The sequence below is a fragment of the Nocardia nova genome (assembly GCF_002933465.1).
GTDB classification, from domain to species: Bacteria; Actinomycetota; Actinomycetes; order Mycobacteriales; family Mycobacteriaceae; genus Nocardia; species Nocardia nova_B.
Genome location: NZ_PSZE01000015.1, coordinates 1 through 57671, shown reverse-complemented (window position 1 = coordinate 57671; position 57671 = coordinate 1). Strand labels below are relative to the sequence as shown.

50 protein-coding genes and 4 pseudogenes (1 of these 54 running past the window's edge) are annotated in these 57671 nt (G+C 64.1%); 35 read left to right on the top strand and 19 right to left on the bottom strand.

Going from position 1 to position 57671, the window contains the following annotated elements:
- The 5 genes in view from C5E41_RS18865 to C5E41_RS35180 are tightly spaced (at most 38 nt apart) and all read left to right on the top strand, a layout consistent with a single transcriptional unit that may run on beyond the window.
- Nucleotides 1–916, top strand: partial view of an FAD-binding protein gene (locus C5E41_RS18865; RefSeq protein ID WP_104377125.1) — the 3' portion only. 719 nt of this gene lie to the left of the window's left edge; only the last 916 of its 1635 coding nucleotides appear in the window; the start codon falls outside the window, past its left edge; its stop codon occupies nt 914–916.
- Complete coding sequence (locus C5E41_RS18860) at nt 913–1902, top strand: thiamine pyrophosphate-dependent dehydrogenase E1 component subunit alpha (protein WP_104377124.1); 990 nt, start codon at nt 913–915, stop codon at nt 1900–1902. The genes C5E41_RS18865 and C5E41_RS18860 overlap by 4 nt, the downstream gene beginning before the upstream one ends.
- Nucleotides 1899–2912, top strand: coding sequence for an alpha-ketoacid dehydrogenase subunit beta (locus C5E41_RS18855; protein WP_104377123.1), 1014 nt, complete (start codon nt 1899–1901; stop codon nt 2910–2912). Before C5E41_RS18860 ends, C5E41_RS18855 begins: the two co-directional genes overlap by 4 nt.
- Before the next feature lie 38 nt (nt 2913–2950).
- Nucleotides 2951–3175 (top strand): biotin/lipoyl-containing protein, encoded by a 225-nt coding sequence (locus C5E41_RS18850; protein ID WP_104377122.1) that lies wholly within the window; start codon nt 2951–2953, stop codon nt 3173–3175.
- A 6-nt stretch (nt 3176–3181) separates the two neighbouring features.
- A complete protein-coding gene (locus C5E41_RS35180; RefSeq protein WP_258081077.1) occupies nt 3182–3331 on the top strand; it encodes a hypothetical protein in 150 nt (49 codons plus the stop codon).
- Nucleotides 3332–3456: 125 nt separating this feature from the next.
- On the opposite strand, the pseudogene C5E41_RS35175 reads toward C5E41_RS35180, so the two are convergent.
- From C5E41_RS35175 to C5E41_RS18835, 3 genes and pseudogenes are all read right to left on the bottom strand, one after another.
- Nucleotides 3457–3702: pseudogene (locus tag C5E41_RS35175) on the bottom strand (cytochrome P450); the annotation flags it as partial.
- A gap of 27 nt (nt 3703–3729) precedes the next feature.
- On the bottom strand, nt 3730–4761 hold the full coding sequence (locus C5E41_RS18840) for a TIGR03617 family F420-dependent LLM class oxidoreductase (protein ID WP_104377209.1): 1032 nt from the start codon (nt 4759–4761) through the stop codon (nt 3730–3732).
- A 229-nt stretch (nt 4762–4990) separates the two neighbouring features.
- Nucleotides 4991–6061: an acyl-CoA dehydrogenase family protein gene (locus C5E41_RS18835; RefSeq protein WP_104377120.1), complete on the bottom strand. Its 1071-nt coding sequence runs from the start codon at nt 6059–6061 to the stop codon at nt 4991–4993.
- Nucleotides 6062–6242: 181 nt separating this feature from the next.
- On the opposite strand from C5E41_RS18835, the gene C5E41_RS18830 reads away from it, so the two are divergent.
- The 5 genes from C5E41_RS18830 (at nt 6243) to C5E41_RS18805 (ending at nt 11868) form a co-directional block, all read left to right on the top strand.
- Nucleotides 6243–7787 carry a class I adenylate-forming enzyme family protein gene (locus C5E41_RS18830; protein WP_104377119.1) on the top strand — a complete coding sequence of 515 codons (1545 nt, stop codon included), beginning with the start codon at nt 6243–6245 and terminating at the stop codon, nt 7785–7787.
- A gap of 7 nt (nt 7788–7794) precedes the next feature.
- Nucleotides 7795–8943, top strand: coding sequence for an acyl-CoA dehydrogenase family protein (locus C5E41_RS18825; RefSeq protein ID WP_104377118.1), 1149 nt, complete (start codon nt 7795–7797; stop codon nt 8941–8943).
- Nucleotides 8944–8956: 13 nt separating this feature from the next.
- Nucleotides 8957–10102: a thiolase family protein gene (locus C5E41_RS18820; protein WP_104377117.1), complete on the top strand. Its 1146-nt coding sequence runs from the start codon at nt 8957–8959 to the stop codon at nt 10100–10102.
- Nucleotides 10102–10899 (top strand): crotonase/enoyl-CoA hydratase family protein, encoded by a 798-nt coding sequence (locus C5E41_RS18815; RefSeq protein ID WP_104377116.1) that lies wholly within the window; start codon nt 10102–10104, stop codon nt 10897–10899. The genes C5E41_RS18820 and C5E41_RS18815 overlap by 1 nt, the downstream gene beginning before the upstream one ends.
- A gap of 318 nt (nt 10900–11217) precedes the next feature.
- Nucleotides 11218–11868: a hotdog domain-containing protein gene (locus C5E41_RS18805; RefSeq protein ID WP_258081066.1), complete on the top strand. Its 651-nt coding sequence runs from the start codon at nt 11218–11220 to the stop codon at nt 11866–11868.
- Between the two features lie 25 nt (nt 11869–11893).
- Here C5E41_RS18805 and C5E41_RS18800 read toward each other — a convergent pair whose 3' ends face one another.
- From C5E41_RS18800 to C5E41_RS18785, 4 genes are read right to left on the bottom strand one after another with little or no spacing between them, the layout of a single operon-like run.
- Entirely contained in the window at nt 11894–12307 is a 414-nt protein-coding gene (locus C5E41_RS18800; protein WP_258081065.1) for a nuclear transport factor 2 family protein, read from the bottom strand.
- A gap of 27 nt (nt 12308–12334) precedes the next feature.
- Nucleotides 12335–13060: an ABC transporter ATP-binding protein gene (locus C5E41_RS18795; protein WP_104377114.1), complete on the bottom strand. Its 726-nt coding sequence runs from the start codon at nt 13058–13060 to the stop codon at nt 12335–12337.
- Nucleotides 13057–15810 (bottom strand): branched-chain amino acid ABC transporter permease/ATP-binding protein, encoded by a 2754-nt coding sequence (locus tag C5E41_RS18790; protein WP_104377113.1) that lies wholly within the window; start codon nt 15808–15810, stop codon nt 13057–13059. Before C5E41_RS18790 ends, C5E41_RS18795 begins: the two co-directional genes overlap by 4 nt.
- Nucleotides 15811–15852: 42 nt before the next feature.
- Nucleotides 15853–17097, bottom strand: a complete 1245-nt coding sequence (locus tag C5E41_RS18785; RefSeq protein WP_104377112.1) for an ABC transporter substrate-binding protein — start codon at nt 17095–17097, stop codon at nt 15853–15855.
- 332 nt (nt 17098–17429) lie between these two features.
- Here C5E41_RS18785 and C5E41_RS18780 point away from each other — a divergent pair, with 332 nt between their 5' ends.
- From C5E41_RS18780 to C5E41_RS18720, 13 genes are all read left to right on the top strand, one after another.
- Nucleotides 17430–18260: an enoyl-CoA hydratase/isomerase family protein gene (locus tag C5E41_RS18780; RefSeq protein ID WP_104377111.1), complete on the top strand. Its 831-nt coding sequence runs from the start codon at nt 17430–17432 to the stop codon at nt 18258–18260.
- A gap of 9 nt (nt 18261–18269) precedes the next feature.
- On the top strand, nt 18270–19256 hold the full coding sequence (locus C5E41_RS18775; protein ID WP_104377110.1) for an NAD(P)H-dependent flavin oxidoreductase: 987 nt from the start codon (nt 18270–18272) through the stop codon (nt 19254–19256).
- Nucleotides 19257–19277: 21 nt separating this feature from the next.
- On the top strand, nt 19278–20129 hold the full coding sequence (locus C5E41_RS18770) for an alpha/beta fold hydrolase (protein ID WP_104377109.1): 852 nt from the start codon (nt 19278–19280) through the stop codon (nt 20127–20129).
- Nucleotides 20130–20145: 16 nt separating this feature from the next.
- Nucleotides 20146–20925 (top strand): enoyl-CoA hydratase-related protein, encoded by a 780-nt coding sequence (locus C5E41_RS18765; RefSeq protein ID WP_104377108.1) that lies wholly within the window; start codon nt 20146–20148, stop codon nt 20923–20925.
- Nucleotides 20918–21754 (top strand): acyl-CoA thioesterase, encoded by an 837-nt coding sequence (locus C5E41_RS18760; protein WP_104377107.1) that lies wholly within the window; start codon nt 20918–20920, stop codon nt 21752–21754. Before C5E41_RS18765 ends, C5E41_RS18760 begins: the two co-directional genes overlap by 8 nt.
- Nucleotides 21755–21765: 11 nt before the next feature.
- The gene (locus tag C5E41_RS18755) at nt 21766–22425 is read left to right on the top strand and encodes a PaaI family thioesterase (protein ID WP_258081064.1); all 660 of its coding nucleotides are present in this window, start codon (nt 21766–21768) and stop codon (nt 22423–22425) included.
- A complete protein-coding gene (locus tag C5E41_RS18750; RefSeq protein WP_104377105.1) occupies nt 22422–22853 on the top strand; it encodes an acyl-CoA thioesterase in 432 nt (143 codons plus the stop codon). The genes C5E41_RS18755 and C5E41_RS18750 overlap by 4 nt, the downstream gene beginning before the upstream one ends.
- Before the next feature lie 124 nt (nt 22854–22977).
- On the top strand, nt 22978–25245 hold the full coding sequence (locus C5E41_RS18745; RefSeq protein WP_104377206.1) for an acyl-CoA dehydrogenase family protein: 2268 nt from the start codon (nt 22978–22980) through the stop codon (nt 25243–25245).
- Nucleotides 25246–25263: 18 nt separating this feature from the next.
- Nucleotides 25264–25779: a DoxX family protein gene (locus C5E41_RS18740; RefSeq protein WP_104377104.1), complete on the top strand. Its 516-nt coding sequence runs from the start codon at nt 25264–25266 to the stop codon at nt 25777–25779.
- A gap of 46 nt (nt 25780–25825) precedes the next feature.
- Nucleotides 25826–26875 carry an aldo/keto reductase gene (locus tag C5E41_RS18735; protein ID WP_104377103.1) on the top strand — a complete coding sequence of 350 codons (1050 nt, stop codon included), beginning with the start codon at nt 25826–25828 and terminating at the stop codon, nt 26873–26875.
- Nucleotides 26872–28485, top strand: a complete 1614-nt coding sequence (locus C5E41_RS18730) for an AMP-binding protein (RefSeq protein ID WP_104377102.1) — start codon at nt 26872–26874, stop codon at nt 28483–28485. The genes C5E41_RS18735 and C5E41_RS18730 overlap by 4 nt, the downstream gene beginning before the upstream one ends.
- Nucleotides 28482–29447: an NAD(P)H-dependent flavin oxidoreductase gene (locus C5E41_RS18725; RefSeq protein ID WP_104377101.1), complete on the top strand. Its 966-nt coding sequence runs from the start codon at nt 28482–28484 to the stop codon at nt 29445–29447. The genes C5E41_RS18730 and C5E41_RS18725 overlap by 4 nt, the downstream gene beginning before the upstream one ends.
- 115 nt (nt 29448–29562) lie before the next feature.
- On the top strand, nt 29563–31065 hold the full coding sequence (locus tag C5E41_RS18720; RefSeq protein WP_439956429.1) for an acyl-CoA synthetase: 1503 nt from the start codon (nt 29563–29565) through the stop codon (nt 31063–31065).
- A 467-nt stretch (nt 31066–31532) separates the two neighbouring features.
- Here C5E41_RS18720 and C5E41_RS18715 read toward each other — a convergent pair whose 3' ends face one another.
- From C5E41_RS18715 to C5E41_RS18670, 10 genes and pseudogenes are all read right to left on the bottom strand, one after another.
- The gene (locus C5E41_RS18715; protein WP_104377099.1) at nt 31533–32294 is read right to left on the bottom strand and encodes a 3-hydroxyacyl-CoA dehydrogenase; all 762 of its coding nucleotides are present in this window, start codon (nt 32292–32294) and stop codon (nt 31533–31535) included.
- A 259-nt stretch (nt 32295–32553) separates the two neighbouring features.
- Nucleotides 32554–32982, bottom strand: coding sequence for a GNAT family N-acetyltransferase (locus tag C5E41_RS18710; RefSeq protein ID WP_104377098.1), 429 nt, complete (start codon nt 32980–32982; stop codon nt 32554–32556).
- Between the two features lie 24 nt (nt 32983–33006).
- A pseudogene (locus C5E41_RS18705) lies at nt 33007–33168 on the bottom strand (IS110 family transposase); the annotation flags it as partial.
- Nucleotides 33169–33259: 91 nt separating this feature from the next.
- Entirely contained in the window at nt 33260–34822 is a 1563-nt protein-coding gene (locus C5E41_RS18700; protein WP_104377097.1) for an acyl-CoA synthetase, read from the bottom strand.
- 171 nt (nt 34823–34993) lie between these two features.
- Nucleotides 34994–36157 (bottom strand): thiolase C-terminal domain-containing protein, encoded by a 1164-nt coding sequence (locus tag C5E41_RS18695; protein WP_104377096.1) that lies wholly within the window; start codon nt 36155–36157, stop codon nt 34994–34996.
- Nucleotides 36158–36159: 2 nt separating this feature from the next.
- The gene (locus C5E41_RS18690; RefSeq protein WP_104377095.1) at nt 36160–36570 is read right to left on the bottom strand and encodes a Zn-ribbon domain-containing OB-fold protein; all 411 of its coding nucleotides are present in this window, start codon (nt 36568–36570) and stop codon (nt 36160–36162) included.
- Nucleotides 36567–37418, bottom strand: a complete 852-nt coding sequence (locus tag C5E41_RS18685) for a MaoC/PaaZ C-terminal domain-containing protein (RefSeq protein WP_104377094.1) — start codon at nt 37416–37418, stop codon at nt 36567–36569. Before C5E41_RS18685 ends, C5E41_RS18690 begins: the two co-directional genes overlap by 4 nt.
- A 43-nt stretch (nt 37419–37461) precedes the next feature.
- The gene (locus C5E41_RS18680; RefSeq protein ID WP_104377093.1) at nt 37462–38895 is read right to left on the bottom strand and encodes an MFS transporter; all 1434 of its coding nucleotides are present in this window, start codon (nt 38893–38895) and stop codon (nt 37462–37464) included.
- 167 nt (nt 38896–39062) lie between these two features.
- Nucleotides 39063–40223 carry an acyl-CoA dehydrogenase family protein gene (locus tag C5E41_RS18675; RefSeq protein WP_104377092.1) on the bottom strand — a complete coding sequence of 387 codons (1161 nt, stop codon included), beginning with the start codon at nt 40221–40223 and terminating at the stop codon, nt 39063–39065.
- A gap of 52 nt (nt 40224–40275) precedes the next feature.
- A complete protein-coding gene (locus C5E41_RS18670; protein ID WP_258081063.1) occupies nt 40276–41199 on the bottom strand; it encodes an SDR family oxidoreductase in 924 nt (307 codons plus the stop codon).
- A gap of 388 nt (nt 41200–41587) precedes the next feature.
- Between C5E41_RS18670 and C5E41_RS18665 the strand changes: the two are divergent.
- Nucleotides 41588–42064 (top strand): annotated as a pseudogene (locus tag C5E41_RS18665) (IS1380 family transposase); the annotation flags it as partial.
- A gap of 239 nt (nt 42065–42303) precedes the next feature.
- Here C5E41_RS18665 and C5E41_RS18660 read toward each other — a convergent pair.
- The gene (locus C5E41_RS18660; protein ID WP_104377091.1) at nt 42304–43047 is read right to left on the bottom strand and encodes an IclR family transcriptional regulator; all 744 of its coding nucleotides are present in this window, start codon (nt 43045–43047) and stop codon (nt 42304–42306) included.
- 195 nt (nt 43048–43242) lie between these two features.
- Here C5E41_RS18660 and C5E41_RS18655 point away from each other — a divergent pair, with 195 nt between their 5' ends.
- The 11 genes from C5E41_RS18655 (at nt 43243) to C5E41_RS18605 (ending at nt 56518) form a co-directional block, all read left to right on the top strand.
- Nucleotides 43243–44595: an MFS transporter gene (locus C5E41_RS18655; RefSeq protein WP_104377090.1), complete on the top strand. Its 1353-nt coding sequence runs from the start codon at nt 43243–43245 to the stop codon at nt 44593–44595.
- Nucleotides 44592–45422: an SDR family NAD(P)-dependent oxidoreductase gene (locus C5E41_RS18650; RefSeq protein ID WP_258081062.1), complete on the top strand. Its 831-nt coding sequence runs from the start codon at nt 44592–44594 to the stop codon at nt 45420–45422. The genes C5E41_RS18655 and C5E41_RS18650 overlap by 4 nt, the downstream gene beginning before the upstream one ends.
- 9 nt (nt 45423–45431) lie before the next feature.
- On the top strand, nt 45432–46220 hold the full coding sequence (locus tag C5E41_RS18645; RefSeq protein ID WP_104377089.1) for an SDR family NAD(P)-dependent oxidoreductase: 789 nt from the start codon (nt 45432–45434) through the stop codon (nt 46218–46220).
- Nucleotides 46213–47712 carry an FAD-dependent oxidoreductase gene (locus C5E41_RS18640; protein ID WP_104377088.1) on the top strand — a complete coding sequence of 500 codons (1500 nt, stop codon included), beginning with the start codon at nt 46213–46215 and terminating at the stop codon, nt 47710–47712. Before C5E41_RS18645 ends, C5E41_RS18640 begins: the two co-directional genes overlap by 8 nt.
- Before the next feature lie 97 nt (nt 47713–47809).
- Nucleotides 47810–49069 (top strand): homogentisate 1,2-dioxygenase, encoded by a 1260-nt coding sequence (locus tag C5E41_RS18635; RefSeq protein ID WP_104377087.1) that lies wholly within the window; start codon nt 47810–47812, stop codon nt 49067–49069.
- Nucleotides 48963–49424, top strand: coding sequence for an NIPSNAP family protein (locus tag C5E41_RS35980; protein ID WP_104377086.1), 462 nt, complete (start codon nt 48963–48965; stop codon nt 49422–49424). The genes C5E41_RS18635 and C5E41_RS35980 overlap by 107 nt, the downstream gene beginning before the upstream one ends.
- Nucleotides 49425–49555: 131 nt before the next feature.
- Nucleotides 49556–51520, top strand: a complete 1965-nt coding sequence (locus C5E41_RS18625; protein WP_258081061.1) for an aconitate hydratase — start codon at nt 49556–49558, stop codon at nt 51518–51520.
- A gap of 63 nt (nt 51521–51583) precedes the next feature.
- Complete coding sequence (locus C5E41_RS18620) at nt 51584–52777, top strand: CaiB/BaiF CoA transferase family protein (protein ID WP_104377085.1); 1194 nt, start codon at nt 51584–51586, stop codon at nt 52775–52777.
- Nucleotides 52774–53724: a hydroxymethylglutaryl-CoA lyase gene (locus tag C5E41_RS18615; RefSeq protein WP_104377084.1), complete on the top strand. Its 951-nt coding sequence runs from the start codon at nt 52774–52776 to the stop codon at nt 53722–53724. The genes C5E41_RS18620 and C5E41_RS18615 overlap by 4 nt, the downstream gene beginning before the upstream one ends.
- Before the next feature lie 506 nt (nt 53725–54230).
- Nucleotides 54231–55427, top strand: a complete 1197-nt coding sequence (locus C5E41_RS18610; RefSeq protein WP_104377083.1) for an alpha/beta hydrolase family protein — start codon at nt 54231–54233, stop codon at nt 55425–55427.
- Nucleotides 55428–55822: 395 nt separating this feature from the next.
- A complete protein-coding gene (locus tag C5E41_RS18605) occupies nt 55823–56518 on the top strand; it encodes a hypothetical protein (RefSeq protein ID WP_104377202.1) in 696 nt (231 codons plus the stop codon).
- Between the two features lie 923 nt (nt 56519–57441).
- On the opposite strand, the pseudogene C5E41_RS18600 reads toward C5E41_RS18605, so the two are convergent.
- Nucleotides 57442–57671 (bottom strand): annotated as a pseudogene (locus C5E41_RS18600) (acetyl-CoA C-acyltransferase); the annotation flags it as partial.

Sequence of the window (57671 nt, the reverse complement as noted above, 5' to 3'; positions counted from 1 at the left end):
CGAACGCGATCGCCTCCGGCGCAGTAAGCCATGGAGAGCTCGCGCCCGGGGAGGGGTCATCCTCGCTACAGGAGGCCACGGATTCGACAAGGCCTTGATGGCACAGCACGCACCGGCCTGGGTAGAGGTGCCGCCGCTGGGAACGATCGGTGACGACGGAGCCGCACTGGCACTGGCTTCACCGGTGAATGCGAGCACCGGCCGGATGGAGTCGATCTCCGGATGGCGATTCATAGCACCGCCGTCGGCCTTCATGGAAGGCATAGTCGTGAACAAGCAGGGTGCCCGTATCGCCAACGAGCAGCTGTACGGTGCGACCCAGACCAAGCCGCTGATCGAAGAGCACGGCGGCACAGGGTTTCTCATCGTCGGTGCGGATACGTGGCGTAAGGCGCGGTCGCAATTGAGAACGCAGACCGCCTTCTTCCACGCGCCACAGATGGCCTACCTGTTCAGCCCGTTCGGCCACCGGAAGGCAGGCTCGCTGCGCGCGCTCGCGGGCAAGATCGGCGTGGACCCCGACGGTCTGGAGCGAACCGCGTCGTCGTACAACGCGGCGATCGGAAACGGCGACGCCGACCAGTTCGGGAAGACGGGCGATTTTCGGCATCCACTGGCAACCGGTCCCTTCTACGCGATCAACCTGTCCCCGAATGTGTCCTCGGCCTACCCTCTCAAATTCATTACCCTCGGCGGGCTCGTGGTGGATGAAGGATCGGGGCAGGTCGTATCGACCGGCGGCAAGCCGATACCAGGGCTCTATGCCGCGGGACGATCGGCCGTCGGAATTTGCAGCAACAGCTATGTGTCGGGATTGTCGCTGGCCGACGGCGTGTTCTCCGGCCGCCGGGCGGGCGAACACGCGGCCGCCCAACTCTCGACGACGACGCACCGCGAGATTCAGGAAACGACATGACCACAGCCACAGTTGTCCCCGACGCCGCAACACAGGTCGGGTTGTATCGAACCGCAGTCCGGATCAAGAAATCCGACGAGAAATACCTCTCCCTCATGCGGAGCGGCGCGATCAGCGGCATGTACTACTCACCTCGCGGCCAGGAGTTCGCCGCGGTCGGCGTCGCCGCCCATCTGCGTGTGGACGACTATGTCGTCACGACCTACCGAGGACTTCACGACCAGATCGCGAAAGGCGTTCCGCTGCGCGAACTCTGGGCCGAGTTCGTGGGTAAGGCGGCGGGATCGTGCGGCGGTAAGGGAGGGCCGATGCACGTCACGTCGCCCGCACACGGATTGATGGTCACCACCGGCGTGGTCGGGTCCGGTATGCCCATCGCCAACGGCATCGGTCTGTCGGCCCGGATGCGTGGGACAGATCAAGTCACGGTGGTCAACTTCGGCGACGGCGCGACGAATATCGGTGCGTTTCACGAATCGATGAATCTCGCGTCGATCTGGAAGCTCCCTGTCGTCTTCGTCTGCCAGAACAACAAATACGCGGAATACACCCCGCTCGCCAACGGAACCGCGATCACCTGCATCGCCGACCGCGCCGCTGCCTACTCGATGCCGGGCGTCACCGTCGACGCCAACGACCCACTGGCGATCCATGCGGTTGCCGGCGAGGCGGTAGACCGCGCACGATCCGGCCAGGGGCCCACCCTCATCGAAGCGATGACCTACCGCTTCAACGGGCACGTCATCGGAGACGACCAGATATATATCCCCGAGGACGAACTGCGGGCCGCCATCGATGCCGATCCGGTGTTCCGATTCCGCGAGCATCTGCTGGACGAATCGATCGCCACCGTGGGGGAATTGGATGCCATCGATGCCGAGGCGGCCGCGGAGGTCGAGGACGCCGCCGACTTCGCGCTCAAGGCACCATGGCCCGACCCGTCCACCCTCACCACCGACGTCTACGCCCAGGAGGTAACGGCATGACGGTACAAGTCGAACCACCAGCGGTCTCCACCCGAGAACTGATGTTCGTTCAGGCGGTCAACGACGCACTCGACGTCGCGATGGGCATGGACGACACCGTCTTCGCGTTGGGCGAGGACATCCAGGATCCCAAGGGTGGTGGATTCGGCGTTCACAAAGGGCTCGGCACGAAATACGGCCCCATGCGCGTACTGCCGACGCCGATCTCCGAGCAGGCGATCATGGGCGCGGCAATCGGGTCCGCCATCACCGGCATGCGGCCCGTCGCGGAGATCATGCTGATGAACTTCATCCATGTGTGTGCGGACCAATTGATCAATCACGCCGCAAAACTGCGGTACATGTCCGGTGGTCGCACGCCGGTGCCGGTGACGGTACGGACGACCACGGGAACCGGTGGCGGGTTCGGCGCGCAGCATTCGGACATGCTCGAAGCCAATCTCGTGCACGCCGCGGGCTTGAAGGTGGTGGTGGCCAGCAATCCGGCCGATGCCAAGGGACTTCTGTTGTCCTCCATATTCGACGACGATCCGTGCGTATTCGTCGAAATGTCGGGGCTCTATTTCTCGTCGAAAGGCGCGGTGCCCGTCGGTGACCACCGCGTTCCGCTGGGCGTCGCCGCCATCGCTCGCCCCGGCAGTGACGCCACGATTCTGACCTATGGCAGGCAGGTCGTCGAAAGTCTCGCGGCCGCAGAGACATTGACGAAGGAGGGCATCGACGTGGAGGTGGTGGATCTTCGCACACTGCAACCGCTCGATGTGCCGACCATCCTCGCCTCCGCGAGCAAGACGAAACGGGTGGTCGTTGTGCACGAGGCAGTGCGCCGTAACGGTTTCGGCGCCGAGCTGGCCGCGATCGTCCAAGAAGAATTGTTCGGCGAGCTGGCGGGCCCTGTCCTGCGTGTGACGGCCCCCAACACTCCGGTGCCATATGCCGGAGTTCTCGAGCAGGCATTCCTGCCCGGCCAGGACAAGATCGCCGCCGCCGTCCGATCCCTCGCGGGCTGAGTACCGACGCAGCCACCATCTACCGAAGAAAGGGCACCGTGGAAATCAAGATACCGCAGCTGGGAGTCACGATGACCGAAGGCGAGATCACCGAATGGCTTGTCGAGGACGGTGATTCGGTCAAGGCGGGAGATTCGATCTACACCTTGGCGACAGACAAGACGGAAACCGATATCGAGTCCCCGGCCGCCGGCACGATCCGGATACTGGGAGAGACCGAGCAGGTCTACCCCGTGGGAACCGTTGTCGGCCGGATCGAATAACGTGGAATGAGTCAGAGTAGGACTGAAGTCACGACGCACACCGGACACGACAGCCGCAACGATTTCCGAACCTTCGACGGCGAGGGTGTCGTCGACGTGATGGAGACCATGGACTTTCCGAGATTTCCCGAAGGAGTGGTGAAGTCGAGGCCGTAGGTCAGTGCGTTGTTGTGGAAGTGCAGGTCGGTTTCGTCGGCGGCCAGGCGCGACTCGGGCAGGCGCTCGAACAGGATCGGCCAAGCGACCTGCATTTCCACGCGCGAGGGGTTCTGCCCGAGGCATTGGTGCACACCGAAGCCGAATCCGATGTGGCGGCGCTGTTCTCGGCTGATGTCCAGGGTTTCGGGGTGGTCGAAGACCGCGGGGTCGCGGTTTGCGGCGGGCAGGTTGCAGATGACGCCTTCTCCGGCGCGGATGAATGTGCCACCGATTTCGGTGTCCCGCAGGCAGACTCGGCCTGGCCGAGGGGTATGCGGATGACGCAAACCCCGCGGGAGGCCGCGTTGTCGCTGTGGTCGACCGTGCACGGCGAGGATGCCGCGACGAGTGGTCGATCAGATCTGGCCGGAACGTAATGCGCCGGCGAACTCCAGTTGCAGCTCCGGTGTCGGGATGCCGATGTTGTTGATCTCGTACCGCGTGACCACGTCGCCGAGGCGGTCGAGTAGCGCCGAGGCGGCTGCGGCGGGTGTTCCGACGACCGCGAACAAGTCGAGGATCTCGTCGTCGATCAGCGTCCCCATCTCCGACCATTTGTCGGCGCGGTCACTCTTGGACAGGCGGGTCAGCTCGTCGCCGAGCTCGCCGAGGCCGTGGAGTTCCAGCACCGGCCGATAGGCAGGCGTCGAACCGTAGAAGGCGATCTGACGGCGTACTGCGGTCACCGACGTCGCCAGCGTTTCCTCGGTGTGCCCGACTGCCGCGAACGTGGACGCCACGACCTCGGGCGCGGACGCGGGAGCGGCGGTGGCGGCTCGGCCCTTGGCCAAGGCGGGCAGGGTGATCTCGCGTAGATACCTGTCGGTCGAAAAAGGGTGCAGCAGTAGACCGTCGGCGACGGCACCCGCTGTTTCGGTCATCTTCGTGCCGACGCCGGCCAGCAGGATCTTGGGGTCGGGTCCTTCGGTCACCGGCGTGAACATCGGTGTCATCAGCGTGTGCGAATAGAACTCACCTTGAAAGTTCAACTTCTCGCCGGTGGCCCAAGCGGACCAGATGGCGCGCATCGCGGAGACGAACTCGGCCATCCGTGCGGCCGGTGAACTCCACGGCATCGAGAAGCGCCGCTCGATATGCGGCTTGATCTGGCTGCCCAAACCCAGGGTGAGCCGCCCGCCGCTGTAGTCCTGCAGGGCGCGGCCCTGCACGGCCAGTGTCATCGGGGATCGTGCGAAGGCGACGACGATATTGGTCAGCAGATCGACCCGCTCGGTGGCGCCGGCCGCAATCGTCAGGTGCAGCAACGGATCCGAGACGACCTCGCTGTAGGAGACGCCGTCGAATCCGCTCGATTCGGCGTCGCGGGCCATGGCGGCGACATCGGCGAGGGCGCCGGTGGGGGAGGACAGGGGCAGATCGACCTTCATGATTCTCCGGTTCTGGAAACGAAACATCCGCACTGGCCGGGGCGCGATGCGAATGCTTCGAATTCGGTTGTGCTACTCGGTTTCCGCGGTGTGCGCCCGGGCCAGTGCCAGGCCCTCGTCGCGGGTGGGAGGCGATCGATACCACCCTCGAGTGCATCGGATGCCTCGAGCCGGCGAAGTTCGGGTTGGGCGTGCGGCGCGTCTGACCGGATGCGAAATATGTTGTCGCTCAACGGCTGACGAGCCGACGGCGGTGCCAGCTCACGGAGCCGTTCAGCAACTCGTCCACCTTGATCCGGCGGGTCAGCAGATGTAGGTCGTGCTCCCAGGTGAATCCGATGCCGCCGTGCACCTGCAGCGCGATCGAGGCGACTGTGCTGGTCGCCTCGCCGGCGTAGGCCGCGGCCGCCGATACCGCGGCGGTGCGGCGGGTGGCGTCGGTACCGTCGAGCGCGACGGCGGCGGCCCACAGCGTAGCTCGCGATGCCTCGGTTTGCAGGGCCATATTCGCGCAGTGGTGCTTGACCGCCTGGAACCCGCCGATCGGCTGTCCGAACTGGCTGCGCTGACCGGTGTACTCGACCGTCTGCTCCACCAATCGTTCGGCAGCGCCCAGCGCGTCCATCTTCCGGTAGCAGGCGAGTGCGTCCGCGAGGTAGGAGACGGTGCCCTCCGGCACGGCCGTCCAGCGCTCGGCGGGCACCGTCACATCGAGGTCCAGGATCGACCACGATCGGGTGAGGTCGAGCGTCTCGAGGGTGCGAACATCGGCGCCCGCGCTGCCGCCCGGCACATGGGCGAGCACGTCGGTCCCGTTCGACGATGTTGCGGCAATGAGGAATCCGGTGGCGTCGGGCAGGGCCGTGGCAGGCGCGGTGGGACCGCTGATCCGCAGTTGCGCCTCGTCGAACTCCACGGTGAGCGGGGTGTCGTCGGCCGAGGCGAGCACCAGTGGGACCGAGGCGCTGCCGCCCGCGTTCGCTTCGGCGAGTGCGGCCAGGGGGTGGTCGAGTGTGTCGAGTGCGGCGGTGGCCAGGGCCAGCTCGGCCAGCGGCACGGCGCTCGCTGCCCTACCGTGTTCTTCGACGAGCACCGCGAGATCGACGTGGGTGCCACCCATCTCGGCGGTCAGCAGGCCGATCAGCCCCGAGTCGACGATGTGCTTCAGGGCGATGTCGGGGACCCGGGCGGGACCGTCGTCGATGGTCGGCCGAAGGTGGGCGATCGGGTCGTGTTTGACCAGCCACGCGCGTTCACTGGCGGCCAGGTCTTCCTGTTCGGCACTCAATGCGAAATCCACGGCGTTCCTTCCTCGAAAGCCTACTGAATGTTGACCTAGTTAACCATGTCAGCTATCTTATGAATAGAGCATACGACAGCCGGGGTTCCGGCACGCGTGATCATGGCGATCGATATTGCCGAGAGCCGACATACGGCGTCCCGGCTCGGTGGCCCGCTACCGCAAGAGTGGGAGGAAACGAATGACGAGCATCAGAGGTGCGCTGGCGCGGCTATGGGAGGCCGACGACGACGCCCCCATGATCCAACAGGGTGACACCTGGTTCGCCTGGGGGCAGGTCCGCGCGCTTGCGGAGACCTTGGACGCCGCACTGGCAGCGGCCGGATGTCACGAGGGCAGCAGGGTCGGTGTGGTGCTCGACAACCGGATGGAATCCATTGCCGCACTTATCGCCATCCTCGGCAAGGGACGCACGGTCATCACCCTCAACCCCATGCAGCCCGTGGCGCGACTGAGCGCCGATATGGGCAGCGCGCACCCGCGCGCGGTGCTGGCGCCGGCCGCCATGTGGAGCGAGCAGGTCTTCCGGAGCGCGGCCGAAGCCGGCGGCATAATCGGATTCGCCGTCGATGGTTCTACGGTCGTCGCCACGACCGAGGCGAACGCGGCCACCGCGCCGGAGCCCGACGGCGAGATCGCCGATCCGGTCGGCGTGGAGATGTTCACCTCGGGTACCACCGGCCCGCCCAAGCGAATTCCACTCACCTGGCGTCAGCTCGAGGCCGCGCTCACCGCCGTGCACGGGCACACCGGCGCTGCCGGACCGGCCGACCGCAAATTACTCACGGGACGTGTCGCACTGGTCACCCTTCCGATCGTGCATATCGGCGGTCTGTGGGGTGTGTTGCAGAACCTGGCCGAGGCGAGGCCGTTCGTGATGCTCCCACGCTTCACGGTCGAAGGCTGGTGCGCGGCGGTGAAGGAACACCGGCCGAAGGTCGCGGGTCTGCCGCCCGCCGGTATGCGTGCGGTGATCAGCTCCGATGTTCCGGCCGAGGATCTGTCCAGCCTGCGTGCGATCACCGCGGGTACGACTTTCGTCAATCCGGACCTCGCCGACGAGTTCACCGCGAAGTACGGTATCCCGGTGCTGATCATGTACGGCGCCACCGAGTTCTCCGGAGCCATCGCCGGGTGGACCAAGCCCATGTACGCGGAATGGTGGACCAAGAAGCGTGGCAGCGTCGGGCGGGAGATGCCGGGTGTGCGACTGCGCGCGGTCGCCGAGGACGGCACGGTCTTGCCGGTCGGGGAGTCCGGGCGCCTCGAGGTCAGCTCCAGTCAGACCGGCACCGGCAAACACGAGTGGGTCCGCACATCGGACCTCGGCCATCTCGACGAGGACGGATTCGTCTACATCGACGGTCGCGCCGACGACGCGATCATCCGGGGCGGGTTCAAGATTCAGCCCGAGACGGTGGCCGAGGCGCTGCGCGCCCATGACTCGATTCTGGACGCCACGGTATACGGCCGCGACGACGAACGACTCGGGAAGGTGCCGATCGCGGTCGTGGAACTGCGCGAGGGTGCCACGGAGGTCCCCGAGGACGAACTGAAAGACTTCTGCCGCCGCCAGCTCACCGCCTACGAGATCCCGGTGCGGATCTACACGGTGCCGGAGTTGCCGAGAAGTGTGTCGCTGAAGGTGGATCGGCGTCGCCTACTCGAAATGGTCGGGGAGATAGACGAATCCGCGGCGGTATCAGCAGCGGCATCGGGAAGGTAGCCGAAGGATGCAACGAGAGATCTTCGAAGCCGAACACGACCAGTACCGCGAAACGGTTCGCGAATTCCTGGCCCGCTACGCGACTCCGTATCAGGAGCAGTGGGAGAAAGACGGCATCATCGACAAGCAGTTGTATGTCGAGGCCGCCAAATTCGGTCTGATCGGCTTCTCGGTTCCGGAGGAGTTCGGCGGGGGCGGGATGTCCGGCGATTTCCGCTACAACGCGATCGTCGCCGAGGAAGTGACCCGGGCATCTTCGGGCGGCCCCGCATTCACCCTGCAGAACGACGTACTCGCTCCCTACATGCTCGATCTCACCAACGACGAGCAGAAGGCTCGGTGGCTGCCAGGGTTCGCGCGCGGCGAGCTGGTGGCGGCCGTGGCGATGACCGAACCGGGCGCGGGCAGCGACCTGCAGGGCATCCGGACCTCGGCGCGCAAGGACGGCGACGACTGGGTGCTGACCGGTTCGAAGACCTTCATTTCCTCCGGCATCCATGCCGATCTCGTCATCGTGGTCGCGCGCACCGATCCCGATGCCAAGGCCAGCGCCGCGTTCACGCTGCTGGCCGTCGAACGCGGGATGGCGGGATTCACCCGGGGCCGCAACCTCGAGAAGCTGGGCATGCACTCCCAGGACACCGCGGAACTGAACTTCGATCAGGTGCGGGTGCCCGCGGCCAATGTGATCGGTGAGGTCGGCAAGGGATTTCTGCATCTGATGCGCAACCTGCCGATGGAACGGCTGTCCATCGCTGTCTCGGCCGTCGCGTCGTGCCGGACACTGCTGGATACTACTCTCGAATATGTCAAGTCCCGCAAGGCATTCGGCGCGCCGATCGGGTCGTTCCAGTCCAACAAGTTCGAATTGGCGACCCTCGAGACGGAGGTCGATCTCGCGCAGGTCTACGTCGACCGCGCCATCACCGCGCTGAACGCGGGCACCCTCGACGGCGTCGACGCCGCGAAGGCCAAATGGTGGACCACCGAACTGCAGCAGCGCCTGATCTACACCTGCCAGCAGATGCACGGCGGCTACGGGTTCATGATGGAGTACCCGATCGCCAAGGCCTACGCCGATGCTCGGATCCAGACGATCTACGGCGGTTCGACACAGATCATGAAGGAAATCATCGGGCGCTCGCTCGGACTGTAGAAAGGAAAACCCTATGGGTGCAGTAATTGTCGAGGCCGTCCGGACCCCGGTCGGCAAGCGCAACGGTGGTCTTTCCGGAATTCATCCCGTCGACCTGTCGGCCCTGGTGCTGCAGGAACTGGTGAAGCGCGCGGGTATCGAACCCGAGCTGATCGAGGACGTCATCTGGGGCTGCGTCGGGCAGGTCGGCGAGCAGACCCACGACATCGCGCGCAATGCGGTGCTCGCCGCGGGCTGGCCGGAGTCGGTGCCGGGCGTGACCGTCGACCGTCAGTGCGGTTCGTCGCAGCAGTCGCTGAACTTCGCTGTGGCCAGCGTGCTCGCCGGTCATTACGAAGCCGTGGTCGCCGGTGGTGTCGAGTCGATGTCGCGGGTGCCGATGGGTGCGGCGGTGGCCGGCGGTGGAAATCCGCTCAGCCCCAAGTTCATCGAGCGCTACAACACCGCGCCCAACCAGGGCATCGGCGCCGAGATCATGGCCGAGAAGTGGGCGCTGACGCGTACCGAAGTCGACGCGTTCTCGGCTCGCTCGCACGAACGCGCCGCGGCCGCGCAGGACGCCGGACTGTTCGACGCGCAGATCGTGCCGGTCACCCTGCCCGACGGGACGGTCGTCTCGAAGGACGAGGGCATCCGCCGCGGCACCACCGTCGAGAAGCTGGCCGGCCTGAAGCCGGTCTTCAAGGAGGACGGTGTCATCCACGCGGGCAACGCCTCGCAGATCTCCGACGGTGCGGCCGCGCTGCTGATCGTCAGCGACGAGTTCGCGGCCAAGCATGGGTTGACGCCGATCGCCCGTGTGCACACGGCGGTCGTCGCCGGCGCCGATCCCGTGATGATGCTCGGCGCCCCGATCCCCGCCACCGAGAAGGCGCTGGAGCGTTCCGGCCTGACGGTGGACGACATCGGTGTGTTCGAGGTCAACGAGGCCTTCGCTCCGGTGCCGATGGCGTGGCAGAAGGAGATCGGCGCGCCGGAGGAGAAGCTGAACCCCAACGGCGGGGCCATCGCCCTGGGTCATCCGCTCGGCGGCTCCGGCGCTCGCATTCTGACCGACCTGATCTTCCACATGCGCCGCAACGACATTCGCTACGGTCTGCAGACGATGTGCGAGGGCGGCGGCCAGGCCAACGCCACGATCCTCGAGCTGGTGAAGTGATGACAGCGGCAACCGAGACCGCGGCCCTGGTCGAACGTAAGGGCAATGTCCTGCTGATCACCATCAATCGTCCCGAGGCCCGCAACGCGGTCAACGCCGCGGTGAGCGCCGCCGTCGGCGAGGCGCTGGTCGAGGCGGACAACGATCCGGAGGTCCGTGTCATCGTGGTCACCGGTGCGGGGGACAAATCCTTCTCCGCCGGCGCGGACCTCAAGGCGATCTCGCGCGGGGAAAACGTGCTCGCACCCGGCAAGGAGCATTGGGGTTTCGCCGGATTCGTGCGCCACGTGATCAGCAAGCCGACGATCGCGGCGGTCAACGGCACCGCGCTGGGCGGGGGCACGGAATTGGCCCTCGCCGCCGACCTCATCGTCGCCGCGGAGAGCGCCAGCTTCGGACTGCCCGAGGTGAAGCGCGGCCTGATCGCCGGTGCGGGTGGGGTGTTCCGGCTGCCGGCGCAGATTCCGCAGCGGCTGGCCATGGAGATGATTCTCACCGGTGACCCGATCTCGTCCGCCACTGCCCGCGAGTACGGCCTGATCAACCAGGTCGTGCCGGACGGCACCGTGGTCGAGGCCGCGCTCGCGCTGGCCGAACGAATCGCGGTCAACGCGCCGCTGTCGGTGCAGGCCAGCAAGCGGATTGCGCTCGGTATCGAGGCCGGTGACCGCCCCGGCGAGAACGAGGGGTGGGTCCGCTCGGACGCCGAGTGGGAGGGTCTGATGGGCAGCGAGGACGCCAAGGAGGGCCCGCTGGCCTTCGCCGAGAAGCGCGCTCCGGTATGGAAGGCGCGGTAGTCGACCGAAAACCCGTTGCGCTCGAATAGAAATCGAGCACGCAGTGAGTAGAGTCCGTCCCTGGCGAATTGCGGCCAGGGGCGGACTCTTCACATGTGCGGGCCGGTCGCGTATGCCGCCGTACTGTCGTGCGCAGCACTGATTGCAGCGGCGCGCACGATCGCCGGATAGGCGTCTCGGGTGTGCGGGGCTTGCCGTTCCGGAGTGGGCCGGTGAGGTTGTCGCAGCTCGGGGAGATCGGCCTCCTGCTCGAGGCGAAGGAAGTCGGCGATACCGGTTGGTTCGTGGCTGTTCACCCACGTGTTCGAAAGGAAGTTCATGTTGCACAAGGACAACAGCGGATCGGCGCACGGCGAGCCTTACGACGCCAGCCCGCTGTCGGGCGAATCGGCGTGGAAGGTGGCGGCCGCCGAGAGTGCCCAGCAGTTCGACGCGATGATCGAATCGCTACGGGCGCTGCAGGATCGGGTGGCCGGATCGAATCCGCCGATATCGGAGATGATCGAGGTCACCAAGCGGATCGATGAGATCGAGAGGCTGCTGTCGGGGTACCAGGTCCCGTATGCCGAATCGGTGGCCGGCCGTCTCGAGGTGCCCGGGCGGGGGCAGGCGATGGCGCCCGCGTTCGTGGTGGACCACGGCGACGCCGCCCAGGTGAGCGGGCGGGTGAGCTTCGGTCGCGCCTATCTCGGCGGCGGGGGAGCGGTGCACGGCGGGGCGATTCCGCTGGTATTCGACGAGGTACTCGGCCGACTGGCCACCGCCGGCGGCCGTTCCCGCTCCCGCACCGCGTACCTGCATGTGAACTACCGGGCCATCACGCCGCTCGAGCGTGAACTCAGCCTCACCGCCCGCTTCGACCGGGAGGAGGGCCGCAAGCGCTTCCTGACCGGGGAATTGCGCGACGGTGACACGCTGCTCGCCGATGCGGAGGGATTGTTCGTGGCACTGCGGCCCGGACAGCCCTGAGCTCCGCGCGGTCGGCTTTTCGCGTTCACCGCTGCCGTGCGAGTTGTGTTCCCATCGCGTCGACGACGGCCTGCAAGGCTTTGAACGGGCGGATCATGACGGTGAACTCGGTCAAGCGGCCGTCGGCATCCCAGCGAATGATGTCGACCCCATCGATCACCAGTTCGTCGACGGACGCGGAGAAGCGCAGCACGGCGGAATCTCCCTCGTACCACTCCTGGCTGTAGGTCATCGTCGGACCGAGGACCTGCAAGGCCGCCCACAGATAGGCGAAGGCGCGGTCTCGACCGTTTTGGGGTGTGTTCACCGCCGGTGACCGGAATACGACGTCGGGCGCGAGTAGATCTCGCAGCCCCGCGGCGTCAGGGTTGTCGACGAGCCGGTGCCACGCGGTCACCGGGGGCGGGGTCTCGGTCGTGGCGTTGGTCTGCATCTGCATGTGCCTCCGTGTCGATGTATCTTCGGGTCAGGCGCCGGCGACGGTTACCGCTTCGCCCAGATAGGCGTGCTCGATCTGTTCCGGATCGGCCGCGAGTTCCGTGGCGCTGCCGCGCAGTACATCGCGTCCGTGGGCGAGAACGATTGCGGTATCGGCGATTTCCAGAGCCAGTCGCACGTGCTGCTCGACGAGGATCACCGCGGTGCCCTTGTCGTCGGCGACCCGGCGGATCACCGGGAGTAGCGATTCGACGATCACCGGAGCCAGGCCCATGCTCAGCTCGTCGATCAGCAGTACCTTCGGCTGCTGCATCAGCGCCCGCCCGATCGCGAGCATCTGCTGCTCACCGCCGGAGAGCATACCCGCGGAAACATCGAGCCGCTCGCCGAGCCGGGGGAAGTAGTCGAGGATATCGGTGACGGCCGGACCCGAGCGCTTGCGCGCCAGCGCCAGATTCTGCTTGACCGACAGGCCGGTGAACAGTGAGCGGTCGTCTGGCACCAGCACCAGCCCGGCTCGTGACGACGCCCGCGCCTGGCCGGGTTTGACGGAGGTCCCGGCGATGGAGATGGCGCCGCCGAGGCCGGGCAGCAGTCCGGCGAGAGTCATCAGCAGGGTGGTTTTGCCGGCCCCGTTGGGTCCCAGCAGGCAGAGCACTTCGCCCTCGGCGAGTGTGAGGTCGAAACCACGCACGCACGGCCGCCCTTTCGAATAGCCGGCGTCGACTGCGGCGCATTCGAGAACCGTGGTCATGCGGAGACCTCCGTGGGGGCGTGGGTGGTGCCGAGGTAGGCGCGCACCACATCGGGATCGGACCGGATTTCCTCGGGTGTGCCCTGGGCGATGACGCGGCCCAGGTCGAGCACCACGATCCGGTCGCAGATGTCGAGTACCAATTCCATATCGTGGTCGACCATCAGCACCGTCACTCCGGCATCACGCACGGCCTTCAAACGCGCACCGAGCCACTGGCTTTCGGTGCTGTCGAGGCCCGCGGCCGGTTCGTCGAGCAGGACGATGCGCGGGCGACCGGCCAGCGCGCGGGCCACCGAGACCAGTTGACGCTGACCCTGTGACAGTTCGCTGACCGAGCGATCGGCCACGGCCTCCAGATTCAGGACACCGAACAGGGCGTCGATATCCGGCGGCGTGGATCCTTCGCCGGGGCGCCCGGCCGCGGCGACGGTGCCGACCGCGACGTTCTCGCGCACGGTCAGATCGTCGTACAACTCGATGCCCTGGAAGGTCCGGCCGAGGCCGAGTTTGCTCCGCTTGTGCGGTTCGAGCCCGTCGATGCGCCGCCCGCCCAGGGCCACCGTGCCCGATGCGGACGCGAAGCCGCTGAGGGCGTCGATGCAGGTGGTCTTACCGGCGCCGTTGGGCCCGATCAAACCGACGATCTCGCCGGCGCGGACGTCGAAGGTGACGTCGTCGAGTGCGACCACGCCGCCGTATCGGACGCCGATGCCGGTGGCGGACAGCAGGACCTCCTCCGAGACCTCGCGCAATCGCGGTGGCGCCGCGGGCACCGGCGTCGCCGGCTTCCGGTCCGGTGTGGTGCGAGTCCGGCTGAGCCACCGGCGGATTCGCGCCGAATGCTGATGCAGGTGGCCCGCGAGGCCCTCGGGGTACTGGATGACCGTCAGCACCAGCAGGATGCCGGAGAGGACGGAGTAGTAGTCGCCGAGATGCAGGACTCGGTCCATGAAGATGAACAGGATTCCGCCCGCGCCGATGACCCCGGCGAGGATGCCACCCGACACGCAGGTGATGCCCGCGATGTAGACGATCGCGAACAGTCCGATGCCGGCGAGTACGGAGAACGATTCGGCGGTCGCCACGGTCTGCTGATATCCCATCAGCGCCCCACCCAGCCCGGCGATGAACGCGCTGATGGCGAACGCCTTGATCTTGGTGCGGGACACATTGATTCCCGACGCCGCGGCCGAGCGCTCATTGGCCCGCACCGCGAGCATGGACGCGCCGAGACGGCTGGTCCGCAGTTTTGCCACGACCAGTGCGACCGCGACCAGCACCACCAGGCAGACGATTCCGAACGCGAGGCGCGGATACGCCTGTCCCGCTCCGATGCCGAGGTCGATGCCGAACAGGGTCGGATTCTTGATGTGCGCACCGCTGAGGCCACCGTTGAGGTTGCTGTTGCGGAACCAGAACGCGTCGAGAAATACCGCCAGCGCCAGGGTGACGACAGTGACGGGCAACCCCCGGATCCGCAGTGCCGGCAGTCCTACGACCACGCCGATCACTGTGGCCGCAAGCGCCGCCAGGATGGGTGCGATCGGAAACGGAATGCCGAGGTCGCTGGTCAGTCGGCTGAGGGTGAACGCGCCGATGCCCGCGAGCGTGAGCTGGGCCAGCGAAATCTGTCCCGCGAATCCGGTGACGACGACCTGGGACAGTGCGACCACCGCCAGGATCAGGGTGGTGATGACCGCGGCACGGTAGCTGCCCGAGGTTGTCACCAGCGCGACCAGTGCCACCACGATCGACAGGACGGTCGGGACGAGCACGCCTTTCGGTCGCGGCGCCCGGCCCAGCGTCTGGACGATGACGGCGCCCCGCGACGGTAGCGGCCGGCCCCGGACAACCAGGAAGATGAGGATCAGCACCAGCGGAACCAGTTCGGCCATACCGGATTTCGGGAACCAGTCGATGGTGCTCTGCAGATGGGTCGTCTCCGACTGCAGCATGCCGATGCACAGACCGGCGATCACCGTCACTCCCAGCGCGGTGAAGTTGCCGACCAGCGCCGCGGCGAGCGCGGGCACGATGAACAGCGTGTAGGAGACCGGGATGAGCGGCACGATCGGTGCGATCAGGATGCCGCTCAGGCCGGCCACCATCGTGCTCAGCGCCCAGTTGCCGAAGGCGATGCGCTCCGGTGAGAGCCCGGTGACCAGAGCGCCTTTCTCCGACTCGGCCGCGGCGCGGGTGGCCAGGCCGAAGCGGGTCCAGCGGAACGACAGGGTGAGAACCAGCGCGAGCGCCAGGATCACCGCGGCGAACCACACCCGGTCCGCGGGGATGCGAGCATCGCCGAGGGTCAGAGCCCCGGTCGGCAGAATCGCCTTCACCGAGACCGGGGTGGTGCCGACCCGCACGGCCAGCAGGGCTTGCACGAACAGCATCACGCCGATCGAGGCCACCGCCTTCGCGACCGGAGGCGCGGTGCGCAGCGGCCGGAAGACGATGGCGTAGATCGCGATGCCGAGCACGGCCGCGATGGCGAGCGATATCGCCATCGCGGGCCACAGCCCGAGGCGCCCGCCGAGATGAACCGACTTGGCCATCCCGGGAATCGGGTTGAGCAGTTCGCCCTTGCGCAGCATCCCGTACGTGTACGCCACGTACAGAGCCACCGCGCCGGTGCTGAAGTTCACGACGCCCGAACTGCGGAACGTCATCACCAACGCCAGGCCCAGTGCCGCGTAGACGGCGCCGTTGCCCAGCCCCAGCGCCAGGAAGACCAGATGATCAATCACGGAAAGCTCCTCGGATACCACACATTTCGCGCAAGTCAGGACCTATTTGCTGAGCTGCGGGTCGGTGGGCTTGCCGTCTTTGATCGTGACGGTCACCAGTTGAGTGCTGCAGATCGAGGGCAGTTGCGCCATCGCGGTCCCGTTGCAGGTGAAGGTGATGCCGTGGCCGGCGGGCAGCGGCACGTTCTGAGCGGTCTTGATCGCGGTGGACAGCGCCGCGGAGTTCGGATCGCCGGTGACGCCCCGTGCCGCGCGAACCAGGCCAAGCATGCCCTGGTAGCCGGTGTAGGTGTAGCCGCTGATGTCGGTGTTCGGGGCGTACTTCTTCATCACGCTGCGGTACAGCACCGCCTCGGGATCATTGGAGATCAGGTCCGCGGTGGTGAAGACGTGGGCGCCGTCCATCGCGTCGCCAACGGCCTCGGCGGTGGCGGCGTCCAGGCACGGCTGGATCAGCATCTTGTCCTGGGTGGCACCGACATTGCTCAGTGCCTTGACCACCGAGGTGCACATCGTCGCGTCGCCCACCACGGCGACTGCGCCCACATCACTGGATATCCCGGAGCTGACCTGGGGAGTCGCATCAGGGGTGCCGAGGGGAATGGGCACGACGCGCAGATCGATGCCCGCGGCTCCGAAGGCGGCCGAGCCCATCGTCTTCGCGGTGGCGATCGCGGCGCCGGCATCGATCACGAAGGCGCTGACCTTCTTGTACCCCTTGCCGGCGGCGTATTTCGCCATCGACTGCAGGGCGCCGGGGAACCCGCCGGTGAGGGCGTAGGCGTTGGGGGTGGCCATTTCCGCGGCACTCGCGCCGGCGGGAGTGAGGTAGGGGATACCGGCTCCGGTGATGACCGGAGCCATCGCGTCGCCGAAGGCGGTGGTGGTGACCACCACGGCGGCGACCTTGTTCTCCACCATCCGGTTCGCGCAGTCGCGGTTGGACGCCGGATCTTCCTTGCTGGCGCAGCTGACGAGTTCGATGGGATGCCCGGCGATTCCGCCGAGATTGGCGTTCGCGTACTTCGCGACCGCCTCGGCGGACTCGCGACTCGAGGGCATCGACACCGCGGGCCCGCCCTCGGGATTGATCAGCCCGATCTTGATCGGGCTGCCGGTCGCAGGCTTGTCGGGGAAGGCGCTGCTGGGGGCCTCGGCCGAGTTGTTCGAGGAGTTGTCGCTGCTGCTGCAGGCGGTGGCGAGTGCGATCGCGGGAACGAGCGCGATCAGGGCGAGCCGGCCGGCTCGGGTCTTGAGGGGGCGCCAGTTGTCACGCGTATCGGTCATGGGTTTCCTTCTCTCAGCTGAGCGGCACTGCTCATCGGGTGATGTGGATCACAAACCCGGAGTGAGGTAAACGTAGATGTGGAAACTAGATGTGTCAATAAGCAATCTAAGTTGACCAGGTGCCAATTCAGAATGGTTGCGGTGCTGTCCGTCCGCTCGCCTGCGCGAATCGACAGGGATGGGCTCGTTGCGGCCCGGAAACGCGGCCTGTGCATGGAAAAGTGCTGAGAGAAACTAACGAACCCCGCCGACACGGTGGGTCGACCGCGGCGTGCCCCGGTTGTGGTTGCCAAGGGCGGACATAGTAAACTATGTTATCTAAGTAGTCTTCGATGAAGGCGCCGAAGATCGGCGGAGAGGTGGACGCGGTGCAGACGCTGGAAGTCGAACGCCACGACGGTGTGGTGACGGTCGTGATGTCGCGGCCGGAGAAGAAGAACGCCGGCAGCCCGGCCATGTGGCGTGAGCTCGCCGAGACCTTCACCGAGATCGAGCGTACCGCCGGGGACCGTGTGATGGTACTGACCGGGGCCGGTGGTGACTTCTGCTCGGGCGCCGATCTGGAGGGGGTCACCGGCGACGCGCTCGACTACATGAAGCGCGCCAGCCATGCGGCGCAGGCACTGTCCGCGTTGACCATCCCCACCATTGCCAAGGTGGACGGGGTCGCGGTCGGCGCCGGCTGGAATCTCGCGCTCGGTTGCGATCTGGTCGTCGCCACCGAGCGGGCTAGGTTCTCCCAGATCTTCATCCGCCGCGCCCTGTCGCTCGACTTCGGCGGCAGCTGGCTGCTGCCTCGGCTGGTCGGCCTGCAGAAGGCCAAGGAACTGGCCTTCTTCGGTGAAATCCTCTCGGCGGCCGAAGCTTCCGAGCTCGGCCTGGTCACCCGGATCGTGGCCGTCGAGGAGCTCGACGCCACGGTCGAGTCGATGGCCCGCCGGCTGGTGCAGGCGCCCGCCCAGGCACTCTCGCTGACCAAACAGCTACTCGACGCGGCCGCGGACGGCGGCAGCATCGAAGCCGCGCTGCAACGCGAAAACCACGTCCAAGCCAACAACATCGTCGGCGCCGAGGCCGAGGAGGCCAGGGCGGCCTTCATGGAGAAGCGTGCGGCCGTCTTCTATCGGCCTGACGCGCAATCCGCCACCACCGCGCACGTCTAGGAGTCCCCCATGTTGAAGACACGATTCACCGAAGAGTTCGGCGTCGAACACCCGATCGTCCAAGGCGGCATGATGTGGGTCGGCCGGGCCGAGCTCGCTGCGGCGGTATCGGAGGCGGGCGGCCTGGGCATCATCACCGGGCTCACCCAGCCCACGCCGGAGGATCTCGCCAAGGAAATCGCACGCGCCCGGGAGATGACCGACAAGCCGTTCGGCGTCAATCTCACTCTCACGCTGTCGATCAACCCGCCGCCGTACGAGGAGTACCGGCAGGCGATCATCGAGTCCGGGATCACGATCGTCGAGACCGCCGGCTCGAATCCGCAGGTGCACGTCGAGCACTTCAAACAGCACGGCATCAAGGTGATCCACAAGTGCACCAGCGTGCGGCACGCCCTGAAGGCGCAGAGCCTGGGCGTGGACGCGCTGAGTATCGACGGCTTCGAGTGCGCCGGGCACCCCGGTGAGGACGACGTCCCCGGCCTGGTGCTCATCCCCGCGGCGGCGGACAAGCTGACGGTGCCGATCCTGGCCTCCGGCGGTTTCGCCGACGGGCGGGGCCTGGCCGCGGCGCTCGCGCTGGGCGCCGACGGCATCAACATGGGCACTCGCTTCATGTGCACCGTGGAGAGCCCGATTCACCAGCGGATCAAAGAGCAGATCGTCGAGGCGAGCGAACTCGACACCCAGCTCATCTTCCGCCAGTTGCGCAATACCATGCGCGCGGCGAAGAACTCGGTCAGCGAAGAGGTGGTCGAGATCCTCGGTAAGGGTGGACGATTCAAGGATGTGCAGGAGCTGGTCGCGGGCACACGCGGCCGCAAGGTCTATGAGAACGGTGATCCCGAGGCGGGCATCTGGACCGTCGGAATGGTGCAGGGCCTGATCCACGACATTCCGACCGCGGGTGAGCTGGTCACCCGGATCGCCGCCGAGGCCGAAACCGTGCTGCGACGCAACGCGGCGCTGATCTCGGATCCGGTCGTGGTCTCCTGACGCCGGCGGACGAGGAGCGCTATGAGTATCGCGACCACCGAGCCGGGCCGCCCCGTGGAATTCCGCGGGGCCGGTGACCTGCGCCTGGTGGGGGATTGCTGGGGGAGTGACGACGATCCGGTGGTGTTGCTGCTGCACGGAACCGGACAGACCCGGCACTCGTGGAAGAAGACCGGTATCCGACTGGCGGCCAGAGGCTTTCGTGTGGTGGCCATCGATACTCGCGGTCACGGGGACAGCGCGTGGGCACGGTCGGCCGCCGAGTACGACTGGGACATTCTCGCTCAGGACGTGCGTGCGGTCATCGACGAGATCGGGCAACCGGTCACCATCGTCGGGGCGAGTCTCGGCGGACTGACCGGGTTGCAGGTCGCCGGCGACCTGGGTTCGCACCGAATCCGCAAGCTGGTGCTGGTCGACGTCGTGCCCCGGATCGAGCGCGGCGGTGGAACCCGGATCCGGACCTTCATGCTGGGAAATCCGGACGGCTTCGCCAGTCTCGAGGAGGCCGCGGACGCGATCGCGGCCTATCTGCCGCATCGAAAGCGCCCGCACAGCCCGGAAGGCTTGCGCCGCAATCTGAGACAGCGACCGGACGGACGCTGGCGATGGCATTGGGATCCGCAGTTCCTCCGCAAGCCGGAACGCGACCTGGACGCGTGGGTTCGGAAACTGGAATCGTCGGCGGCCGCCCTCGGCGTGCCGATCCTCGTCGTGCGCGGCGCACTGTCTGATGTAGTCAGCCGCGAGGCCGTGGAGAAGTTCCTGGCCGTGGTGCCCAGCGCGCGTTGTGTCGAGTTGGGTGGAGCGGGCCATACCGCCGCCGGTGACGACAACGACGCGTTCACCGAGGCCGTAGTCGAATTCGTTTGAGGAATAAGGAGGCCCGATGGGTGAGAAGAACGACGGGGTCGAGGCCGAACCCGTTCTGGTGACCCGCGAGGGTCATGTCGCGATCCTGACGCTGAATCGTCCCGATCGGCGCAACGCGATCAATCGGGCGATGCGCAAGTCGATCAAGCGGGAATTGTGGAAGGCCGACGCGGACGAGGACGTCCGGGTCGTGGTCATCACCGGCGCGGGCTCGGCGTTCTCCGCCGGTGTCGACCTGCCCGAGGCGCTGACCGGTCCGCCGCCGCGCACCGAGGGCGCCACACCGACTCACGTCCTGCGCGCCATCGGCAAGCCGGTGATCGCCGCGGTCAACGGGCCTTGCTACACGGGGGGGTTCGAGTTCGCGGTGAACTGTTCGTTCATCATCGCCTCCGACCGGGCCGTCTTCGCCGATACCCATGCCTCGATCGGACTGCTGAACGGCTGGGGCGGCAGTGCGATGCTGCCCCGGATCGTCGGATTGCCGGCCGCGATTCAGATCATTCTCAGCGGCGACCCGATCGATTCCGCGACTGCGCTGCGCATCGGTTTGGCGAACGAGGTTGTGCCGCACGAGAAGTTGATGGAGCGCACACTCGCGGTGGCCGCCTCCATAGCCGACAGCCATCCGGTCGCGGTGCAGCGCATGCTGCGCCTGCTCAAGGAGGGAGCCGGCGCCTCGGTGGCACACGCCCTCGGTCTCGAGGCAGAGGCCGCGGCGTCCTGGCGGCCGGACGGCAAGGATATCGGTGACCGCTTCGACAAACGCCCGGCCAAGTCGAGCTCGGATGTCTGAGCCGGCGGCGCAGCGGCATGCCGACGAATTACGGTCGGTGCCACTCGTCGACGTCCTGAGCCTCGACCGCATCGACCGTGAACTGTTCCGATCGGCGCACCTTTTCGAGGTCGATCGCCCGCTGTACGGGGGCCAGGTCTTGGCGCAAGCCTTGCTGGCCTGCGGTGCCACCGTCGACCCGGATCGTCTGCCGCACTCGTTGCACGGATACTTTCTGCGCCGCGGTGACAGCGCCTGCCCGGTCCTGTTCCGCGTCGACAACGACCGCGACGGCAGGTCGTACTCGGCGCGCCGAGTGGTCGCGGTGCAGGACGGCGAGGTCATTTTCAGCATGTCGGCGTCGTTTCGGACGCCGGCCGACGGCGAGGAGCACACTGGATCGGAGGTGACACCGACCGCTCCGCCCGAGCGATGCCGTGCGATCGTGCCGGATCCGGAACTGGCCCTGCAGGTTCGGGTCCAGGACTGGTCGGTGCCGGACAAGTTCTTCCCGGTCAAGTTCTGGGTTCGCCCGAACGGCGATCTGCCGCAGGACGATCCGCTGATGCATGCCGCCGCGATCGCCTACATGTCGGACTTTTCCACGGGACTGCGGCGCACGGTCGGCAGCGAACTCCTCGGCCCGAGCCTCGACCATGCCCTGTGGTTCCACCGGACACCGCGCTGGGACGACTGGCTCTTCGTCGACCATGCGAAGGGTGTGTCAGCGGGCATGCGCGGCTGGTATACGGGCACGGTCATCGACAGTGGGGAGGTCGTGGCGAGCCTGGCGCAGGAAATGGCCTACCACGACACGACATCACGGCGCGAGAAGACGGCCGCGCGATGATCGATTGGAGCGTGCCGTCACGTCGGAAGATGCTGTCCCGCTCGGTGCCTGGTGAATCCTTCCTCACCGCGTCTGCGATCGACGATCCGTTGAACGATGCCGTGATCGCGGTACGGCGAATCGTCGGAGCCCTGGCGCGCACGGCGCCCGACGAGGGTGGTCTGCCCGCCGCTGCCGCCGAATTGCAGCGCCTCGCCGAGACCCTCGAGGGTCGGACCCGGCCGGTGCCCGCGCAGCTGTCGCAGATGTGGAACGGCGACGGGGTGGCGCGACACGATCCCGCGACCGGGCCGGAGAACCCCCTCGCGCCACCCCTGGCCATGCGAGACGCGGGCGGCGGCTGGGCGGAAGGGGTTGTCACCCTGGGGCTTCCGTACCAGGGCCCGCCCGCCCTCGTGCACGGCGGGGTGTGCGCACTGCTGCTCGACGCCGCACTGGCGGTTGCGAACAACATGGTGGGCGTGGGCGGCATGACCGCACAACTCGATATCACCTACCGTCGGCCGACACCGCTCTATACGCCGCTGACCGTGCGTGCCCGCCAACTCCGTCGGGAGGGGCGCAAACTTCACGCGATCGGCGAGATCATCGCCGATGGGCAGGTGACGGTGTCGGCCCGGGGACTGTTCGTCGCGGCGGCCGAGCCCGGTCGGACGGCGCCCGGCGGATGAACGATCGCCTGCCGCTCGAGATGTACCCGTGCCGGCGTGAGATCAGCCTGGTCTTCGCCGATGTCGACACTCTCGGCCACGTGAACAATGTTGCGATTGCCCGATTCTTCGAAGAGGGACGCGTGGTGTTGAATCGCGCCATCGCAGCTCTGGTGCCGGACGGTGAGCCGCTGCGTACGGTTCTGGCCCACGTCGAGATCGACTATCTCGCGGAAGTGCGGTACCCGGGCGCTGTTCAGCTCGGGATCGGGGTAGGCCGGATCGGCCGGACCTCGATCGGGCACGAGGCCGGCCTGTTCCAGAACGGCAGTCCGGTCGCGGTATCGCGTTCGGTCGACGTCAACACCGTCGAGGGACGCCCGGGGGCGGTCGCGTTGAGCGAGGCATTCCGGATTGCCGCGAACAAGCTGCTGCTGCCCGACCGGTGAGAGTCCGGTGTCCGGGCCTTCCGCTTGTGATGACGGAGCTGTAATCTATGACTAAGTTAACCTAGTGCTTATTGAGAATGGTTGAGGAGGCGTGGTGGGATCGACGACAGGGTCGGTGGAGCAGATGACCGGACAGGGCGACTGGCGTGCGCGTTTGACCGCGTTGCTCGACGACTACGCGCGGCGTCCACGGCCGGAGACCTCGCGTGAGCGTGCCGCGGCCGCGCGGGCGTGGCAGTCGGAAATGGTCGACGCCGGTGTTGCGGCCCCGGGCTGGCCCACAGCAGTCGGCGGGCTCGAGCTCGGACTCGAGGATCAACTCGACTACTACCGCATGACCAGCGCCGCGGGGGTGCCGAAGCATCCGAATCCGATCGCCTTCATCGTCGCGCCCACCCTGATCGTCTATGGCACCGAGGCGCAGAAGAAGCGTTTTCTCGAGCCGTTGCTGCGGGCCGACGAGACATGGTGCCAGGGCTTTTCCGAGCCCGGCGCAGGTAGCGATCTCGCCTCGCTGTCCACCAGAGCGGTGCGCGATGGTGAGACCTACCGGGTCACCGGACAGAAGATCTGGACCACCCAGGCCACCAGCGCCGACTGGATGTTCACACTGGTGCGCACCGGCCCGGCGGGCCGTGGCACCGACGGCATCAGCTATCTGCTGATCCCGATGAACTCGCCCGGTGTCGACGTCCGCCCCCTGCGCGACGCCTCCGGCGGGTACCACTTCGCCGAGGTCTTCTTCGACGACGTCGTGGTGCCTGTGGAGAACCTGGTCGGCGAGGAGGGCAAAGGCTGGTCGGTGATGCGGACCTCGCTCGGTCACGAGCGTGCCACCGCATTCCTCGCCGATGAGTTCCGCTACCGCGGCCTGGTGGACAAGGTATTTTCGCTCGCGATCCGTCAGGGCTACGCCGACAACGCTCTGGTTCGCCAGGAACTCGCCTTCGTCGAAACCGGCGTGCGGGCTATCGCGGCCAACAGTTCCCGCGCCCTCGATGCCGTTCTGCGCCAAGTCGATCCGGGCGGCGTCGCCTCGGTGAACCGGCTGGTCAAATCGGAGTTCGAACAGCAGTTGCATCGGCTTGCGCTGCGGCTGACCGGATCAGGCGCGGCGCTCAGTGGCCGATCGCCGGGCGCGGTCGACGGAGGAAGCTGGACCTATGGCTACCTCATGACCCGGGCCTCCACCATCGGCGCCGGCACGGCCGAAATCCAGCGCAACGCCATAGCCGAACAGGTCCTCGGGCTGCCGTCGCATCGCGGCGAAGGCACCCGGCCCGCGGTGGTTCCACCGGGTCGGCCACTGACCCCGCCGGATGAGGACGAGGCAGCGCTGCGTGAGGTGCTCGGCAAGGCGCTGGCGCCGCACACCGGCACCGATCAGCTGCTGTCCTGGGCGACCAAGACCGCCGACTACGACATCGGCCTCTGGGACGAGCTGATTCGGTTCGGTCTGCCCGGGCTCGCGCTTCCCGAGGAGCTCGGTGGTGGCGGCGCCGGATTGCGGCTGCTCGCGGCGGCGGTCGAAGAGGCCGGCTACGCGGTCGCCCCGGTGCCGTTGGTCCCGACACTGATCGCGCTCGAGGTGCTGCGGCACGCGGGTGCCGTCGACGACGTGCGTGCGGTGTGTGACGGTGCCACCGCCGCATTCGTCGCCCCTGTCGACGACAACGGCTGGGCTGTCGACGGATCGCTGCCGGCACTGGCCGGTTCCCGGCTGTCGGGTTCGGTCGAACGGGTGGCGGGCGCGCCGGTCGCCGAGCGGCTGGTGGTACTGGCCCGCGACGCCGACACCGGCGAGCTCGTCCTGTGCACGGTGAAACCGATCGAGGTCGAAGTCGAACCCCAGGAGTCCGTGGATGTGACGGGCACCATTGGTGTCGTGGTGCTGGACGGGGTCGAGCCACAGGTCATCGCCCGCGGTGACGAGGTGACCCGGATTCTCGACGCGGCCCGGCCGGTGGCACAGCTGGTACTCGCGGCGGATTCGGTCGGCGTGGCGAACCGGGCATTGGCTTTGGCGGTGGACTGGGCCGGACAGCGCGAGCAGTTCGGCCACCTGATCGGCTCGTACCAAGCCATTTCGCATCGTTGTGCAGATATGCTGATCCGTGCGGAAGGCGCACGCGCACAGGTGCTGTCAGCCGCGGCGCTCGACGCTGACGCCGCCGAGACCAGGCTCGCCGCCGATGTCGCCGCGGCCGCGGCGCTCGACGGCGCGGTGTGGGTGGCCGAGAACTGCATCCAGGTCCACGGCGGAATCGGATTCACCTGGGAGCATCCCGCGCACCTGCTGTTGCGGCGGGCCACCGCCAACCAGGTGGCGCTCGGCCGGCCGGAGAATCTGCGCGACCGTGCCGCCGGCGCGGTCCTGGCCCGGCTGTCCTGACCTCGGCAAGGAGATCTCATGACTTCGATCGACGCGGGGTTGGCGCTACTCCGGATCGTCCTGGGGCTGACCATGGCTGCCCACGGCTACGGAAAGCTGTTCCGCGGGGGTCGAATTCCCGGAACCGCGGGATGGTTCGACAGCATCGGGATGCGGCCGGGCAAGCTACAGGCCTGGCTCGCCGCGGGCACCGAGGTGGGGAGCGGAATCCTGTTGGCGCTCGGTCTGCTCACCCCGTTCGCGGCAGCCGCCTTCGTCTCGTTGATGACGGTGGCGGCGTGGACGGTGCACCGCGGGCACGGCTTCTTCATCGTCGGCAACGGATGGGAGTACAACCTGATCCTCGCGGTCGGCGCGGCCTCGGTGGCGGTCGCCGGAGCGGGACGGATAAGCCTGGACTGGGCGATCTTCGGGCAGAACCTTTTCGCCGGCTGGGCCGGGTTCGCGGTGTCGGTGGTGCTCGGTCTCGTGGCGGCCGCCGCACTACTCGGCGCGTGCTACCGCCCGGTGCGCGAACCCGACGTCGTGAGCTAGCGCCGATGCTCGTCTCGTAGGGACGATGAAGTATGGAGGACGAAGCATGGAGTTCGAGCACCTCGGGCGTAGCGGTGTCACCGTCTCGCGGTTATGCCTGGGCGCGATGTCGTTCGGAGCGCTGGGCAACAGCGATCACGACGACTGCCGCGCGATCATCGATCGTGCGATCGAGGCGGGTATCAACTTCATCGACACCGCCGATGTGTACTCGCGAGGCGAGTCGGAGGAGATCGTCGGCAAGGCGATCGCGGGCCGGCGCGACGATCTGGTGGTCGCGACGAAATTCTTCAATCCGATGAGCCGCGACCCCAACCATCGCGGGGCGTCGCGGCGCTGGATCGTGCGCGCCTGTGAGGACAGTCTGCGCCGTCTCGGCACCGACTACATCGATCTGTATCAGGTGCACCGGCTCGACGAGGCCACCGACCTGGACGAAACCCTCGGCGCGCTGTCGGATCTCGTCCGTTCCGGCAAGGTGCGGATGGTCGGCACCTCGACCTTTCCCGCCGAGGCGATCGTCGAGGCACAGTGGGTGGCCGCCGACCGCGGACATATCGTGCCGCGCTGTGAGCAACCGCCGTACTCGATCTTCGTGCGCGGCGCCGAGCGCGACGTATTCCCCACCTGTCAGCGCTATGGCATGGGCGCGATCGTGTGGAGTCCGTTGAACGGTGGCTGGCTCACCGGGAAGTACCGCCGTGACGACGATGGCGGCGACGCTGCCCGGTTCAGCCGCCTGGGTCGTGGGTCGTGGCGTATCGATTCCGAAGGCGCGCAACGCAAGCTGGCACTGCTGGACCGGCTCGACGAGATCGCGGACGAGGCGGGCACGGATCTGATCACCCTGGCGCTCGGATTCACTCTCGCCCACCCCGCGGTGACCTCGACCATCATCGGCCCGCGCACGATGGACCAGTTGGAAAGCCAGTTGAAGGTCGTGGGGACCGCGCTGACCGACGAGGTGCTCGATCTCATCGACGAGGTTGTCGCGCCGGGTGTGACGCTCGCGCGCGCCGATCTCGCCTACGAGCCACGAGCGTTGCGGCACAAGAACCTGCGCAGATCCTCGCAGCCGATTGGAGTGAAACCATGACCGACATCGCCACCCACGATCCGGAAGCATTGCGCGCCAAGTGGTATCGAGACGGCTGGTACTCCGACCGCACCGTCGTCGACGCCCTCGAGGAGGGCGGCGAGAAGTACGCGGACACCGCAGTGGTCTTCGCCGGTACCGACGCGCTGATCGACAGTTCGGTGGGCGAGATCCACCGCGAGGCGCGGCGAATCGCGGCCGCGTTGCAGGGGATGGGTATCGGTCCCGGTGACACGGTGGTCGTCCAATTGCCGAGCCGCTTCGAATGTTCGGTGGCCTACGAGGCGGTGCTGCTCACCGGCGCGACGCTGGTTCCGGTGGTGCACATCTACGGCCCGGCCGAGTTGTCGTTCATCCTCGCGGAGTCCGAGGCGAAGGTCCTGATCATGCCGGAGCGAGTTCGATCCACTCGCTACAGCGACCGGATCGCGGAACTGTCCGCGGTCGCCACCCTCGAGCGGATCGTGGTGGTCGGCGACGGCGACTATCCGGGCGCGACGAACTGGGCACAACTCGATCGCGACGGCACCTACCGCGTCCCGCGCGTGCACTCCGACGACGTGTGTCTGCTGGTCTACACCTCCGGGACCACGTCGGCGCCGAAAGGTGTCCAGCACAGCCATAATTCACTACTCGCCGAGCAACGCACGCTCCCGCATCTACAGGACGCGTCCGCGGGAGCGGTGCATCTGGTGTCGTTCCCGCCCGGTCACATCGCGGGCGTGGGCACTGTGCTCCGGCCGATCCTGCACGGCACCAAAACCGTGTATCTGGAGAACTGGGATCCGCGCGCCGCGGTCGAGCTGATCGCCTCGTACGGCGTCACATCCACGGTCGGCACCCCGTTCCACCTGACCGGCATCCTCGATGTCGCCGACCGCGGCGACAAGCTGGCCAGCCTCACCGAGTTGATGCTGGGCGCGGCGACGGTCCCGGACGAACTCGGTAGGCGCGCCGCGGCGGCCGGCATCACGACCTACCGGTGCTACGGCTCGACCGAGCATCCGACCATCACCGTCTGCGCTGTCGACGATCCGCCGGAGGTCCGCATCCACACCGACGGTTCGCCGCTGCCCGGTGTCGAGGTCCGCGTTCTCGACCCCGAGGGCCGCGATGTCCCGGTGGGGGTCGACGGCGAGATCGTCACCCGTGGGCCGGACCAGTTCGTCGGCTACCGCGACTCTTCCCTCGACCGGGCTGCATTCACCGATGACGGGTGGATGCGCACCGGCGACCTCGGGCACCTCGACGCTGACGGCCGGATCTCGATCACCGATCGGCTCAAGGACGTCATCATCCGTGCGGGCGAGACGATCTCCTCCGGCCAGATCGAGGATGTGCTGGGTGCCCACCCGGCCGTCGCCGAGGGTGTGGTGGTGGCCGCGCCGGACGACCGCTACGGCGAGGTCGCGGCCGCGGTCGTGGTGCTCGCCCCCGGTGCGGAACTGGATCTCGAAGAGGTCCGCCGGCACTTCGCCGCCTCCGGTCTGGCGAAGCAGAAGACTCCCGAAAAGCTGACGATCGTCGACGAACTGCCGCGTACCGCGGTGGGCAAGGTCCGCAAGGCCGACCTGCGGAAGACACACTTCGCCAAGGTGGACAACACATGATCAACTGGAACTCGCTGCGGCTGCCGGTCATGGCGGCGCCGATGTTCATCGTCTCCAACCTCGACCTGGTGATCGCCTCGTGCCGAGCCGGCATCATCGGCGCGTTCCCGTCTGCCAACCCGCGTCGTCCGGAAACCTTGGATACGTGGCTGCACGCCATCCGCGAGGCCGAGAAGCAGACCGTGGACGCCGGAGGCGATTTCGCGCCGTTCTGCGTGAATATGCTGGCATCCGCGGCCCTGGACAAGCAAGCCCGCGACCGCGCGCTGGCCACGGTGCGCCGACATCGGGCGCCGTTGATCCTGACGAATATGGGCGACCCGCGCGAGGTCGTCGAGGCCGCCCACGAATGGGGTGGCCAGGTCTTCCATGATGTGACGACCATCCGGCATGCGGAGAAGGCCATAGCGGCCGGTGTCGATGGGCTCATGCTGGTCTGCGCGGGTGCGGGCGGGCATGCGGGCACCCTGTCGCCGTTCTCGTTCCTGCCGAAGGTGCGGGGCATGTTCGACGGCCGGATCATGCTGGCCGGCGGTATCGCCGATGGCAACGGGATCGCGGCCGCTCTCGCCCTCGGCGCCGATATCGTCGTGATGGGAACGCGGTTCATCGCCACCGCCGAATCGGGCACGGTCGACGATCACAAGCAGATGCTGGTCACCTCCAGGAGCGAGGACGTACTGTTCACCGATGCGATTGCCGGCCTGCCCGCGAGCTTCCTCGAACCCTCGATCGTCCAGGCCGGACTCGACCCGCGGAATCTGCCGCGCCCGACCGGCGCACATCGGCCGAACCTGCCCGAGGGCATCAAACCGTGGAAGTCGGTGTGGAGCGCCGGTCACTCGACCGGGCTGATCGACGATGTACCGACCGTGCAGGCGGTCGTGGACCGGCTGGCGGGCGAATTCGCCGCCGCCCGCGTGCCCGGGGACTGGCGAAAGGCGCTGTCGGACAAGGGCTGAATCAGGTCGCGATCGTACTCCAGAACACGGGGCCATACTCGACGAGAAGAAATGAGGTTGCGGCGTGAATCTCACGGAATTGGCCGCCCGGTACGAAGACAAGCCCGCGATCGTGATGGCGCCCAGCGGTGACACGCTCACCTATCGCGAGCTCGAACAGCGGTCGAACCGGATCGCGCATCTGTTCCGGTCTCGTGGACTGCGCCCCGGCGACCACATCGCGATGCTGATGCGTAATCAGCTCGAGGTCTTCCCGGTCGCCTGGGCCGCACAGCGCTCAGGTCTGTTCTATACGCCGGTCAACTGGCACCTCAGTGCCGAGGAGGCGGCCTATATCGTCGAGAACTGCGGCGCCCGGATGCTGATCCACTCGGCATCGCTGACCGGTCTGGCCGAGGCCGCCGCAGCCGCCGCACCCGAGTTGTCCTCGCGTCTGGTGGTCGACGCCGGCGCCGCCGATGCCGAGCGGCTCGAGGACGCGATCGCGGACCTGCCGGCAACCCCTATCGAGGACGAGACCGAGGGCTACTACATGCTCTACTCGTCCGGAACGACGGGACGCCCCAAGGGAATTCTCCCCACACTGACCGGGCAGCCCTTCGGCGCCGGACTCGGCATCGACCATCTGATGGGCACCGCATTCGGCTTCGGACCCGACTCCATCTACCTCAGCCCGGGACCGCTTTACCACGCCGCGCCACTGGGCTGGACCCTCGGCACCGTGCGCAACGGCGGTACCGCGGTCGTGATGGAGAAATTCGACGCCGAGCAGACTCTGCGGCTCATCGACGAGTTCCGGGTCACCCACGCGCAGTTCGTACCCACCATGTTCGTGCGAATGCTCAAGCTGCCCGACGACATTCGAGACCGCTACGACGTATCCAGCCTCCGGTTGGCCGTACACGCCGCGGCGCCGTGTCCGGTCGAGGTCAAACAACGCATGATCGAGTGGTTCGGACCCACGCTGACCGAGTTCTACTCCGGCAGTGAGGGAACAGGATTCTTCATGATCAACACCCCTGAGTGGCTCGGTCACCGTGGCTCGGTCGGCAAAGCCGTTCAAGGTGTCGTGCACATCTGCGACGACGACGGCAACGAACTTCCGCCCGGTGAGGTGGGTACCGTCTGGTTCAGCGACATTCAGCGATTCGAGTACCTGGGCGATGCCGCCAAAACCGCGGAGGCGTTCAACGACAAGGGCTGGAACACGCTCGGCGATCTCGGCCACGTCGATGAGGACGGCTATCTCTACCTGTCGGCCCGGCGGTCGGATCTGATCCTTTCCGGCGGTGTGAACATCTATCCGCAGGAGATCGAGGATGCCCTCACCCTGCACCCCGCGGTGTTCGATGTCGCGGTGATCGGACTAGCGGACGAGGACATGGGGCAGCGGGTGCACGCCGTCGTCCAGCCGGCTCCCGGCGTGACTCCGGGACCGGACCTCGAGCGAGAACTGATCGACTATTGCCGTGACAAGGTCGCGCACTACAAGGCGCCTCGATCGATCGCATTCGGCGAGGTGCCACGGCTGCCTAGCGGGAAGATCCTGCGGCGCGTACTGATGGCCGAGGCCGACGACGCTGCGCGTCACCCGACGGGTTCGGTGAGCCGGTCGTAGCCGACGAAAGTGAACAGGCGGGTGCCCGGTTTGCGCGGCGACGGCGTACACCTACTCGAATCCACTGCTCGGCGAACCAGTCGTGCAGCTGTGGCACGGGGTCGGGGTCCCGGCGGCTGCGCGTGCATACGACCGCGGCGGCGGCAGATTCTTCCCCACAGCGGTCGTGCGGGACAGCTGTTTCGGCGTGATCCGGACCGGCGTGCGCCCGCCCCCGGCGCTCTCCCCGCCGACGGCGATGCGGCCGGGATCGAGCCCTAGTTCGGCGTGCGGGCCGCGGGTAGGTCGGCGATGCTGATGTCGGGGAGCATCGCGGCCGCGGCGGCGAGTTCGGCGTCCAGGGTGGGAAACGTGGTCACGGCCGCCTCATCTTCGTCTCCCGTCCGGTGTGCGTCAGCAGGCGCTTGTTGGACCGTCGGCGGCCGGCGTCCGACACGCGTCGGACGCCGGCCGCCGACTCCAAAGCCTCAGCGCGGTGCCATCCGGATGGCGCCGTCGAGACGGATCGTTTCTCCGTTGAGCATCGGGTTGGCGACGATGTGCGCGGCGAGGGCACCGTACTCGGAAGGGTCACCGAGGCGGGACGGATGCGGGACCTGCGTGCCCAGCGACTTCTGGGCCTCCTCGGGCAAGCTGCCGAGCAGTGGTGTCTTGAAAAGCCCCGGCGCGATGGTGTTCACCCGAATCAGCAGCGACGCGAGGTCGCGGGCGATGGGCAGGGTCATCCCGACGACACCGCCCTTGGACGCGGAGTAGGCGGCCTGGCCGATCTGGCCCTCGAAGGCGGCGACCGAGGCGGTGTTGATGATGACACCGCGTTCGCCGTCGACGGGGTCGGTCTTGGCAATGCGTTCGGCAGCCAGTCGCAGCACGTTGAAGGTGCCGATGAGGTTGACGGTGACGACCTTGGTGAAGGCGTCGAGAGGGAAGGCGCCCTCCTTGCCGACGGTCTTGATGGCGTTGCCGATGCCCGCGCAATTGACCGCAATCCGCAGTGGGCCGAGAGATTCGGCCACATCGAGGGCCGCCGATACCGCGTTCTCGTCGGTGACGTCTGCGGCGACGAAGCGGGTCCGGTCACCGAGGTCCTTGGCGACGGCTTCGCCGTTGGAGGAGGGGAGGTCGACGATGACGACACGAGCGCCGCCGGCGAGCAAGGCCTTGGTGGTGGCCAGGCCGAGACCGGAGGCGCCGCCGGTGACGACCGCGACGCTGTCGTTGATCTGCATCTGAGTGTCCTTTCGTGGCGAGGGACCTCGCCGGTGTCGAACATAGTTCACTATGTAATCTATCTGAAGGCGTTGAGGATGGGTAGAAGGGAACCGCCCGTGGGTGTCGGGAGACTTCAACTTCTGTGAAGGATGGGGTCGTTTCGGGTTCGAAGAAGTACCCGTTGGAGCTGCGTGTGCGGGCCGCCAGACCGGCCAGCCCGTCGGATTGCGATCGGTGCGCGGGTTCGGCGTGGGTTGTGCGAGTTCTATCGAGTCTCTATCCAGTAGCGTCGCGGATCGTTTTCGCCGATGCGACGTTGTCCGTGGCGCATACGACCAGGACGCGGTCGAGGCCGCGCACTCGTGCCTGGTTGAGCATCCTGCCCAACGCCCAGGTGGCATGCCCGCGCCGTCGCGCTGTCGGTCGAATGCCGAAGCCGATGTGCCCGGCCCACATCACGTAGTCGTCGAAGCTGTGTCGCAGTGCGATCCCGCCGAGTACTCGGTCGTCTTCGACGATCCACCGGTATGTAGCGTGTGCGTCTCTGGTCAGTCGTTCCACCCACGTTGTGAAGTCGGCTTGCGAGTAAACGTCGTCGGCGGGCGTCAACCCGAACCCGTCTTCATGGGCGCCTGGGCCCCACTCGGTATGCGCGTCGAGCCAGGCGTGGTGAAGGTGCGTGGTCGGCGCGATCAACTCGGGCATGTGCTGACTCTATCGAGCAGCTGGTCAGGCAGCTTTCATAATCGGATCGCGATAAGGCTCTTTGGTTTTCGGCATGGCGTAAAGGACGTCGCAGCGTCGTCGGGCCAGGCAGATCAGGGCGGTGTTGTGTTTCTTGCCCTCGTCGCGGTTTCGCGTGTAGTAGGCGCGGCTGGCCGGTTCGTGCAGGTTTCCGCAGGTCATCCCGTTTCGCATACCGTCCAGCCAGGTCCAGCATTGCTGGCGCGTCGGTGTCACCGAGGATGGGGTGCCGTCTTACTCACCCATGAGGGCGGGGTGCGTTTGTACTGTCCTTGTCTGCGTAGCGGGCCTTAAGCAGCCTCTTTTGAAGCTTTCCTGTCGGTGTCCGTGGCAGATCATCGATGAAGTCTACGGAGCGCGGGGCTTTGAATTTGGCCAAATGAGTCCTCGTATGCTGGATGAGTTCGGAAGCGAGTTCCGCACTCGGGCTCACGTCCGGCATAAGCTGTACAACGGCTTTCACCTGTTCTCCCATTTCCGGGTCCGGGACTCCAATTACGGCCACGTCGAACACCGCCGGGTGCATCGTGAGAGTGTCTTCGATCTCCTGTGGGTAAATGTTGACTCCACCGGAAATGATCGTGAATGCCTTGCGGTCGGTCAGGTAGAGATAGCCGTCGGCATCTGCGTATCCGATGTCTCCGACTGTGGTCCACAGTGGGTGCCGTGGATGCTGTGCGGCTGAGGTCTTCTCGGGATCATTGTGATATATGAATGGCATGGTGTCCCGCTCAAAGTACAAGGTGCCCACCCGTTCTGGCGGCAGCTCATTCCCGTCCTCATCACAAATGTGCAGAATTCCTATCGTGCTGCGGCCGACAGATCCTGGCTTTTGTAGCCACTCTTGACTGGTAATCAGTGTCTGTCCGTATGTTTCGGACGCGCCGTAGTACTCGTAGAGTATGGGGCCTACCCACTCAATCATGGCTCGCTTGACTTCGGTCGGGCATGGAGCTGCTGCGTGAATAACGGCACGCAGACTCGAGACATCGAAGCTCGAGCGTGTAGCCGCCGGAAGCTTGAGCATCCGGACAAACATTGTCGGCACCATTTGTGTGGCCGTAACCCGATGCTCGTCTATGCAGCGCAGAACCTGTTGTGGGTCGAATCTGGACGTCATGACGACGGTCGCTCCGAGTGCTTGCATCGCGACGGAGTATCGAAGGGGTGCTGCATGGTAAATCGGTGCCGGTGACAAGTAGACATCGTTCTCATCTAACCCATACCAATCCTGGATCATGGGCGCGACCCAATCACCAGGTTCGTCGAGTTGTCGATCCGGTAGCGGCTGTTTGATCCCCTTGGGGAACCCAGTGGTTCCGGACGAGTACAACATGAACCCGCCACAGGGCATGTCTTCCAGTGGTTCGTCGGCCGCTTCGATGGCATTCTCATAGGAGGAGAACCCGGGGACGTCACCACCGAAGGCCAGAGTGAGCAATAGGTCGTCGGACATTTCCGCGACTTCGTAGGTGACGGGCCCTAGACTCGCCGAGACAATGAGAGCCTTCGCGCCACTATCTTTTACGATGTAGTGAACTTCGTCTGCCTTGAGGTGGCTGTTGACCGGGGTCACATAGAGGCCGGCGCGCTGCGTCGCCCAGACAACCTCGAAGGCTTCCAGACGATTGTCGGTCAGCAGCGCCACCACATCACCTCGACGGAGGCCCGCGTCGTGCAGAACCCGCGCAAGCGCTGCCGACTTGTCTTCGAGCTGCGCGAAAGTCAGCGTCTGATCAGTCCCGTACAGCACTGCGGCCAACTTGTCGGGCGTGGTTTTGGCTATGGCTCCTGGATACATCGGCGCCTCTCTGGAGATAACAGTCGGGCTCGGCCCTGCGGGCCAATGCTGGGACTGGGGGATTCGGACCCGGATTCCGGTTCGTCCGAAAGTCTTTGGTGATGGTGGTTTGGTGTGCGGGCGTACAAATGCAGTTCGCATGTACGCGCCTCTCGCGGAACACCTGTTCGGTCAAGGCTTACGGTTTGTGAAGGCGAGGCTCGCGCTTGCGGAGAAGAAGAGGCCAACGCCTTGTACGAAGCTCGTTTCGAGCGAATTGACTTGGCACGCCGCCTCGCCTCGGAGCTGTCGAATTGCTTCCTGCATGGCGAACATGCCGTACATCCCGGTGTGGGTGTAGGCCAGGCCGCCCCCATTCGTGTTCATCGGGAGCGTGCCGCCTGGCCCTGTGTGTCCTTCTGCGATGAAAGCTCCGGACTCACCCCGTCCCACGAATCCCAGGTCTTCCAGACCGTAGAGGGGCAAGTGAGCGAACGCGTCGTAAATCATCAGATGATCGACATCTGCGTGGCTGATCCCGGCTGTTGCGAAGGCTTCTGCGCTTGAATTGCGGAAGGCTCCGAAGGAAGTGGGATCCTTCATCTGCGATACCATCGGAGTTTCGGTGGCTTCCCCGGAACCAAGCAGATAGATTGCTCGATCCGCCGAAGCCAGATCGGCTGCGCGTTCGGTGGATGTCAGTACCAGGGCCCCTCCACCGTCTGTGACGACACAACACATCTCTTTGGTGAACGGGTACGCCACCATGGACGAGGCTAGGACCTCTTCCATGGTGATCGGCTTGCGTCGAAATGCGCGAGGATTCGGAATCGCCCATTCTCGTTGCGCAACCACGACCGAAGCCAGGTCCTCTACACCCATTCCCCGGTCGTGCAGAAAACGCAGAACCGGAACAGTGAACGTCGAATAGGGTGTTTCTGCACCGAACGGAATTTCGAACTGGCCAACTGTCGATTCCGGGGTGCGGACCCATGGCATAGGGCCAACTCGCGAACGGCCCGATTCCCCGTGGGTTATGAGGACAGTGGTTGCCGCTCCCGCGGCGATCGCGGCGGCGGCGTGGCGTACCAGGAACATGAAGCTACATCCGCCGACATGGGTAGTGTCTAGCCAACGGGGCTCAATGCCCAGGTAGTGGCTGACTTCGAGTGCCATACCTCCTGCAGTAGCGACGCCATCGATATCCCGCGTGGTCAATTGTGCGTCGGCGAGCGCATTAATCGCAGCTTCCGCATGCAGGGCAATCTCTGATATGCCTGGTAGCACTCCGATGTCGGTGGTCTCGGCAGCACCGACGACTGCGATGTTTCCGCCGTGCATGTTTGCCAAGGGCATCGTCACGCCACCTCCGTCGCGGGAGCGAACACAGGCAGGGTGATCTCGGGCGAAACCTGCCGGAACCTCACTTCGAGTGGCATGTCGAGGACCAAGTAGTCCGGTTCGGGAAGAACATCGACGATGTTCGACATCATGCTCGGTCCTTCTTCGAGCTTGACCAGCGCAATGATCGGGGACACCACGTTCCGCCCGGGGAGCGGCCTGTGGTTGATGATGTAGGAGTGAAGCCGGCCGCGGCCGGAGATAGTTCGCCACTCGACGTTGGTGGTTCCCGTATACGGCGAGACGGGCCGCGGGTAGAAGAAATAGCGTCCGGTATCGAGGCAGTAGGAGATCGTCAGCCTGCCGAGCTTGGCGTCATCCCAGAATCGGCGGGTCTCCGGAGTCGGAATGGGTAGCTGAAAATTCATGCGTCACTCCTTGACAGAACACCACGATGGAGCACCAGTCGATCGTCGACCCATGCCTGGAACAATGCGCCTTCGTCAGTGCGCCAAAGTCGGACAATGAGCCCTTCTCCGGGCAGAACGGGTGCCACGAATCGTCCTGTCATACTGCCGAAGAGTTTCGGGTCGGAGTCGCAAACGGCATGCAGGAGCGCTCGGCCGGTGAATCCGAATGTGCACAGACCATGCAAGATTGGCTTCTGGAAGCCCGACGACTTCGCCGAGGCTGGATCGGAATGTAGGGGATTACGGTCGCCGCTGAGGCGGTACAACAGCGCCTGGTCTGGCCGGGTCGGCAAGTACACGGTCTCGTCCGGCTCTCGATCGGGCGCGGACCAGACCTGCCCTTCGCTGGAATTTCGACCGAATCCGCCCTCTCCACGTACGAAGACCGCTGAGCGGTTACGTGCGACAAGCGCATGGGTGGGCTGGTCAAGAAGATCCGTTTCGACGATCAGCAGTGCGCCCTTACCCTTGTCCTGAATATCGACAAGCCGACTCGTCGAATCGAGCCTGGCGGACGTGGGCAACGATCCATACAGCTCGACGTGCTGCTCCGCGTGGAGGATCGAACTCAATGGGAAGTCCCCGCACCGAGCAAGGTCCGATTCCTGCAAACCGTGCAGTACTGCAAAAGTTGGCAGTACTTTCTGAACGATCCCGATGGAGTTCTCGGTCGTGAATTCCAATTCCGCAGCCGGGTCGGTGGCCCCGGCTCCGACACCGAGTGCGTATATCAACGCGTCTCGCTCTGTCCAGGAACGTTCGCCCGCCGACCATTCCTCTCCGATTCGATCGAGATAAATTGTCAAGGTCCACTCTCCAATTGGTTTCCGCTTGCAATGGCGCGATTGTTCAATCGACCACCGCGATGTTGTCTCCCTTGTCCGGCGCGCCGGACGGGGAAACGATCCTCCTGGCGACGTGAAGCTCCGCCGTGAACTGCGCACGGGTGATGATCCACAGCCGGAATCCGGCGACAGCAGCAATGAGCAGCGGAACCGTCGCCACAAGATAGAGCTGTCCGGGAGTGAGATAGTTCAGGGCGTACCCAGCAGCAACTGGTGACAGAATCGCGCCGGCTCGTCCGAAACCGACCATGGCTCCGTAGCCTTTGGCGCGGAGCAAGGGCGGATACATCGTCGGAGCCATCGAAGAGAACGAAGAGACTGCCATGAACACCGCGATGCCCACCAGACCGGCAAACAGAAGCCCCAACAACGCTCCTCGCATCGTCACGGCGAAGCCGATGACCCCGGCAACCGAGATGAGCAACGCTGTCCAGCAGATGCGTGAGCTGACGACTCTGAGGCCGACAAGCCCGAACAATATCGAGCCCGCCACGGTTCCGACACTGAGAATCGTGGTGGTAACGGCGCCCTTCTGCGTGTCGCCGGTTGCACTGGCGATGAGCTGGGGCGTCCACGTTGAAACCAAGTAGTAGCCAGCCAGAACTCCGGCGTAGCCAAGGCATACCAGGATCGTGCGCTCATAGAACTTCTTCCCGAGCAGAGACCCTTCATCCTCTGCGGGCGAGCCGCCGGTGGTCCGATCTGATCGGCTGGGAGAGGCCAGATCGGTTTGAGTGGTCAGATCGGTTTGAGTGGTCACTGCTTCGGTTGTGAGCCGGAGTCGTCGGCCGATTCTGGCCATCTTTTCCCTGGCATCGGGGTTGTTCTTTGCCGCCAGGAACGTCAAGGACTCGGGCAGGAATGCCAGGGTCAGAATCAAACCGAGAGTATTGAGGCCCACGCCGAACCAGAACAGGGCCTGCCATGCCCCGCCGAACCACGACATGAGAGTCAAGCCGAACAGACCGGCAAGGGTATTTCCCACAGGGAGTCCGATACCGACGATTCCGATTACCAAGTTTCGCCGCGCGGTCGGAGAATATTCTAGTACCAAGACCACAATCGACACAGTCAGAGCGCCGACGCCGACGCCTGTGAAGAATCGCCCCACCATCATCGTCTGTAGATTTGGCGCGAGGGCCGTCACGATGAGAAAGGTAGTATTCACTGCTAGGCCGATGATAAAGACTGTTTTCCGGCCCACCCGATCGGCTATCGGCGCAAGGAAGATGGCACCGACACCCATCCCGACCAGTCCTGAACTGATCAGATATCCCTTTTCTGCCGTCGTCGCGAAATCAGCTGGTAGATGCGGTAGAACCAGTCCCACAACGAAAAGGTCGTACCCATCCAGCATCGCGCAGAAAGTGCACACTGCGATGATGGCATACTGGTAGGGTCCAATTTTGGACTTATGCAAGGTTTCGACGAGCTCCATTGCCCGCCCTTTCTCGAGAGTGCTACGGGGCTGTTTTCTTCAGGCCGGCGGTTGGAGAACTATTCCACGCCGACGACGTATTGGTCGATGACAATTTCGTGCACCCGCCGCAGGGTGCGCGAAACCCTGGCAGTTGATCCAATATTGTGGCTGCCCGATAAGAGCGATCAGGCTCCGTGCTGCGGCCAGATTCCGCGAGCGATAATCTCCTTCATAACCTCAGAGGTTCCACCCGCAATGCGCTCAACCCGAGCGTCTACGAATGCCCGGGCGATCGGATACTCGCGCATGTAGCCCCAGCCTCCGTGAAGTTGAAGGCACATATCGACAGTGCGTCCTTCCATTTCGGTGGTCCAGACCTTCGCCATGGCCGCTGTCGTCTCGTCCAGGCGGTCGTCGAGGTACAGGAAGAGGAGTCGATCGACGAGCGCGCGTCCGGCTTCAAGGTCTGCTCGGATCGACGCCATCGAGAATCGGGTGTTCTGCATTTCACTGAGCGACTTGCCGAAAACCTCGCGCTCGCGCACGTAAACCGCGGTGTCGTGAAATGCCGCTTCCGCGCGCGCCTGCGCGCCGACCGCAATGATCAGTCGCTCCTTCGCCAATCCGGATCGAAGGTAGGTCAGTCCGGCTCCCTCGTCCCCTATGAGGTTGCCTCGGGGCACCCAAACATCGTCGAAGAACAGCTCAGAAGTGTCCTGGGCATGTAGACCGATCTTGTCCAGTGCGCGTCCTCGAGTGAACCCGGGCATGTCGGCTTCCACGACGAAGAGAGACAGTCGGTTGCTATCGCCGGTCTTGGCGGCAACGATGATCACATCTGCCAGTTGGCCATTCGAAATGAATACCTTCTGCCCGGAAAGGACATAGCCATCATCCTTGGGCTCGGCAGTGGTACGGATTCCTCGCAGATCGCTACCGGCGGAAGGCTCGGACATGGCGACAGCACCGATGGACTGGCCATTGACCATGCCGGGAAGCCACCGCTGCTTCTGCTCGTCGGTTCCGAAGTTGGCGAGGTAAGGCGCGACCATTTCCGAGTGTGTGACGAATCCGGGGCCCGTCGCGTACGAGGACGTCTGCTCCTCTTGGACGATTACCGAGTACCGTATGTCGGCCCCCAGTCCGCCGTATTGCTCGGGCACCGACGGGCACAACAGACCTAACGCTCCAGCCTCAGACCAGATCGATCGAGGAACCTGGCCAGCAGATTCCCACTGTGCGTGGTGGGGCACGACCTTCTCTGCCAGAAAGCGTCGTACCTGTTCTCTAGCGGCTGCATGCTCGTCGGTGAACAGCCCCGGACTCCGCAGAGTCACAGATGACATGATTGATCTCCGATTTGCTGTCGATTGCGTATACGGGTCGCAGTCATCCACATCACGACCTCAGTTGAGCGGCAAACAGACTCGGAGGCAGACCATCCGCGATAGGCCTAAAGTTCTTCTCGACTGCCTGGGACAAATCGGTGATCTTCCATCGCTCATCGCTTTCGAGAACACTGATTTCCTCCGGATTGGGGTAGATGCCGACGCGATTGCCCTGTGCCGACAGCACGCGCCCAGTGAGCCATGTGGATCGGTCGCTGGCCAAGTACAGCGCTAGTGGGGCGATGTCCTCCGGTGTTTCCTTCGAGGGATCGAACTCACTGGAGTCCATCTGCTTGGCATCCGGAACGGTGGCGGTCAGTCGAGTGGCCGCACCTGGAGCGATGGCATTCGCGGTGACGCCGTAACGTGACAGGCCCTGCGCGAGCGAGTATGTCAGTCCGACAACTCCCATCTTCGCGGCAGCGTAGTTGGCCTGGCCGGGGGATCCCTGTAATCCCGAGACGGAAGTGAAGTTGATAATTCGGAAGTTGCCTTCCGCATTCTTCTGTTGCCTGAAGTACGCCGACGCCGGCCGAATCGTACTGAAGTGTCCTTTGAGATGGACCCGAATGACGGCATCCCAATCGGCTTCGGACATGTTGAAAATCATTCGGTCCCGGAGGATCCCGGCCGCGTTGACCACGATATCTAGGCGGCCGAATTTCTCGACAGCAAGGTCCACCAGGCGCTGCCCGGTCGCGACATCGGCGATATCTCCTCCGTCGGATATGGCCTGTCCGCCTGCGGCATTGATCTGCGCAACAAGGTCTTGCGCGGGCCCTTCGTCGTCGCCTACGCCATCCGGAGCTGTGCCGAGATCATTGACCACCAGGGAAGCGCCCTCTTGTGCAAAAAGATGAGAAATGGCTGCCCCGATGCCTCGCCCGCCACCGGTGACGATTGCGACCTTGCCTTCAAGTGTTCCCACGTTCATTTCACCAATTTCTATGCGATTTGGTTTCAGTGATTTGCCTCATGAGCACCTGGCTCATCTGAGGACGGTTGTTGTGTAGTCGTCCGTGGTGCCGGGGGGTGAAGGTCGGAAACCGCGGGCCGCTATGGATGTTGGCGTTGCAAGTTCCATTGGTTGCCATCGCATCGATGGATGGGAGATCCGTCAAGCAGCCGAAAGAACGTCAATTCGCTCGCAAAAGTCGAGCAACAGCAATATGACGAGCTGCAACCGTTATGTGAACTAGGAGGTTCGGTTATCGAACACCTATGTCGGACTATACGGTCAAACAAGGATCGAGGCAAGAGTCGGTCGAAAGATTTCCGCCTGCTCGATCTGTCGGTGGCGCGGACTGTCGACGAGCCGGAAAGCGATGCCGTCCGTGCCCGAGCATGGACGCGCCCGATTGATCGTGCGCCGCGTCGAAGACGCTGCCCGCCAGGACGAGTTGTTTCCGGTCTGGCGGTATCACCCCTTCTTCACCGACTTCACCGAGCCGGCAGCCGATGCCGATATCACTCATCGTCGCCATGCGGTCATCGAGACGGTCTTCGCCGACCTGATCGACGGACCGCTGGCCCACATGCCTTCCGGGCGCTTCGCAGCGAATTCGGCCTGGGTGTTGTGTGCGGCGATCGCTCACAACCTGCTGCGCGCCGCGGGCGCACTCGCCGGCCCCATCCTGACCCGTGCCCGCGGCGCCGCTCTGCGCCGCAAGCTAGTCATCGTCGCCGCTCGCCTGGCTCGCCCTGAGCGAAAACCCGTGCTGCACTTACCCGCCCGTTGGCCCTGGGCCCACCCGTGGCGACAACTCCGGCACGCCACCATCTGTGCGCCCTCGACTGCTGAACAGCCGGTAACCGACCCCGCAACCAGGAACAACAGTGGAAGAGCTGGGCAGACCAGGGCTATCCGGTGCTCGAAATCCGCTGGTCTACGTGCCTTCGGTACGCAGACCAGCCCCGAAACCGGATCGGTGGATCGATGCTAATACCGTTGTCCGGCAAAACTTTTCGGTCAACGCCGGCCTAGCGTCGCAGCGTGGAGACGGGAGGTCCTTGGCGTCGCCGAAACCCGGGATCAGTATTAGTGAGTTGGGTGAGACAATGTCGAGCCTGCCGCAACTGCGACTTTGCTCGCTGCCACTCGTAGGCGATCAGCCCACCCAGTCAGCAGGTGCGCGCGACTGACAGGAACTGCAATCGACAGGCTCGCGGTGGCGGGCCGGGAGTCGCCCAGGATGGGAGCTGCGATACCCGCAACCCCTTCAAGCAACTTGTCATGGGACATGGCGTAGCCTTGCGCTCGGACGTCATCGAGCTGCTGCGCGAGATGGGCTGGGGCGTCAGCCGCAGCCATCGCCGCGGCGATTACTTCGGGAGTCTCGAAGGCTAGAATGGCCTGTCCGGCCGCTCCGACATGCATCGGCACACTGTGGCCCAGTTCGAAGCGAATTCGCAGCACGTGAGATTCCGCGTGAACCTGCTCGACTGCAGTCACCACCGGGCCGGAGGGAGACTCCTCGGCCAAGAAGAGCAGCACTGTTTCGCCGCATTCGGCGGCGAGCTCGTCCATGACGGGCCGGGCCGCTGCCCGAATGTCGGGTTCAACGGATTGGGCGAGTTCGAGGATGGCCGCCCCGAGCACGAAGACCGACTCGCCGCTGAGTCGACGTACGAATCCTCGCGCCTCGAGTGTTGCGAGGCTCCGATGTACGGCCGTGCGATTCAGTTCGAGCGTCCGAGCGAGGTCGGACGGGGTCTGCTTCGGGGTGCGCGCAAGCTGCAACAACACCTGAAGAGCCTGGTCTGCCGTGCTTGAAATTTCCATATAAACCCCGCACTTGACAGTTGGAGCCCCCTCTCGGGCCGAGACTCCAAACTATCGCACCGCACGGTGAGTACGAGCCGCTGGCGACGCTCGGCTCTTGCAATGTGGTCGCGCCCACACTATAGTTGCGTTCGATATCCGAACGTAAGAGTTCGAATCTGTGCGTTCGGTTGCTAGACGAGGAGGTCTAACAACATGACCGGAACACTGACCGAGGGTGAAGGCGGGGGAGGTTCAACCGAACCCGCCCTTCGCTCTGGTGGCACGGGACCGATAAGTCAGCGACCTGCGCGAGTGATCAGGGCTGCGATTCTGGGAACAGCCGTCGAGTACTACGACTTCGGCATCTACGGTTACATGGCAACGATCATGGCGGCCAATTTCTTCAGAGAGGGCAACCAAACAGCGGCATTGCTTGCCACTTTCGCCACCTTTGCGGTGGCATTCCTGGTGCGCATTCCAGGGGGGATCTTCTTCGGGCACGTCGGCGACAAGTTCGGGCGAAAACGCGCTCTGACATGGACGATTCTCCTGATGAGCGGCGCGACCGCTGCCATCGCAATCCTTCCTACATACGCGACGCTGGGGATATGGTCAGCCGTCCTGCTCATCGCGATTCGGTGCGTGCAGGGCTTCGCAGCCGGCGGTGAGATAGCAGGAGCCAACACGTTCGTGGCCGAGAATGCTCCCGCAAGGTGGCGTGCATTCCAGACTTCGTTTGTGAATTCCGGGACCTATTTCGGATCGCTGCTCGCATCGACCCTGGCGCTGATCCTTGCAACCACAGTGTCCGAAGACACGCTCAATTCGTGGGCGTGGAGAATTCCATTCTTGCTCAGCATTCCGATAGGCGTCATCGGTTTCTGGATTCGCAGCACTCTCGACGACACCTCGCAGTTCGACGCGTTGATGAAAGCGGAAACCGTCCACGTCGAAAAAGTTCCGATCGAAGAGCTTTTCCGGAGTAACCGTCGTGAGATTCTCATCATCATCGGGCTCGGCGGCGCGGTTACAGGCGGGTACTACGTGTCATCCGTCTTTGCGGCATCCTATCTGCAGACTGCGGGCGGCCACTCAGCGAAATTCGCATTCCTGTCGACATCCATTGCGCTGGTGGCGGGCGCGATAACGCTGCCGATCTCCGGTTACCTCGGCGATGTGGTCGGCCGCAAGTTGGTGCTTCTCATCGGATCGACTTCGAGTGTTGTTCTCGCATTCCCACTGTTCTTACTGATCGCGCACGGCAGTCCGATTTTCGCAATCTTCGGCCATGTTGTTCTGGTCGTATTGGTTTCGCTGGTCAACGGGTGCTCGCTGGTTACATACGTCGAAATGTTGCGAGCACGTGTTCGCTATAGCGGAATCGCGTTCTGCAATAATGTCAGCAACACACTGCTCGGCGGAACCGCACCCTTTATCGCCACGCTACTGATCAGCTGGACGGGCAGCAAAGCCGCTCCTGCTGGCTATTTTATGTTCTGCGTTGCGCTGACGGCCGTGGCAGCGTTGTTCGTTCGTGAGACCCGAGGAATGGAGCTTCAACTATGAGTCAACCGATGTGGCGCGAGTATTTTAGCGACCGTGTGGTCCTTTTGACCGGCGCCGGAAGTGGAATGGGCCGTGTGGAGGCACTCGCCTTGGCCGACGCGGGCGCAATCGTGTGGGTCACCGACAGAGACGAAGAAGGCGCTGCCTCGGTCGCAGCCGAAATCGTCGCCAAGGGCGGTGACGCTCGCGCTGCGATGCTCGATGTCACGGACGCTGACAACTGGTTGGAAGTCGAGGCACGCGTAGCGGAGGCGCACGCCGGACTCGACGGTCTTGTGAACAATGCCGGTGTGAGTTTTCGGGCGGGCATCATCGACACTGCCCTGGCCGATTGGGAGCGGGTGATGTCCATCAACTCGACAGGACCGTTCCTCGGAATGAAGACGTGCGCGAACCTTCTGTCGGCCCGTCCCGGTTCGTCTGTGGTCAATGTGTCATCGGCCGCTGGCATGGTGGGGTACTTTGCGGCCGCCTACGGCGCGAGCAAATGGGCTCTGCGAGGCTTGACGAAGACGGCCGCTCTCGAGTTTGCGGGCCAGGGCATCCGGGTGAATTCGGTTCATCCTGGTCTAGTGGATACCCCGTTGCTGCATTCATCCCCGAATAGCTCCTCGTTCGTGGACAGCAGCCTGCAGGCCGTTCCCGCAGGCAGAACGGCCACGCCTGATGAAATTGCATCTGTGGTGCTCTTTCTTCTTTCCCCCATGTCGGCGTATATGACTGGATCCGAGGTCGTTGTCGACGGCGGCCTTGTTGCCGGTGGGATTTACCAGCAGATCCTGCGTCGGCAGCGAGAACTCAATAATGACCAGATAACCCAAGTATAAGGGAGAGTAATGAGTTCGGATAGTTCGGTGTACGGGGCGGAGTTCATCGGGAAGGTCGCAGTCGTGACCGGTGCCGCCAGAGGAATGGGTGCTGCTCACGCCCGGGGCCTTGCCGCTATGGGGACCGATGTCATGGCAGCGGATCTCGATGAAAACCAGGTGTGCACGATGGCCGAGGACCACAATGCCCGGCGCGGCGCAGGAGCGGGCCGGATCTTCGCAATGAAGGCGGATGTCCGCCTGCGGAGCGACCACGACCGGATCCTGGAGAAAGCGGTCGACGAATTCGGGCGACTCGACTTCTGGATCAACAACGCAGGTGTGTTCCTCGAAGCGCCGGTAGCCGATATGGATTCCGGTCTGCTGCACACAACCTTTGCAGTCAACGTTGACGGCGTGATCTTCGGTGCCCAGGCAGCTGCTCGCCACATGAAGGACAACGGCGGGGGAGTGATTGTGAATGTGGGTTCGGTTTCGGGGAGCCGAGTTCGGATGAATCGAGTTGCGTATTGCTCGTCCAAGGCAGCAGTCGCGCATGCAACGCGCTGCATGGCAGTCGAACTCGGCCCCTGGAACATACGAGTCAATTCGGTCGCGCCCGGGTTTATCGACACCGTACTGACCAATTGGGTCAAGTCGGATCCGCAACTGTTCGAGGAGACCATGGGCTCGATACCTCTGCGACGAATGGGGACACCTGAAGAGGTCTTCAAGGTCATCGCGTTCCTGCTGTCGTCGCAAGCGTCCTATGTGACAGGCTCCGAGATCGCCGTCGACGGAGGATCCATTCATGTCTGATGGGACCGCTGCTCGCCGGAGCGCCACGAGCGCCGTGGCTGATCACCGTGATTCCGAAAGCTACGACCTGATCGTCGTGGGCGCAGGCGGCGCCGGGCTGTCGGCCGCGGTGTCTGCGGCGGAACAGGGGCTTCGAGTGATCGTGTTCGAGGCAGAAGACATCATCGGTGGGTCCACCCAGTTGTCGGCTGGAATGCTCACCGCGGCCGGGACGTCCATGCAGCGAGCTATCGGTATCGACGACACGGTCGATCGTATGTTTCAGCACTACATGGACTTGAACCAATGGCGTGTCCTACCGGGGCCCACTCGGGCCTTCTGCGAGGCTGCGGCACCGACTGTCGAGTGGCTTACCAGCCTCGGTCTCGAGATCCCTGGAAAGAAGTCTCTCAACGCTCACCAGCCCGGTGTCACCCGCGCCGGCGTCGAAGACACCGATCGCGGCCATGTTCCCCGCGATCAGGGTTATGGGCTGATCCAGGTTCTCGATGCGGCGCGGCGCAAGTTGGGTGTTGAACTCGTATTGCGATCAAGGGTTGAGGATCTGTTGTTCACCCCGGATGGCGCGATCCGGGGTGTGTTGGTCGACGAAGTGGAGGCGATTGCACCGAATGTCGTTGTCGCGACGGGCGGTCTGACTCAGAATCCGGCTCTGCGCGAACGGTTCCTGCCCGATACCGCGTTGGCCGGCGACGCGCTGTTCGTCGTCTCAGCGCCGGGTGCTCGAGGCGATCACATCGGCTTCTCCGAGCGACATCACTTGGCCTTGTACGGCCAAGGATGGGGGCTGCAACTGGTGACCGCGGAATTCCAGACCGCGCACCACTGGCAGAGCGGATTTCCGCCGCCTGCCAGGGTTCATGTCGACAACCGTGGCCTTCGATGCATGGATGAAGATGCGCCGTATGCCGTTGGTAGCGGGATCGTCAAGGATTGCGGTGGCTCGGTCTGGGCCGTGTTCGACGAAGCCGCCCGAACTGCACTGCCGACCGGCTATAAGGATTGGACAGCCGATCGAGTGCTCCAGGAAGTCGAGAAGGGCGTTGTTCGAGCGGCCGGCACGATAGCGGACCTCGCTTGTGCGATCGACGTCGATTCCGGTGCACTGGTCGCGAGCATTGACGAGTACAACGAGTACGCGCGCACAAACATCGACCCGCAGTTCCTGCGCCATCTCACTCGCAACGCCAAAGGCGAAACGGGGCCCCTCGCGTCAATCGGAGAGGCTCCCTACTACGCGGTGAAGATGGTGCCCGCGGAGCTTGCCTGCAGTCACACGGGCCTCCGGATCGATGCCCGAGCCAGGGTGCTGTCGACGACGGGTGGCCAGGTCGCGGGACTCTACGCTGCCGGAGAGGCAGCCGGTGGAGTCCTCGGTGAACGCTATGTCGGCGGTGGCAACTCCGTGGCGCACGCGATCGTTTTCGGTCGATTGGCAGGCCTGGACGCCGCACAACGGGTCGCCAACTCTGCCGCCCAGGCACCGCGGTGACAGCCTTGGCTCCGCTGTGCCCCGCGCACCGTTGCGAAGAACCTGACGTGCCGCGCCGGTCTTCGATCACACGACTATCTCAACGACAAGGGACAGCATGACCTACTACCGCAAGGTCGGCGATGTGCCGGCCAAACGCCACACACTTCACCATGGCGTCGACGGCGACCCGCTGTTCGAAGAGTTCATCGGAGAGGAAGGATTCTCCGGAACGGGATCCCTTCTATATCACCGATTCGTGCCATCCGCCATCGTGGATGCCTACTCGTGGGATGTGGGAGACACCAGCTTGACGGCAAACACGCCTCTCCGTCCTCGACATTTCCGACCGGATCCTGACGATGCTCACACCGTTGGTAAGGATCTCGTTCGAGGTCGACATCTGCTCCTCGGGAACAACGATGTGCTCATCAGTCGAGTGGTCGCCGACGTCCCATCTCCATTGTACTGCAACGGAATCGGCGATGAGCTGGTTTTCGTCGCCGAGGGCTCGGCCAGACTCGAAAGCGTCTTCGGCGCTCTCGATATTCGGCAGGGTGACAATGTCGTTGTCCCTCGCGCGACCATCCATCGGTGGATTCCAACAGAAGGTCGCCTGCACGCCATCGTCGTGGAAGGCAGCGGCCATGTACAGCCGGCGAGGCGATACCGCAGCGATCTCGGTCAATTCCTCGAGGGCGCGCCTATGACGGAACGGGACCTGCGCGTCCCCGACGGGCCGTTGCTCGTGTCGGATGAACTGCAACGCGAATTCACGGAGGTGTATGTCAAACACCGCGACCGCGACGGTGTTGCGGGCACCGTGATGGTTCGTGATCATCATCCGTTCGACGTCGTCGGTTGGGACGGTGCCTTATATCCCTACGCATTCAACTATCGAGACTTCTCGCCGGTCGTCGGCCAAGTGCTTCAGCCGCCGCCCAGCTATCAGGTATTTCAAGGCAATGGTTTCGTGGTCTGCAACTTCGTGCCCCGTCCGACGGAATTCCATCCTCAGGCGATCAAGGTGCCCTACTACCACTCCAACGTCGACTCCGACGAAGTGATGTTCTACTTCGCTGGGGAGACAACCGCTCGCACGGGGTCGGGGATCGTTGCCGGATCGGTCAGCCTCCATCCCGCCGGCTACCCTCACGGTCCTGTTCGTCATGCGTACCTCGATTCGGTCGGAAAGTCGGAAGTGACAGAGGTTGCATTTATGGTCGACACCTTCCAGCCGCTCGCACTCGGCAAGGCCGCTGTCGATAACGATGACGAATCCTATCCGTGGACCTGGGCTACGACGCCTGCACGCGAATCCGCACGCCGCGACCAGCGTTCGACGGCCGGCACCGTATCCGGCAGTCGCCGCGATTGATAGGGACAGGACAATGTCTGACAGAAGACAGTACGAAATCAGAAGGTATCGGGCTACTCCCGGACAGATGGGCGCCCTTCTGCAGCGATTCCGTACCCACACCGCGGCAATTCTCGATCGGCACATGATCCGAAGTGTCGGATACTGGGTCGAACACGACGACCCCGACGTGCTTGTCTACCTCGTCGTCCACGACGGGGACCCCGCTACCAACTGGTCAGGGTTCTACGCAGACCGCGACTGGATCAGGGCCAAAGAGGAATCAGAGAAGGCCGCGGGCTGTGCGCTGACTACAGAAGTTCGGACCACGATGCTCTCACCCGTCACTGGCCTGCCTCCGTTCGACAGCGTGTAACCCGAAAGAGTCCATTCAGGAAACGTTGATCGCCCGTCGCCGTCTCGATGTACCTCGATGTTTGGCTCCGAAGATGGCCGCCAGATACCTCGCCCGCCAACGTGAAGAGCGCGAAGTCATTACCCGGAGGAATGATGAAACAAAACTTGACACACAAAATCCTTCGCCGACACCTGATCTCGGGCGAGCTGGTTCACGGAACGGATATCACCGTCGCGCCTGACCAGATCCTCATCGAGGATGCGACGGGGACGATGACGGCAATGCAGTTCGAAGAGTTGGGGATCGATTCCATTCGAGTACCCCTGGCTGTGATGTATGTCGATCACAACGTATTGCAGATAGATGACAAGAACATGCAAGATCACCGCTATCTACGCACCTTTTGTGAGCGGTACGGTCTGCGTTATTCACCCGCCGGACACGGGATTTCGCACTACATCCATCTCGAGCACTTCGCCCGACCCGGAGGGCTGCTGCTCGGGGCAGACTCGCACACCTCGAGCGCCGGCGCGCTCGGCATGTTCGCCACCGGTGCTGGTGGCCTCGAAGTCGCTGTTGCGATGGGAGGGTTCGGATTTGATTTCCCTTGTCCACGAGTGATCGGCGTCGAGCTTGTCGGCGATCTGCAGGATGCCGTTGAGCCCAAGGACGTGGTCCTCGAGTTGCTTCGACGCTACGGTGTTCGAGGTGGGCGCGGGTCGGTGTTCGAATTCTTCGGACCTGCTGTGGAGAATCTGAGCATCGCAGGCAGAGCCACGATCGCCAACATGATCATCGAGACTGGGGCGACCACCGCGGTCTTTCCCTCCGACTGTCAAACTCGACAGTGGCTTGTCCAGCAAGGACGGGCAGACGACTTCACAGCCTTGTCCGCAGATGATGGTGCCGCCTATGACGAGCACGTCCGCCTCGACTTGTCGACGCTCGTGCCGCTGGTCGCGGTGCCGCACTCCCCTGGGAACGTCCTGCCCGTGGCAGAACTGCCCGAGACGGCCGTCGCTCAGGTCTGCGTCGGCTCATCCGTCAACAGCTCGTATGAGGATCTCGCCACAGTCGCCGCTGTATTGCGCGGACACACGGTCCACCCAGCGGTTCAACTGACTGTCACGCCCGGATCGCGGCAAATCCTGCGGACTATCATTGAATCAGGTGTCTACGAGGACCTGATGAATGCCGGGGCGCGAATCCTCGAACCCGTATGTGGTCCTTGCGTTGGTATCGGTCAGGCTCCACTGCAAGGCGCTGCGTCACTGCGGACATTTAACCGCAATTTTCCGGGGCGTAGTGGCACCGCCGAGGACCAGGTGTACCTGTGTAGCCCGTCGACGGCGGCGGCCAGCGCGCTCACTGGCCGGATCACCGATCCCTCAGGGCGCTCTTCTATCGAATTGCGCATTGCCTCGCAACCGGACACCGTGCTGCACCAGAGCCTGATCACCGTACCTCTTCCGGAGGGAACGCGGTCATCTGTGGTCGTGGAGCGTGGCCCCAATCTGGTCTCGCCGTCGCTGCCTGAGCCCGTACCCGACACTCTGCAGGCTCGGGTGCTGATCGTCGTGGGCGACGACATTTCCACGGGAGACATGGCACCCGACGGTGCCATCGCCATGTCGGTTTGGTCGAACATCGCCCTGTGCGCGCGATTCATGTTCAACCGTCTCGATCCGGACTTTCACGATCGAGCCACGAAGTGGGGCGGCGGCATCATCGTTGGCGGTGACAACTACGGTCAGGGCTCGTCGCGTGAGCACGCCGCACTCGCCCCTGCATATCTCGGCGTGCGAGTCATCGCCGCCAAGAGCTACGCAAGAATCCACCGTCGCAACCTCATCGCCGCCGGCATCGCGCCGCTGGTCCTTCCCCCAGACACTCGCCACACCGACGTCGGCGAGTCTTGGAAAATCACCGGGCTACGCCGAGCCTTGCTGACCGGCGCAGAGACGATCCAAGTCGAGACACCCGACCACGACGATCCCATCACGTTGGGCATCGACCTCAGCGATGGCGAGCGCACTGTCCTGGCCAGCGGAGGCCTGCTCGCCCACATCCGAAAAGGCGGACGTGCGCCCGTACTCACTTCGGCATCTGTTTAGCGACAACTCAGCACTCTCGTCACCCAAATCCTCTGGAGCGGGTCTCTTCGATAGGACACAACGATGACAGCATCTCTTCCCCTCGAAGGAGTTCGAGTTCTCGAACTCGGGAACTACATCGCAGCCCCAACAGCCGGGCGTTTGCTGGCTGACTTCGGCGCAGAGGTGATCAAGGTCGAGCGTCCCGAGACGGGCGACGAACTACGCAATTGGCGACTGTACGCAGGCACGACATCGATGCTGTTCCGCACCATCAACCGGAACAAGAAGTCGATCGTCTTGGACCTGAAAACCGAGGAAGCCCGGCGTGACGTTGTCCGGCTGGCCGCTCAGTGCGACATCGTCCTCGAGAACTTTCGGCCGGGCACGCTCGAGAAGTGGGGGATCGGCCCAGAAGTGCTCAATGCCGCGAACCCGTCGTTGATCATCACTCGAATCTCCGCATTCGGCCAGACGGGCCCACTGTCCTCGCGGCCGGGGTTCGCGGCAGTCGCGGAAGCTTTCGGTGGTCTTCGCGAACTGGTCGGAGACCCGGATCGTCCCCCTGTCCGTGTGGGGGTGTCCATCGGCGACTCGATCGCTGGGATCTATGCAGCCTACGGAGCGGTCATGTCCTTGTTCCAACGTGAGCGGCGCCGCGGCGAACCACTGCCGCTGCACCAGCGCATCCTCGACGTCGCGTTGAACGAGTCGATCTTGTCTGTCATGGAATCTCTCGTTCCCGACTACCTGGCGTACGGAATCGAACGGACCCGCGTGGGAGGCAGAATGGAGGGAATCGCACCCTCGAACGCCTACATCTGCAGCGACGACAAATCCGTGGTGATCGCTGGAAACAGCGACGCGATCTTTCAACGCTACATGCGAGCCATCGAACGCCCGGACCTCGCTGAAGATCCGGACCTGAAGAACAACGACGGGCGATGGCGCCGCCGCGACGAACTCGACGTTGCGATCGGCACCTGGACCGCGCGCCACAGTCGCGACGAGGTCCTCAAAGTCCTCGAAGCCGCCGACGTCCCATCCGGCCCCATCCTTACTGCCGCCGACATCGCCGAACATGAGCAGTACGCCGCACGAGGCATGATTCAGTACTTTCCAGTCGACACCGGCACTTCGGAACCGCAGCGAGTCGGCTTTCCAGGCGTTGTCCCAGTAATCGGCGAAAAGTCGGTACCGATCCGCAACATCGGCCCCGACCTCGGTGAGCACACCGACGAAATCCGCGCACGATACCTGAACGGACCCCAGTCATGACTCAATTCCATTATCCCGGAGCGATTCTGCGCGATGTAACGCTGCGTGACGGCCTTCAGCTGACAGGGAAAACTCTCACCACAGAACGCAAACTACAAATCATCCGGTTCCTTCTCGATCTCGGAGTACCCGAGCTTGAGATTGGGTCACTCGCTCGGCCGGACCTGGTCCCTCCGATGGCCAACACGCTGGACGTAATCGGTGAACTCACCCCTGAGGAACTCGAACGCTGTTGGGTGTGGGTGGCAACTCCGCGCCATGTCGACAAGGCAGCTGCCGCCGGAGCTCGAAACTTCCAATACTGTCTATCCGTCTCCGACGCACACAACCAGGCCAACATCGGTCGCAGCACCGAGGACAGCTTGGCCGCGATGCCACGAGCCATCGACGTCGCCCGCGACATCGACGGCAGGATCCAACTGTGCCTTGCCACCGCCTTCACCTGCCCGTTCAACGGACCAATACCTGAGCGGAGCGTCTTACAGATTGTCACCGATCCGCGGACAGCCGGGGCGGACGACATCGTCGTGTGTGACACTCTCGGGCAGGCCGTGCCCGCTCAAGTTCGCTCGCTGGTGCAGCAGGTCAAAAGTGCGATGCCACACCGCCGCACCGTATTCCACGGACACGACACATGGGGACTGGGAGTCGCCAATTCGCTGGCCGCCATCGACGCCGGCGCCGAGGTGGTCGACGGAGCTCTCGGCGGACTCGGAGGTTGCCCATTTGCGCCAGGAGCCTCCGGAAACTCAGCTACCGAAGATCTCCTGTTCGCCACACGCCCGGAGTACCTCGACCCCACGTCCTTCGCCCGGCTCGTCATACAATCCGAATCGCTCCTCGCCGAACTCGACGAACCATCACGTTCCAAAGCAATTCAGGGTGCGCGTTCACGCGCACGCGCCTTCGACTGGGTGATTGCAAACTCGGTGACACCCAGCGCGTGAATTACTGCTCGCGCGTAGAACGCTGATCGCAGCCACACCGCTGCGACTTTCATCGCTGCGATGCCCAGGTGATTTAGTACGGTGCGTGCCCAATGTGGTTCGTCCGCAGCTCGTCTCGACTCGAGATTCACGTCGAGCCGTGGCGCGACGATGCCGATCGGCGAGGTCGAGGGTGGACCGGACGGGCCCACGTGCCCGCCATCGCTGACCGAGATGACAGGCTGCTGACGAAGAATCGGATCGTCGACATCCCAATAAGTTTCGCTGAGCTAATCGGGAATCCGGTTACGTCGGCCCCGCGGGCATGCCTCGGAAGCGCCCGATTCCAATCGTCGTCATAACTCGAGACGTATCCAGCTGCGCACTCGCCCACTCTCGACGAAATCCGTCGAACAGCCCACCGAATTGAGTGAGTTTTCAACACGCGGCGACGCTGATCAGGTACAGTCGAACTATATAGTTCATATAACGAACGCAAGGGGGGTCTGCGGAAGGAGACGCAAAGAATGACAAAAGCTGTTCACAACGGTCTGCTGGGAAACGATCCGTTCCGGAGAGTTCCAGTCACGCTGCGTTTGCAGGAAGACAGCAACGCGCCGCGCGAAACATACGGGTTCGCCTCTCTGTCTGGGGTGAACCTGGAAGGGCAACTGCTGCTACCAGGCAAAGCGTCCAACACGCTGTACGTCTTCATGCATCCGACATCGACACTGCACCTGATGCCACTGCCGGATGAACTCGCCCGTCGAGGCCACCATGTCCTCTGCGCAGCCAGCAGATACCCCAAGAACGATGCGTCCCTAATCGTGGAAAAGGTGCTGCTTGATCTCGGTGCGTGGATCCAGTGGGGCCGCCAGGACGCCGGCTACGATCGAGTGATCCTGGTCGGGTGGTCCGGCGGAGGTTCGCTCGCGCTCCTCTATCAGGCCGAAGCTGAGCAACCGACGATTTCCGCGACACCCGCTGGTGATCCGGTTGATGTCATTGGGGCCAACCTCTCCCCAGCTGACGGGTTGGTGTTCATTGCCGCTCATCTATCGCGCGCCGAAACGCTGACGGAGTGGATGGATCCCTCAGTTCTGGATGAACGCGATCCGGGGGCGCGAGACCCGCAGCTTGACATCTACGCTGCAGAGCCGATGAACGCGCCTCCATACAGTGCGGAGTTCATCGAGAGATTCAGATCAGCTCAGATCGCGCGTAACCGACGAATTACAGCATGGGTTCAGGCGGAGCTCGAACGATTGCGTGCTGCCGGAGGTCCTGAAGTCGAGCGCCCTTTCCTGGTGCATCGCACGATGTGCGATGTGCGGTGGCTCGACCCGTCCATTGATCCGAATGACCGTCGTCCGAACTGGTGCTATCTCGGCGACCCGAGGGTAGTGAATGTCGGCCCTGTAGGTCTTGCCCGCTACACCACCTTGAGGTCGTGGCTCAGTCAGTGGGGGATCGACACGTCCGTGGCGGCATCACAGCGCAACGCAGCACGAATCCGACGAACGCCCATCTTGCAGATCGAGAATTCAGCCGATGACGCGGTGCCAGCAGATCACAATGCCAAAGTCCGGGCGGCGCTTTCGACGCCCGATAGGGAGTACTTGCTCGTCAAGCAGGCCACGCACTATTACCGCGGCCAGCCCGAACAGCTCGACGAATGCGTCACTGCGGTGGAGAGCTGGGCGGCCGCCAGAAATCTGCTCTGACCGCCAAGTTATGGGTGTCGGTCGAATGTATCAAACCCCATCCTGGCACTAAATGAATGATGTGGAAGCGTATTTGATATCGCGGGGCTGGAGCATCGCCCAGTAGCGGGCTGTTGGAGGCCGTGGAATCTGCCGCACCTTCATCGCGGTTTTCGCTCCATCGATGGGTGCGACACTTCTCGGAAGTGTGTAATCGACGTTGCGACATCCGATTGACGACCGGCCATGTTCCGCTTAGCGGTTTGAATACTTAGGTACCCTTCTGAAATTTTACGGCCGTGCATCGTCAAACGGCGGTGACACTGCCGCCTCCCGGTATCGCATCGCGACAAAAGTCTCCCCACAGACTGTGGGTATGTCGGCCGGATCGGCCGTTACGAGAAAAAGGAAATATGATGAGGAAAATTGTTGCTGCCTCGGCATTGGCCGTCGCGGCCGTGAGTGTCACCAGCAGTGTGGCCAGCGCGGAGTCCGCGACACCGGGCGTCATAAACTATACGACGTCCACGAGTCCTACGTCCACTATCATATCGACCGATTCCGGGTCTATGGATGTGGAAAATGGGGTCTTCAAGATCAAGGCGGCGGATGGGTCTGTCGTAGCCGGTTCGGAATTGTCTTTCCGGGTGGATGATTTCGTGTTTCCGATCGAGGCCGGAATAACCGGACGCACGGCAACGCTGACCCCGCTGTTCGATATCAAACACGCCGTGTACCGGCCGGTGGCGTTGCCATTCGAGGATCAGGCGCCGTTCAAGACACCCTATGATCGCGAGCAGGCAGCGTGGAATCGGATGGTGACGACCATAACAACAGGTGCGACAGTCGGAACGCTGGTCGGTGGTCTGGCAGGCGGTGCTGTTGGGTGCGTACTGGGTGGAATCGCTGGTGCGACTGTGGCAGCCGCCACGATTGTCGGTCTGTTCGGTCCGTTTGTTCCGGCTGCAGCAGTCGGTTGTATGGGCGGCATCATCGCTGTCGGCGCATTGGGCACACTGGCCGGCCAACTTCTGGTTACCGCTCCGGTTGTGATTCTTGCAGCTGCTCAATACTTCACAACAATCAACCAGCCATTCGTGGGGAATAAGTAGTCTTCGCGCCTCCGGGGTTCAGCAATCGCTACTGCAATGGAAACTGGAGTAAGTCGACGGTGAAACGCATGTTGGTACCCCGGTGGAGGCATTGGCCCCGCTAAAGGTGCGCAGCCGCACCGATCGAGCTCGCATCACTTGGTATCGACCTCAAGTGATGCGAGTTTTCACATCTATCTCATTCGCAAGTTCGGTGTCTGGACTGCAAATCAAACGATCGGCTCGGGTCTGGTTATCGATCAGGCGCACCGGGGGGTTTCAGGGAGGAGCTGACCCCTGCGGTTTCAGCTTTCCGAGCTGCCCGGCACCAGAATTAAGATGGCTACAGCAGGGGCAGCAGTTTCACCGTGCGGTCCCACGTCCAGCGCAAGTGGCATTTCGCAACAGGCGAGTTGCTTTTGCTGTCGAGCATAAACAACAGGAGCGAGGAGCGAGCTGATCGACTGTACGCCGCGGACGGTGGGTAACCAAGTCGGGCCGACACGCGTTAATGAGTAAATTGGAATGATCGTAACTCTTCCGCTGCCGGGGCGACGGCGCCTGTCAGAGGAGAGGGGGACTGCTCTCGGTTATCCACTACCAGACCAGCAGACCGCAAACCATCCAGGCCGACAAGGGTTGGGGCCACCGGGGCGGCTTACACGTGCCTTTGTGCCTGTCCCGTCCTTGCGTTGAAGGTGGTCATTGCCGTGACCAACCATTCCGAATGGGATTGTGTCCGCTCGACTGCATCGCGAAATAGCTGTTCACAGGGTAAGGAAGGTAGAAGGCTCACGCCGCCTCCCAACGCTTAGGTTCCCACTCTGAACAGAATGGCCGCATCGTATGTGGCACAAAAGTCGAGAGCCATGCCGCCGAACCAGATGCGAAGTTGCACATTACCTTCGGCGGGACGCTCGAAGCCGAGTGCCTCAACCACTACCTCATCGGTCGACGCGGACGATGAGGGCGTCGCCCTGGCCGCCGCCACCGCACAGCGCCGCCGCACCCACACCGCCGCCGCGGCGCTTCAACTCCAGCGCCAGGTGCAACACGATCCGCGCGCCCGACATGCCCAGCGGGTGACCGATCGCGATCGCACCACCGTTGACGTTCACCTTGTCCGGATCGATCCCCAGCTTGCGGGTCGAGGCGATACCGACCGCCGCGAACG

Bases quoted from the DNA above. Each gene is read 5' to 3' on its own strand.
- C5E41_RS18860 (WP_104377124.1), top strand. From the start codon at position 913: ATGACCACAGCCACAGTTGTCCCCGACGCCGCAACACAGGTCGGGTTG.
- C5E41_RS18855 (WP_104377123.1), top strand. From the start codon at position 1,899: ATGACGGTACAAGTCGAACCACCAGCGGTCTCCACCCGAGAACTGATG.
- C5E41_RS35180 (WP_258081077.1), top strand. From the start codon at position 3,182: ATGAGTCAGAGTAGGACTGAAGTCACGACGCACACCGGACACGACAGC.
- C5E41_RS18840 (WP_104377209.1), bottom strand. From the start codon at position 4,761: ATGAAGGTCGATCTGCCCCTGTCCTCCCCCACCGGCGCCCTCGCCGAT.
- C5E41_RS18830 (WP_104377119.1), top strand. From the start codon at position 6,243: ATGACGAGCATCAGAGGTGCGCTGGCGCGGCTATGGGAGGCCGACGAC.
- C5E41_RS18825 (WP_104377118.1), top strand. From the start codon at position 7,795: ATGCAACGAGAGATCTTCGAAGCCGAACACGACCAGTACCGCGAAACG.
- C5E41_RS18820 (WP_104377117.1), top strand. From the start codon at position 8,957: ATGGGTGCAGTAATTGTCGAGGCCGTCCGGACCCCGGTCGGCAAGCGC.
- C5E41_RS18815 (WP_104377116.1), top strand. From the start codon at position 10,102: ATGACAGCGGCAACCGAGACCGCGGCCCTGGTCGAACGTAAGGGCAAT.
- C5E41_RS18805 (WP_258081066.1), top strand. From the start codon at position 11,218: ATGTTGCACAAGGACAACAGCGGATCGGCGCACGGCGAGCCTTACGAC.
- C5E41_RS18800 (WP_258081065.1), bottom strand. From the start codon at position 12,307: ATGCAGATGCAGACCAACGCCACGACCGAGACCCCGCCCCCGGTGACC.
- C5E41_RS18795 (WP_104377114.1), bottom strand. From the start codon at position 13,060: ATGACCACGGTTCTCGAATGCGCCGCAGTCGACGCCGGCTATTCGAAA.
- C5E41_RS18785 (WP_104377112.1), bottom strand. From the start codon at position 17,097: ATGACCGATACGCGTGACAACTGGCGCCCCCTCAAGACCCGAGCCGGC.
- C5E41_RS18780 (WP_104377111.1), top strand. From the start codon at position 17,430: ATGAAGGCGCCGAAGATCGGCGGAGAGGTGGACGCGGTGCAGACGCTG.
- C5E41_RS18775 (WP_104377110.1), top strand. From the start codon at position 18,270: ATGTTGAAGACACGATTCACCGAAGAGTTCGGCGTCGAACACCCGATC.
- C5E41_RS18770 (WP_104377109.1), top strand. From the start codon at position 19,278: ATGAGTATCGCGACCACCGAGCCGGGCCGCCCCGTGGAATTCCGCGGG.
- C5E41_RS18765 (WP_104377108.1), top strand. From the start codon at position 20,146: ATGGGTGAGAAGAACGACGGGGTCGAGGCCGAACCCGTTCTGGTGACC.
- C5E41_RS18760 (WP_104377107.1), top strand. From the start codon at position 20,918: ATGTCTGAGCCGGCGGCGCAGCGGCATGCCGACGAATTACGGTCGGTG.
- C5E41_RS18750 (WP_104377105.1), top strand. From the start codon at position 22,422: ATGAACGATCGCCTGCCGCTCGAGATGTACCCGTGCCGGCGTGAGATC.
- C5E41_RS18745 (WP_104377206.1), top strand. From the start codon at position 22,978: ATGACCGGACAGGGCGACTGGCGTGCGCGTTTGACCGCGTTGCTCGAC.
- C5E41_RS18740 (WP_104377104.1), top strand. From the start codon at position 25,264: ATGACTTCGATCGACGCGGGGTTGGCGCTACTCCGGATCGTCCTGGGG.
- C5E41_RS18735 (WP_104377103.1), top strand. From the start codon at position 25,826: ATGGAGTTCGAGCACCTCGGGCGTAGCGGTGTCACCGTCTCGCGGTTA.
- C5E41_RS18730 (WP_104377102.1), top strand. From the start codon at position 26,872: ATGACCGACATCGCCACCCACGATCCGGAAGCATTGCGCGCCAAGTGG.
- C5E41_RS18725 (WP_104377101.1), top strand. From the start codon at position 28,482: ATGATCAACTGGAACTCGCTGCGGCTGCCGGTCATGGCGGCGCCGATG.
- C5E41_RS18720 (WP_439956429.1), top strand. From the start codon at position 29,563: ATGGCGCCCAGCGGTGACACGCTCACCTATCGCGAGCTCGAACAGCGG.
- C5E41_RS18715 (WP_104377099.1), bottom strand. From the start codon at position 32,294: ATGCAGATCAACGACAGCGTCGCGGTCGTCACCGGCGGCGCCTCCGGT.
- C5E41_RS18710 (WP_104377098.1), bottom strand. From the start codon at position 32,982: ATGCCCGAGTTGATCGCGCCGACCACGCACCTTCACCACGCCTGGCTC.
- C5E41_RS18700 (WP_104377097.1), bottom strand. From the start codon at position 34,822: ATGTATCCAGGAGCCATAGCCAAAACCACGCCCGACAAGTTGGCCGCA.
- C5E41_RS18695 (WP_104377096.1), bottom strand. From the start codon at position 36,157: ATGCCCTTGGCAAACATGCACGGCGGAAACATCGCAGTCGTCGGTGCT.
- C5E41_RS18690 (WP_104377095.1), bottom strand. From the start codon at position 36,570: ATGAATTTTCAGCTACCCATTCCGACTCCGGAGACCCGCCGATTCTGG.
- C5E41_RS18680 (WP_104377093.1), bottom strand. From the start codon at position 38,895: ATGGAGCTCGTCGAAACCTTGCATAAGTCCAAAATTGGACCCTACCAG.
- C5E41_RS18675 (WP_104377092.1), bottom strand. From the start codon at position 40,223: ATGTCATCTGTGACTCTGCGGAGTCCGGGGCTGTTCACCGACGAGCAT.
- C5E41_RS18670 (WP_258081063.1), bottom strand. From the start codon at position 41,199: ATGAACGTGGGAACACTTGAAGGCAAGGTCGCAATCGTCACCGGTGGC.
- C5E41_RS18660 (WP_104377091.1), bottom strand. From the start codon at position 43,047: ATGGAAATTTCAAGCACGGCAGACCAGGCTCTTCAGGTGTTGTTGCAG.
- C5E41_RS18655 (WP_104377090.1), top strand. From the start codon at position 43,243: ATGACCGGAACACTGACCGAGGGTGAAGGCGGGGGAGGTTCAACCGAA.
- C5E41_RS18650 (WP_258081062.1), top strand. From the start codon at position 44,592: ATGAGTCAACCGATGTGGCGCGAGTATTTTAGCGACCGTGTGGTCCTT.
- C5E41_RS18645 (WP_104377089.1), top strand. From the start codon at position 45,432: ATGAGTTCGGATAGTTCGGTGTACGGGGCGGAGTTCATCGGGAAGGTC.
- C5E41_RS18640 (WP_104377088.1), top strand. From the start codon at position 46,213: ATGTCTGATGGGACCGCTGCTCGCCGGAGCGCCACGAGCGCCGTGGCT.
- C5E41_RS18635 (WP_104377087.1), top strand. From the start codon at position 47,810: ATGACCTACTACCGCAAGGTCGGCGATGTGCCGGCCAAACGCCACACA.
- C5E41_RS35980 (WP_104377086.1), top strand. From the start codon at position 48,963: ATGACGAATCCTATCCGTGGACCTGGGCTACGACGCCTGCACGCGAAT.
- C5E41_RS18625 (WP_258081061.1), top strand. From the start codon at position 49,556: ATGATGAAACAAAACTTGACACACAAAATCCTTCGCCGACACCTGATC.
- C5E41_RS18620 (WP_104377085.1), top strand. From the start codon at position 51,584: ATGACAGCATCTCTTCCCCTCGAAGGAGTTCGAGTTCTCGAACTCGGG.
- C5E41_RS18615 (WP_104377084.1), top strand. From the start codon at position 52,774: ATGACTCAATTCCATTATCCCGGAGCGATTCTGCGCGATGTAACGCTG.
- C5E41_RS18610 (WP_104377083.1), top strand. From the start codon at position 54,231: ATGACAAAAGCTGTTCACAACGGTCTGCTGGGAAACGATCCGTTCCGG.
- C5E41_RS18605 (WP_104377202.1), top strand. From the start codon at position 55,823: ATGAGGAAAATTGTTGCTGCCTCGGCATTGGCCGTCGCGGCCGTGAGT.